59 protein-coding genes (2 of these 59 cut by a window edge) are annotated in these 55,491 nt (G+C 68.6%); 34 read left to right on the forward strand and 25 right to left on the reverse strand.

The genetic code is table 11. The annotated features are described in order from the left end of the window. Both kstD and ASD30_RS04970 read right to left on the reverse strand, forming a co-directional pair. On the reverse strand, positions 1–4 hold the 5' portion of the coding sequence (kstD, locus tag ASD30_RS04965; protein ID WP_056677666.1) for a 3-oxosteroid 1-dehydrogenase. The gene continues 1,682 nt to the left of window position 1, outside the view; only the first 4 of its 1,686 coding nucleotides appear in the window; its start codon is at positions 2–4; its stop codon lies beyond the left edge, outside the window. A gap of 99 nt (positions 5–103) precedes the next feature. Then, positions 104–457, reverse strand: coding sequence for a GRAM domain-containing protein (locus ASD30_RS04970; protein WP_056677670.1), 354 nt, complete (start codon positions 455–457; stop codon positions 104–106). A 103-nt stretch (positions 458–560) separates the two neighbouring features. Between ASD30_RS04970 and hsaA the strand changes: the two genes are divergently transcribed. The 6 genes from hsaA to ASD30_RS05000 all read left to right on the forward strand — a co-directional run bounded on the left by hsaA (position 561) and on the right by ASD30_RS05000 (position 5,539). Beyond that, positions 561–1,727 (forward strand): 3-hydroxy-9,10-secoandrosta-1,3,5(10)-triene-9,17-dione monooxygenase oxygenase subunit, encoded by a 1,167-nt coding sequence (gene hsaA, locus ASD30_RS04975; RefSeq protein ID WP_056677673.1) that lies wholly within the window; start codon positions 561–563, stop codon positions 1,725–1,727. Positions 1,728–1,729: 2 nt separating this feature from the next. After that, complete coding sequence (hsaD, locus tag ASD30_RS04980; RefSeq protein ID WP_056677675.1) at positions 1,730–2,635, forward strand: 4,5:9,10-diseco-3-hydroxy-5,9,17-trioxoandrosta-1(10),2-diene-4-oate hydrolase; 906 nt, start codon at positions 1,730–1,732, stop codon at positions 2,633–2,635. Continuing rightward, the gene (gene hsaC, locus ASD30_RS04985; RefSeq protein ID WP_156388646.1) at positions 2,632–3,534 is read left to right on the forward strand and encodes an iron-dependent extradiol dioxygenase HsaC; all 903 of its coding nucleotides are present in this window, start codon (positions 2,632–2,634) and stop codon (positions 3,532–3,534) included. The genes hsaD and hsaC overlap by 4 nt, the downstream gene beginning before the upstream one ends. Before the next feature lie 16 nt (positions 3,535–3,550). Then, a complete protein-coding gene (locus tag ASD30_RS04990; protein WP_235530058.1) occupies positions 3,551–4,183 on the forward strand; it encodes a flavin reductase family protein in 633 nt (210 codons plus the stop codon). Between the two features lie 25 nt (positions 4,184–4,208). After that, on the forward strand, positions 4,209–4,709 hold the full coding sequence (locus ASD30_RS04995; protein WP_056677678.1) for a TetR/AcrR family transcriptional regulator: 501 nt from the start codon (positions 4,209–4,211) through the stop codon (positions 4,707–4,709). A gap of 68 nt (positions 4,710–4,777) precedes the next feature. Next, the gene (locus tag ASD30_RS05000; protein WP_056677681.1) at positions 4,778–5,539 is read left to right on the forward strand and encodes an enoyl-CoA hydratase-related protein; all 762 of its coding nucleotides are present in this window, start codon (positions 4,778–4,780) and stop codon (positions 5,537–5,539) included. 74 nt (positions 5,540–5,613) lie between these two features. On the opposite strand, the gene ASD30_RS05005 is transcribed toward ASD30_RS05000, so the two are convergent. Together ASD30_RS05005 and ASD30_RS05010 are read right to left on the reverse strand one after the other, a co-directional pair. Next, a complete protein-coding gene (locus ASD30_RS05005; RefSeq protein ID WP_056677684.1) occupies positions 5,614–6,480 on the reverse strand; it encodes an HpcH/HpaI aldolase/citrate lyase family protein in 867 nt (288 codons plus the stop codon). Between the two features lies 1 nt (position 6,481). Then, entirely contained in the window at positions 6,482–7,576 is a 1,095-nt protein-coding gene (locus ASD30_RS05010; protein ID WP_056677685.1) for an HpcH/HpaI aldolase/citrate lyase family protein, read from the reverse strand. Positions 7,577–7,748: 172 nt separating this feature from the next. Between ASD30_RS05010 and ASD30_RS05015 the strand changes: the two genes are divergently transcribed. Next, complete coding sequence (locus ASD30_RS05015; RefSeq protein ID WP_056677688.1) at positions 7,749–7,982, forward strand: WhiB family transcriptional regulator; 234 nt, start codon at positions 7,749–7,751, stop codon at positions 7,980–7,982. Between the two features lie 12 nt (positions 7,983–7,994). Here ASD30_RS05015 and ASD30_RS05020 read toward each other — a convergent pair whose 3' ends face one another. After that, a complete protein-coding gene (locus ASD30_RS05020) occupies positions 7,995–8,468 on the reverse strand; it encodes a hypothetical protein (RefSeq protein WP_056677691.1) in 474 nt (157 codons plus the stop codon). A 120-nt stretch (positions 8,469–8,588) separates the two neighbouring features. On the opposite strand from ASD30_RS05020, the gene ASD30_RS05025 reads away from it, so the two are divergent. Next, positions 8,589–9,575, forward strand: coding sequence for a GNAT family N-acetyltransferase (locus ASD30_RS05025; protein WP_235532499.1), 987 nt, complete (start codon positions 8,589–8,591; stop codon positions 9,573–9,575). 56 nt (positions 9,576–9,631) lie between these two features. Here ASD30_RS05025 and ASD30_RS05030 read toward each other — a convergent pair whose 3' ends face one another. The 5 genes from ASD30_RS05030 to ASD30_RS05050 form a co-directional block, all read right to left on the reverse strand. Beyond that, entirely contained in the window at positions 9,632–10,855 is a 1,224-nt protein-coding gene (locus ASD30_RS05030; protein ID WP_056677695.1) for a lipase family protein, read from the reverse strand. 65 nt (positions 10,856–10,920) lie between these two features. After that, positions 10,921–12,003 carry an NAD(P)H-dependent flavin oxidoreductase gene (locus ASD30_RS05035; protein ID WP_056677698.1) on the reverse strand — a complete coding sequence of 361 codons (1,083 nt, stop codon included), beginning with the start codon at positions 12,001–12,003 and terminating at the stop codon, positions 10,921–10,923. Further along, on the reverse strand, positions 12,000–12,773 hold the full coding sequence (locus ASD30_RS05040; RefSeq protein ID WP_056677701.1) for a CoA-transferase subunit beta: 774 nt from the start codon (positions 12,771–12,773) through the stop codon (positions 12,000–12,002). The genes ASD30_RS05035 and ASD30_RS05040 overlap by 4 nt, the downstream gene beginning before the upstream one ends. Beyond that, positions 12,770–13,666: a CoA transferase subunit A gene (locus ASD30_RS05045; protein ID WP_235530060.1), complete on the reverse strand. Its 897-nt coding sequence runs from the start codon at positions 13,664–13,666 to the stop codon at positions 12,770–12,772. Before ASD30_RS05045 ends, ASD30_RS05040 begins: the two co-directional genes overlap by 4 nt. Next, positions 13,663–14,445 carry an enoyl-CoA hydratase family protein gene (locus ASD30_RS05050; RefSeq protein WP_056677706.1) on the reverse strand — a complete coding sequence of 261 codons (783 nt, stop codon included), beginning with the start codon at positions 14,443–14,445 and terminating at the stop codon, positions 13,663–13,665. Before ASD30_RS05050 ends, ASD30_RS05045 begins: the two co-directional genes overlap by 4 nt. A gap of 128 nt (positions 14,446–14,573) precedes the next feature. Between ASD30_RS05050 and ASD30_RS05055 the strand changes: the two genes are divergently transcribed. Both ASD30_RS05055 and ASD30_RS05060 read left to right on the forward strand, forming a co-directional pair. Beyond that, entirely contained in the window at positions 14,574–15,341 is a 768-nt protein-coding gene (locus ASD30_RS05055; RefSeq protein WP_056677711.1) for an SDR family oxidoreductase, read from the forward strand. 26 nt (positions 15,342–15,367) lie between these two features. Beyond that, on the forward strand, positions 15,368–16,246 hold the full coding sequence (locus ASD30_RS05060; RefSeq protein ID WP_056677714.1) for an SDR family oxidoreductase: 879 nt from the start codon (positions 15,368–15,370) through the stop codon (positions 16,244–16,246). Between the two features lie 9 nt (positions 16,247–16,255). On the opposite strand, the gene ASD30_RS05065 is transcribed toward ASD30_RS05060, so the two are convergent. Together ASD30_RS05065 and ASD30_RS05070 are read right to left on the reverse strand one after the other, a co-directional pair. Beyond that, positions 16,256–16,696, reverse strand: coding sequence for a TM2 domain-containing protein (locus ASD30_RS05065; protein ID WP_056677717.1), 441 nt, complete (start codon positions 16,694–16,696; stop codon positions 16,256–16,258). 60 nt (positions 16,697–16,756) lie between these two features. Continuing rightward, entirely contained in the window at positions 16,757–17,920 is a 1,164-nt protein-coding gene (locus tag ASD30_RS05070; protein WP_056677721.1) for a steroid 3-ketoacyl-CoA thiolase, read from the reverse strand. 212 nt (positions 17,921–18,132) lie between these two features. On the opposite strand from ASD30_RS05070, the gene ASD30_RS05075 reads away from it, so the two are divergent. Then, positions 18,133–19,389 carry a cytochrome P450 gene (locus ASD30_RS05075; RefSeq protein ID WP_321163503.1) on the forward strand — a complete coding sequence of 419 codons (1,257 nt, stop codon included), beginning with the start codon at positions 18,133–18,135 and terminating at the stop codon, positions 19,387–19,389. 195 nt (positions 19,390–19,584) lie between these two features. Beyond that, positions 19,585–20,493: a type IV toxin-antitoxin system AbiEi family antitoxin gene (locus ASD30_RS05080; protein WP_056677727.1), complete on the forward strand. Its 909-nt coding sequence runs from the start codon at positions 19,585–19,587 to the stop codon at positions 20,491–20,493. A 97-nt stretch (positions 20,494–20,590) separates the two neighbouring features. Here the strand turns inward: ASD30_RS05080 and map are convergent, their stop codons facing one another. The 4 genes from map to ASD30_RS05100 are packed head-to-tail and all read right to left on the reverse strand — an operon-like array spanning position 20,591 to position 24,542. Next, entirely contained in the window at positions 20,591–21,355 is a 765-nt protein-coding gene (gene map / locus ASD30_RS05085) for a type I methionyl aminopeptidase (RefSeq protein WP_056677729.1), read from the reverse strand. Between the two features lie 9 nt (positions 21,356–21,364). After that, positions 21,365–22,528 carry a thiolase domain-containing protein gene (locus tag ASD30_RS05090; protein WP_056677731.1) on the reverse strand — a complete coding sequence of 388 codons (1,164 nt, stop codon included), beginning with the start codon at positions 22,526–22,528 and terminating at the stop codon, positions 21,365–21,367. Beyond that, on the reverse strand, positions 22,525–23,580 hold the full coding sequence (locus tag ASD30_RS05095; protein WP_056677734.1) for a thiolase domain-containing protein: 1,056 nt from the start codon (positions 23,578–23,580) through the stop codon (positions 22,525–22,527). The genes ASD30_RS05090 and ASD30_RS05095 overlap by 4 nt, the downstream gene beginning before the upstream one ends. Further along, positions 23,577–24,542: a Zn-ribbon domain-containing OB-fold protein gene (locus ASD30_RS05100; protein WP_056677737.1), complete on the reverse strand. Its 966-nt coding sequence runs from the start codon at positions 24,540–24,542 to the stop codon at positions 23,577–23,579. The genes ASD30_RS05095 and ASD30_RS05100 overlap by 4 nt, the downstream gene beginning before the upstream one ends. 60 nt (positions 24,543–24,602) lie before the next feature. Between ASD30_RS05100 and ASD30_RS05105 the strand changes: the two genes are divergently transcribed. Together ASD30_RS05105 and fadD8 are read left to right on the forward strand one after the other, a co-directional pair. Further along, a complete protein-coding gene (locus ASD30_RS05105; protein ID WP_056677740.1) occupies positions 24,603–25,646 on the forward strand; it encodes an LLM class F420-dependent oxidoreductase in 1,044 nt (347 codons plus the stop codon). Then, on the forward strand, positions 25,643–27,220 hold the full coding sequence (gene fadD8, locus ASD30_RS05110; RefSeq protein ID WP_056677744.1) for a fatty-acid--CoA ligase FadD8: 1,578 nt from the start codon (positions 25,643–25,645) through the stop codon (positions 27,218–27,220). Before ASD30_RS05105 ends, fadD8 begins: the two co-directional genes overlap by 4 nt. A 129-nt stretch (positions 27,221–27,349) precedes the next feature. On the opposite strand, the gene ASD30_RS05115 is transcribed toward fadD8, so the two are convergent. Both ASD30_RS05115 and ASD30_RS05120 read right to left on the reverse strand, forming a co-directional pair. Next, positions 27,350–27,601: a DUF4242 domain-containing protein gene (locus ASD30_RS05115; RefSeq protein WP_056677747.1), complete on the reverse strand. Its 252-nt coding sequence runs from the start codon at positions 27,599–27,601 to the stop codon at positions 27,350–27,352. 121 nt (positions 27,602–27,722) lie between these two features. Then, on the reverse strand, positions 27,723–28,520 hold the full coding sequence (locus ASD30_RS05120) for a crotonase/enoyl-CoA hydratase family protein (RefSeq protein ID WP_056677750.1): 798 nt from the start codon (positions 28,518–28,520) through the stop codon (positions 27,723–27,725). A 47-nt stretch (positions 28,521–28,567) separates the two neighbouring features. On the opposite strand from ASD30_RS05120, the gene ASD30_RS05125 reads away from it, so the two are divergent. Together ASD30_RS05125 and ASD30_RS05130 are read left to right on the forward strand one after the other, a co-directional pair. Next, positions 28,568–30,193: an acyl-CoA synthetase gene (locus ASD30_RS05125; protein WP_056677753.1), complete on the forward strand. Its 1,626-nt coding sequence runs from the start codon at positions 28,568–28,570 to the stop codon at positions 30,191–30,193. An 8-nt stretch (positions 30,194–30,201) separates the two neighbouring features. Next, on the forward strand, positions 30,202–31,299 hold the full coding sequence (locus ASD30_RS05130) for an NAD(P)H-dependent flavin oxidoreductase (RefSeq protein WP_056677756.1): 1,098 nt from the start codon (positions 30,202–30,204) through the stop codon (positions 31,297–31,299). Positions 31,300–31,315: 16 nt separating this feature from the next. On the opposite strand, the gene ASD30_RS05135 is transcribed toward ASD30_RS05130, so the two are convergent. The 4 genes from ASD30_RS05135 to ASD30_RS05150 all read right to left on the reverse strand — a co-directional run bounded on the left by ASD30_RS05135 (position 31,316) and on the right by ASD30_RS05150 (position 34,734). Further along, a complete protein-coding gene (locus ASD30_RS05135; RefSeq protein ID WP_056677759.1) occupies positions 31,316–31,756 on the reverse strand; it encodes a PPOX class F420-dependent oxidoreductase in 441 nt (146 codons plus the stop codon). 210 nt (positions 31,757–31,966) lie between these two features. Further along, on the reverse strand, positions 31,967–32,344 hold the full coding sequence (locus tag ASD30_RS05140) for a YdeI/OmpD-associated family protein (RefSeq protein ID WP_056677762.1): 378 nt from the start codon (positions 32,342–32,344) through the stop codon (positions 31,967–31,969). Between the two features lie 83 nt (positions 32,345–32,427). Beyond that, the gene (locus tag ASD30_RS05145; RefSeq protein WP_056677765.1) at positions 32,428–33,531 is read right to left on the reverse strand and encodes an acyl-CoA dehydrogenase family protein; all 1,104 of its coding nucleotides are present in this window, start codon (positions 33,529–33,531) and stop codon (positions 32,428–32,430) included. A gap of 9 nt (positions 33,532–33,540) precedes the next feature. Continuing rightward, positions 33,541–34,734 (reverse strand): acyl-CoA dehydrogenase family protein, encoded by a 1,194-nt coding sequence (locus tag ASD30_RS05150; RefSeq protein ID WP_056677768.1) that lies wholly within the window; start codon positions 34,732–34,734, stop codon positions 33,541–33,543. Between the two features lie 56 nt (positions 34,735–34,790). Between ASD30_RS05150 and ASD30_RS05155 the strand changes: the two genes are divergently transcribed. The 5 genes from ASD30_RS05155 (at position 34,791) to ASD30_RS05175 (ending at position 39,795) form a co-directional block, all read left to right on the forward strand. Beyond that, positions 34,791–35,960 carry a Rieske 2Fe-2S domain-containing protein gene (locus ASD30_RS05155; RefSeq protein WP_056677771.1) on the forward strand — a complete coding sequence of 390 codons (1,170 nt, stop codon included), beginning with the start codon at positions 34,791–34,793 and terminating at the stop codon, positions 35,958–35,960. Further along, positions 35,960–36,262: a hypothetical protein gene (locus ASD30_RS05160; RefSeq protein ID WP_056677774.1), complete on the forward strand. Its 303-nt coding sequence runs from the start codon at positions 35,960–35,962 to the stop codon at positions 36,260–36,262. Before ASD30_RS05155 ends, ASD30_RS05160 begins: the two co-directional genes overlap by 1 nt. Then, the gene (locus tag ASD30_RS27815) at positions 36,252–37,340 is read left to right on the forward strand and encodes a ferredoxin--NADP reductase (RefSeq protein WP_056677777.1); all 1,089 of its coding nucleotides are present in this window, start codon (positions 36,252–36,254) and stop codon (positions 37,338–37,340) included. Before ASD30_RS05160 ends, ASD30_RS27815 begins: the two co-directional genes overlap by 11 nt. Positions 37,341–37,460: 120 nt before the next feature. After that, complete coding sequence (locus tag ASD30_RS05170) at positions 37,461–38,492, forward strand: hypothetical protein (RefSeq protein ID WP_056677781.1); 1,032 nt, start codon at positions 37,461–37,463, stop codon at positions 38,490–38,492. A 247-nt stretch (positions 38,493–38,739) separates the two neighbouring features. Then, positions 38,740–39,795, forward strand: a complete 1,056-nt coding sequence (locus ASD30_RS05175; protein ID WP_156393511.1) for a hypothetical protein — start codon at positions 38,740–38,742, stop codon at positions 39,793–39,795. Between the two features lie 359 nt (positions 39,796–40,154). Here the strand turns inward: ASD30_RS05175 and ASD30_RS05180 are convergent, their stop codons facing one another. Continuing rightward, positions 40,155–40,370, reverse strand: coding sequence for a hypothetical protein (locus ASD30_RS05180; protein ID WP_056677787.1), 216 nt, complete (start codon positions 40,368–40,370; stop codon positions 40,155–40,157). A gap of 261 nt (positions 40,371–40,631) precedes the next feature. Between ASD30_RS05180 and ASD30_RS05185 the strand changes: the two genes are divergently transcribed. The 5 genes from ASD30_RS05185 (at position 40,632) to ASD30_RS27065 (ending at position 44,560) form a co-directional block, all read left to right on the forward strand. Beyond that, positions 40,632–41,930, forward strand: coding sequence for a hypothetical protein (locus tag ASD30_RS05185; protein ID WP_056677790.1), 1,299 nt, complete (start codon positions 40,632–40,634; stop codon positions 41,928–41,930). Between the two features lie 29 nt (positions 41,931–41,959). After that, positions 41,960–42,163, forward strand: coding sequence for a hypothetical protein (locus tag ASD30_RS05190; RefSeq protein WP_056677793.1), 204 nt, complete (start codon positions 41,960–41,962; stop codon positions 42,161–42,163). A gap of 11 nt (positions 42,164–42,174) precedes the next feature. After that, positions 42,175–43,368: a hypothetical protein gene (locus ASD30_RS27055; protein ID WP_200951073.1), complete on the forward strand. Its 1,194-nt coding sequence runs from the start codon at positions 42,175–42,177 to the stop codon at positions 43,366–43,368. 122 nt (positions 43,369–43,490) lie between these two features. Next, on the forward strand, positions 43,491–43,880 hold the full coding sequence (locus ASD30_RS27060) for a hypothetical protein (RefSeq protein WP_056677799.1): 390 nt from the start codon (positions 43,491–43,493) through the stop codon (positions 43,878–43,880). A 2-nt stretch (positions 43,881–43,882) separates the two neighbouring features. Next, on the forward strand, positions 43,883–44,560 hold the full coding sequence (locus ASD30_RS27065) for an LPXTG cell wall anchor domain-containing protein (RefSeq protein ID WP_235532500.1): 678 nt from the start codon (positions 43,883–43,885) through the stop codon (positions 44,558–44,560). Between the two features lie 38 nt (positions 44,561–44,598). On the opposite strand, the gene ASD30_RS05210 is transcribed toward ASD30_RS27065, so the two are convergent. Both ASD30_RS05210 and ASD30_RS05215 read right to left on the reverse strand, forming a co-directional pair. Next, entirely contained in the window at positions 44,599–45,273 is a 675-nt protein-coding gene (locus tag ASD30_RS05210) for an MBL fold metallo-hydrolase (RefSeq protein WP_442938215.1), read from the reverse strand. After that, complete coding sequence (locus ASD30_RS05215) at positions 45,264–45,938, reverse strand: maleylpyruvate isomerase family mycothiol-dependent enzyme (protein WP_056677805.1); 675 nt, start codon at positions 45,936–45,938, stop codon at positions 45,264–45,266. The genes ASD30_RS05210 and ASD30_RS05215 overlap by 10 nt, the downstream gene beginning before the upstream one ends. Positions 45,939–46,098: 160 nt before the next feature. Between ASD30_RS05215 and uvrA the strand changes: the two genes are divergently transcribed. The 8 genes from uvrA to gap all read left to right on the forward strand — a co-directional run. Next, entirely contained in the window at positions 46,099–49,128 is a 3,030-nt protein-coding gene (gene uvrA / locus ASD30_RS05220) for an excinuclease ABC subunit UvrA (protein ID WP_056677808.1), read from the forward strand. 96 nt (positions 49,129–49,224) lie between these two features. Beyond that, a complete protein-coding gene (locus tag ASD30_RS05225; protein WP_056677812.1) occupies positions 49,225–49,698 on the forward strand; it encodes a Rieske (2Fe-2S) protein in 474 nt (157 codons plus the stop codon). Positions 49,699–49,709: 11 nt separating this feature from the next. Next, complete coding sequence (locus ASD30_RS05230; protein WP_235532501.1) at positions 49,710–50,117, forward strand: Rieske (2Fe-2S) protein; 408 nt, start codon at positions 49,710–49,712, stop codon at positions 50,115–50,117. 65 nt (positions 50,118–50,182) lie between these two features. Beyond that, positions 50,183–52,150: an excinuclease ABC subunit UvrC gene (gene uvrC / locus ASD30_RS05235; RefSeq protein ID WP_056677816.1), complete on the forward strand. Its 1,968-nt coding sequence runs from the start codon at positions 50,183–50,185 to the stop codon at positions 52,148–52,150. Then, positions 52,150–53,037, forward strand: a complete 888-nt coding sequence (rapZ, locus tag ASD30_RS05240) for an RNase adapter RapZ (RefSeq protein ID WP_056677819.1) — start codon at positions 52,150–52,152, stop codon at positions 53,035–53,037. Before uvrC ends, rapZ begins: the two co-directional genes overlap by 1 nt. Next, the gene (locus tag ASD30_RS05245; protein ID WP_056677822.1) at positions 53,034–54,011 is read left to right on the forward strand and encodes a gluconeogenesis factor YvcK family protein; all 978 of its coding nucleotides are present in this window, start codon (positions 53,034–53,036) and stop codon (positions 54,009–54,011) included. Before rapZ ends, ASD30_RS05245 begins: the two co-directional genes overlap by 4 nt. A gap of 11 nt (positions 54,012–54,022) precedes the next feature. Further along, positions 54,023–55,009 carry a DNA-binding protein WhiA gene (gene whiA / locus ASD30_RS05250; protein ID WP_056677824.1) on the forward strand — a complete coding sequence of 329 codons (987 nt, stop codon included), beginning with the start codon at positions 54,023–54,025 and terminating at the stop codon, positions 55,007–55,009. A gap of 103 nt (positions 55,010–55,112) precedes the next feature. Then, on the forward strand, positions 55,113–55,491 hold the start of the coding sequence (gene gap / locus ASD30_RS05255) for a type I glyceraldehyde-3-phosphate dehydrogenase (protein WP_056677827.1). Its footprint extends 629 nt past the window's final position; the window shows 379 of its 1,008 coding nt (coding positions 1–379); the start codon lies at positions 55,113–55,115; its stop codon lies off the right edge, out of view.

Raw genomic sequence — 55,491 nt, forward strand, 5'->3', positions numbered from 1 at the left:
CCACACTGCCTCCGCTGTCAGTCCCGCTGTGCGGGCTCCTACACCGCAAAACTGTAACAGGTTCTACCAGTAGCGCAGAGCCCTTGGTCGACGCTTGGTGGGATCAGCGCCGGGGCAGCGCGCGTCGGATCGCGTCGGCCTTCTTGCTCTTCGCGTTCACCACGAACAGCTGCTGGGATCCGTCGTCGAGCCCGATCCGGAGTCGGGAGCGCAACCCGCCGCCGAAGAAGTCCGCAAGGCTGATCGGCGACTTCCCGACGTCGGAGATCGAGCTGAGTGGAACCTGCCAGACCCGACCGCCGAGGTTCGCGTCCAGGGCGTGCGGCTCGAAGATCAGGCGGTGTGAGGTCAGCACCAGGTGGCCGCCCAGGGCGCGCTGGCTGTGTACCGAATGGTTGGCCCGCCAGCTGGCGATGACGGTCTCGTCGGCTCGAAGGGTGCTCTTGGGTTTCCTCACGGCGGCGATCGTAGCCGCGCCGTCGAAGAGGCAGCGTCCTCGCGGAAAATGAGAACGTGTTCTAGTATTGGTCGAGAGATCCCACCAAGCCAGGAGACAAGAGATGTCGAAGGAAGTCCTCGACGGAGTGCGCGACCTGCTGCCGACGTTCCGCGAGCGGGCCGACGAGGCCGAGAAGCTGCGCCAGGTTCCCGAAGCCTCCGTGAAGGCGCTCGAGGAGACCGGCTTCTTCCGTCTCCTGCAGCCCCGGCGCTTCGACGGGCTCGAGGCCGACCCGGTCGACTTCTTCACCGCAGTGAAGGAGATCGCCTCGGCCGACGGCTCCACCGGCTGGATCTCGTCGGTGCTCGGCGTACACCCCTGGCAGGTCGCGCTCTTCCCCGACGACGCGCAGCAGGCGGTGTGGGGCTCGGACACCGCGACCCGCCTCTCGTCGTCGTACGCGCCGACCGGCAAGGCCGTGCTGACCGACGGTGGCTACACGCTCTCGGGAAAGTGGTCGTTCTCCTCCGGCTCCGCCCACGCCAGCTGGGTGCTGCTCGGCGGCCTGGTCTTCGACGCGGACGGCAACGTGGTCGACTTCAAGACCTTTCTCGTCCCGCGCGACAAGTACGAGATCGTCGACGTCTGGAACGTGGTCGGGCTCAAGGGCACCGGCTCCAACGACATCGTCGTCGACGACGTCTTCGTGCCGGAGGCGTTCACCTTGTCGATGAGCGACACCGGCCGCTGCTTCGGCCCGGGCCAGGAACAGAACCCCGGCAACCTCTACAAGCTGCCCTTCCACTCGCTGTTCACCACGACGATCAGCTCCCCGATCATCGGCATGGCGTCGGGGGCGTACGCCGAGCACGTCGACATGCAGCAGAAGCGGGTGCGTGCGGCGTACCTCGGTGAGAAGGCGTCCTCGGACCCGTTCGCGGCGGTGCGCATCGCCCGCGCCGGCTCGGAGATCGACGCGGCGTGGGCCCTGTGCATGGCCAACATCCGCGAGGAGCAGGCCCAGGTCGAGCGCGGGGAGAAGATCCCGCTCCAGCTGCGCCTGAGGGTGCGCCGCGACCAGGTGCTCGGCACGCAGCGCGCGATCGACGCGATCGACGCGCTGTTCGAGGCCTCGGGTGGCAGGGCGCTGGCCGAGGGCACGTACCTGCAGCGCGCCTGGCGCGACGCGCACGCCGGCCGCGTGCACGCGGCCAACGATCCCGAGCGCGCACTGAAGATGTACGGCGACCTCGAGTTCGGGCACAAGATCGACCCGGGGATGTACTGATCGTGACGCTGGCACAGGACGACGTACGCCGCACGGCCACGGTCGACGGGCTCACGATCAACTACTACGACTCGGCTGATTTCGAGACAGGCGCAGAAGGCCTTGCTCAACCCACGACAGGGCCGCTGCCGCTGGTGATGCTGCACGGCGGTGGACCGGGTGCCTCCGCGTGGTCGAACTTCGGTGCCGCGCTGCCCGGATTCGCCAAGGACTTCCGCACGATCCTCGTCGACCAGCCCGGCTTCGGTGGCTCCGACAAGCCGCCGGTCGAGGGCAACTACTACCGCTTCGCCGCGTCGTACGTCGTGGGCCTGCTCGACAAGCTCGGCATCGACCGCTGCCACCTGCTCGGCAACAGCCTCGGCGGCGGCACGGCGATGCGGCTGGCCCTCGAACACCCCGAGCGGGTCGCGCGGCTCGTGCTGATGGGGCCGGGCGGGCTCTCGCTCAACCTGTTCCACGCCGACCCCACCGAGGGCGTCAAGCGGTTGATGGAGTTCGGCGCCGACCCGACCCGTGAGGCCCTGAAGGCATTCATCTCGACGATGGTGGTCAACCAGGCGCTGGTCACCGACGAGCTGGTCGAGGAGCGCTTCGCCGACGCCACGGCGCCGGGGTCCCGCGAGGCGATGGCGTCGATGGGCGCGTCGTTCTGGAATCCCGACACGTTCGAGGACGGCATGCTCTGGCGCGAGGCCTACAAGCTGCGCCAGCACACGCTGCTCACGTGGGGGCGCGAGGACAGGGTGAACCCGCTCGACGGTGCACTGGTGGCGCTGAAGCTGATCCCGAAGGCGCAGCTGCACGTCTTCCCGAACTGCGGCCACTGGGCGCAGATCGAGGCGGCCGAGGAGTTCCGCCAGGTGACCACACAGTTCCTCGACAACCATGTGGAGCGTGCCAAGTGACGATCGACATCAAGTCCATGGGCTACGTGCGCGTGGCCTCCACCGACCTCGACCAGTGGCGCCACTTCGCGGGCAAGGTGCTCGGTCTCGGTGAGGGTCGTGGGCCGTCCCCGGACAACCTCTACTACCGCATCGACCAGGTCTCGGCCCGGCTCGTGGTGTTCCCCTCCGACGTCGACCGGCTCGAGGCCACCGGCTGGGAGGTCGCCGACCACCAGGCGCTGCAAGAGGCCCGCGAGCACCTCGAGAAGGCGGGCGTCGCCTTCGAGGAAGGGACGCCCGACGAGCTTGCCGAGTGGCGCGTGCAGGAGCTGGTCCGTTTCGAGGACCCGTGGCAGAACGTCTTCGAGCTCTTCCACGGCATCACCTACGAGTCACGCCCGGTCGTCACGCCGTACGCCGCGACGTTCGTCACCGGCGACCAGGGCATGGGGCACATCGTCGTACCGGTCACCGACGACGTGGAGGCGCTGCGCTTCTACACCGAGGTGCTCGGCTTCCGGCTGCGCGACTCGATGAGCATGCCGGGGGAGTTCGTCGGCAAGGAGCCCGGCTCGAAGGTGTGGTTGCGGTTCCTCGGCGTGAACCCGCGGCACCACTCGCTGGCGTTCCTCCCGATGCCAAACCCGAGCAAGTGCGTGCACATCATGCTTGAGGTCGAGAAGCTCGACGACGTCGGTCGCGCGCTGGAGCGCGTGCGCAAGCACAAGGCGCCACTCTCGGCCACCCTCGGACGTCACATGAACGACGAGATGGTGTCGTTCTACGTGAAGTCGCCCGGCGGTTTCGACGTCGAGTTCGGTACCGAGGGTCTCCAGGTCGACGACGCGCGCTGGGTGGCCAGGGAGTCGACCGCGGTCTCATACTGGGGCCACGATTTCGGCGGCGGCGGTGGCTGACGGGACAATGGACACCATGACCGACCACGACATCCCGACCGGCATGCGTGCCGACGCGCGTGAGTCCTGGCCGCCGCGGGAGCTGATCGACTCCTTCCTGGGCAACTTCGACTTCGAGTTCCGCCCGGGTGAAGCGACCGACATCGCCGACACCGCGGCCGCCCAGGAAGCGGCCCGTCGGTTCCGCGACGTACTCGGTCGCTTCGCCAGTGGCGTCACCGTGATCACCTCGGTCGCCGGCGACGAGCCGGTCGGCATGACCTGCCAGTCGTTCTCCTCGATCTCGCTCGACCCGCCGCTGGTGATGTTCAGCCCGGCCAAGACGTCGCGCGCCTGGCCGCTGATCCAGCGCTCCGGTCACTTCTGCGTGAACTTCCTGGCCGCGGGCCAGGAAGACCTGTCGAACGTGATGGCCAGCCGGGGCACCGACAAGTTCGCCGGCCTCGAGTGGTCGCTGTCGAAGACCGGCGCCCCGCTGTTCGACGGCATCGTCGGGTACGTCGACTGCACCGTGCACGCCGTGCACGAGGCGGGCGACCACTACGTCGTCATCGGCAGGGTCCAGGACATGGACTTCACCGTCGGTGCATCTGGCGAGACCCCCGACCCGTTGCTCTACTTCCAGGGTGCGTACCGCACCGTCACGTGACCGCAGCCGGTGGCAGGATGACCGCGTGAGCGACACGGAGGCGGACCTCGACGGCCTGGGTGAGGCCCTCGACGACGACGTGGGTCGCGACGAACCCGCTGGTGCTGATTTCTCCGACCGCCTGGTCCGGCGGTTCCTGCGGTTGTGCGAGAACCCGATCACCCGCGACCGCATGCTGCGCATGGTGCAGGCCAGTGTCTCCGACGCCCGTTCCGCCCAGCGCTTCTACAGCTTCCTCAACAACCGGATGGGCGGTCTGGTCGGACGCCGCCGCCGGGTGCAGATCTCCACGTCGCGCATGGAGCTGATCGGCTCCCAGCTGATGGGGATGGCCATGCTGCGCTACGTGCTGAAGGTCGAGCCGATCGCCTCGATGTCGATCGATGAGCTGGCCCCGATGGTGGCCGCCGGGGTGCGTGGCGTGCTCCGTAGTCAGCCCGGCGTGCTCGCTGCAGAGGCCGCACCAGTTGAGGGAAACCCCGCCGAGGCCCTGCTGCCCTACAAGGCCACCGGCCGCCCGCTCTGACCGGGCTCGCCGTCTCGCCGTCGAGTCCTGTGTCAGGGGCGGGGTCGTGGTCGCCGTACCCTGCCTGCGTGCCAGAAGAACTCCAGATCAGCCGGGGTGACGGCGTCGTCACCGTCACCTTCAACCGCCCGGAGCGCCACAACGCCTTCACCACGGCGATGTACGCAGGTCTCCGTGACCTGTGCAGCGAGCTGCGCCAGGACACCTCGGTCAAGGTGCTCGTGCTCCGCGGTGCCGGTGGCCGCGCGTTCGCCGCGGGCAACGAGATCTCCGACTTCGTGAACGCCGACGCGGTGGCCTACGAGACCTGGATCCGCGAGCTGCTCCAGGCGCTCTTCGAGCTGCCGCAGGTCACGATCGCCGCGGTCGAGGGCGTCTGCGTCGGTGGCGGACTGGCCGTGGCCACACACTGCGACCTCCGCATCGCCACCCCGGGGTCGCGTTTCGGCTACCCGATCGCCCGCACCCTCGGCAACGCCCTGTCGGCACCGATCGTCTATCGCTGCTCGTCGGTCTTCGGGGAGTCGCTGACCCGGGAGATGCTGCTCGCCTCGCGCCTCGTCGACGCCGACCGGGCGTACGCCGTGGGCGCGGTGATGTCGGTCACTGACGACCTGGACGCCGAGCTGTCCAGCCTGGTCGACGGCATCGGCAAGGCCTCCGGGGTCACGCTGCGCACCACGAAGGCCCAGCTGACCGCTCGCGCCGAGACCCTCGAAGCAGCGCCGTCGGATGACGACGACGTGCTCCGAGAGGTCTACACCGGCAGTGACTTCGCCGAGGGCGTGCGGGCGTTCCTGGCGAAGGAGAAGCCGGCCTTCAAGGCCTGACCTGTCGCCAGTTCATATCGACCCGTCGCCAGTTCCGATCGACCCGTCGTGAAGTTCACGACGGGTCGACCCAGTCAGGCGTCGAGGGCGCTGATCGCCTCGGCGATCGAGAGGGTGCGCTGGGCGGACTCGACGTGCAGGTTCTCGACCATCTTGCCGTTGTAGGTCACGACGCCGGCGCCCTTGCCGTCCTCGAACGCCTGGATCAGGCCACGCGCGTCCTCGATCGCCTGCTCCGACGGGGCGAACGCCTCGTTGGCGCCGGCGACCTGGCCGGGGTGGATCAGCGTCTTGCCGTCGAAGCCCATCTCGCGGCCCTGCTGGCACTCGGCCAGGAAGCCCTCGGTGTTCTTCACGTCGTTGTAGACGCCGTCGATCACCGCGATGCCGGCGGCCCGGCCGGCGAGGAGGGCGGTGTGCAGGCTGGGCAGGATCGGCGCGCGGCCGGGCACGTGCTCGGCGTAGAGCTCCTTGACCAGGTCGTTGGTGCCGAGCACGAACGCACCGAGACGCTCGGAGGCGCGGGCGATCGAGAGGGCGTCGAGGATCGCGATCGGGGTCTCGACCATGGCCCACAGCTTGGTGTGCTCCGGGGCGCCGGCCTTCTCCATCGCGGCGACGAGCTGCTTGACCTCGTCGGCCGAGTTGACCTTGGGCACGACGATGGCGGCCGGTCCGGCCTGCGAGGCGGCGACGATGTCGGCGTCGTGCCACTCGGTGCCGATGCCGTTGACCCGGATGGTGACCGTACGGCGGCCGTACTCACCGCTCGACGCAGCGGCCGCGGCGGACTCGCGCGCGGCCGGCTTGGCATCGGGGGCGACCGCGTCCTCGAGGTCGAGGATGAGGCCGTCACAGGCGATCGACTTGGCCTTCTCGAGGGCCCGCTCGTTGGAGCTGGGCATGTAGAGGACCGAGCGCAGCGGGGTGAACTCAGTCATGTCAGGCCTCCACGGAGATCGCGTCGTACTGCTTCTTGAGCTCGGGGTCGATGGCGGCCAGTTCCTCGGCCAGGGCGACCATCACCTTGCACTGCTTGACGGAGGCGTCGTCCTCCATCTTGCCGTCGAGCATCACCGCACCGGTGCCGTCGCCCATGGCCGCGATGACGCGACGTGCGTGGGTGACGTCCTCGACACTGGGGGAGAAGACCTTGTTCGCAATCGCGATCTGCTTGGGGTGCAGCGACCAGGCGCCGACACAGCCGAGCAGGAACGCGTTGCGGAACTGGTCCTCGCAGCCGACCACGTCGGCGATGTCGCCGAAGGGGCCGTAGTACGGGAAGATCCCGTGCATTGCGCAGGCGTCGACCATGCGGGCGATCGTGTAGTGCCACAGGTCCTGCTGGTACGTCGGACGCGGGGCGTCGATCTGGCTGTTGCCCTCGGCGTCACGCGGGGCGTCCTCGCGCACGAGGTAGCCGGGGTGGCCGCCGCCGACACGCGTGGTCTTCATCCGACGGTCCGCGGCCAGGTCGGCCGGGCCGAGCGAGAGGCCCTGCATGCGCGGCGAGGCGGCGCAGATCTCCTCGACGTTCGCCACCCCGCGGGCGGTCTCGAGGATCGCGTGCACCTGGAGCGGCTTGGTGATGCCGGCCTTGGCCTCGAGCTGGGCCAGGATCCGGTCGATGTAGTGGATGTCCTCGGCGCCCTGCACCTTCGGGACCATGATCACGTCGAGCTTGTCGCCGATCGCGGGGACCAGCGTGGTCAGGTCGTCGAGCACCCAGGGGGAGTCGAGGGAGTTGATCCGGGTCCAGAACTGGGTCGGCCCACTGGCTGAACCAAGATTGGCAACCTCCTGGCCGATCTTCACGAGGCCGTTGCGGGCCTTCTCCTTGTTCTCGGCCTTGACCGCGTCCTCGAGGTTGCCGAGGAGGACGTCGGTGGTGCCGACCATCGCGGGCACCTTCGCCGCCATCTTCTCGTTGCCGGGGTCGAAGAAGTGGATCGCCCTCGACGGGCGGGCCGGCATCTCACGCAGCGGCGCGGGTGCACCGACGGCGAGGGGGGCGAAGAAGTCCTTGGCGGTTCGCAACGATCTGCTCCTCAGTGTGCGGGCACGCCCAGAGGGACGGCGTACCGGATTCACCGGCGAACCTAGCAGGGCTGCAGGCCGGGTCGTCATGACCGGCGTCACGCGAGACGGTCGTCGCGTCTAAGGCATCTGCCCGATGCAACCAACTACCTCAGACGGTCACTCTCGATGAGTGACGTCGCCGCCCTGCACCCAGTCTCCCCACCTGTTCTTCGCCGAGCACCCGGCTGCTCTCGACCGCGCCAGGCAGCTGTGCGCACAGTGCCCCCTGGCGCTGGAGTGCCTGACCGGGGCCCTCGAGCGGGGCGAGCCGTACGGCGTCTGGGGCGGCCAGATCGTGATCGACGGTGCCGTCGTGGCGCACAAGCGCGGCCGAGGCCGCCCGCGCAAGGACGAGGCGGCCTGACCCGCCTCGGCCTCAGCCGGCGTAGGTGTACTGCGGCCGGTTCGCGCTCGCCCTCGCGACGATCGCGGTGACCAGGGTCGCCACCCAGCCGGCGACCGTGAGGAAGGCGAAGGCAGCGGCGAGCTGGCCGCTGAGGTCGATCAGCCGGTCTGAGTGGCCGAAGACCTGGGTGAGGAACGACAGCTCACTCTCCTCGCTGTCGCCGAAGTCGGGCAGGAACAGCCCGAAGCCGGCGAGGCCGACCCACATGGCCACGTGCGCGATCGACTGGGCGCTGGTGAAGCGGCGCGGACGCGTCGCGACGGTGTAGGCCACGACGTTCGAGATGATCAGGGCCACCACCACGAACGGACCCACGAGCAGCGGCAGGATCAGCAGGAACCAGCCGCCGACGCCGAAGAGCACCCGGCCGGCCCACGCCCAGAACAGGAGGGCGATGGTCAGGGGGAGGTTGGCGAAGAACAGGAACCGTCCGAAACTCTGCATGCCCCCATCCTGTCCGGTCGGCGCGTGGTTCGAACCCGGTACGCGTACTCATCCTTGCCAGGAGGATCGTCGCCGGAAAACCCGTGGCGCCGAGGGCCCCGGCAGAGGATCGTCAACGCCATGGAGATCACGCAGTTCGGCCCTGACGACAGGGTCCCGCTCCAGGGCATGGTCGACGTCGCGAACGCCACGATCGCGGTCGACGCGCCCTGGTCGCACCCCGCCACCATGACGTCGTACGACGGGATGCTGCGCAACGGCTGGGACGGCGAACCGTCGGTGCCGTTCCTGGCGACGGTCGAGGGTCTGCCCGTTGCCCACGCGACGTACGGCACGAGCGAGTGGGACAACCTCGAGCTCGCCTGGGTGGGCGTCGAGGTGCACCCGGCGCACCGCCGCCGGGGCCACGGCACCGCCCTGTTGGAGTTCCTGCTCGACCGGGCTCGGGCGGAGGGGCGCACCAGCGTCGGCTCCGACGCCTGGGAGTCCGAGGCGGCACGGGCGTTCACCGCGCGCCACGGCCTCGAGCAGAAGTCGCAGGCAATCAACCGTCGCCAGGTGCTGGCCGACGTCGACTGGAACGTCGTCCGGGGCCTGCACGACCACGCCGGGGCCGGGGCCGCCGACTACGAGCTCGTCCGCCGCATCGGGTTCACACCCGACGACGAGCTCGACAAGCTGGCCGAGATGACCGCGGCCATCAACGACGCTCCGACCGATGACCTCGAGATCGAGGACGAGGTCTTCACCGGCGAGCGGGTGCGCAACTACGAGCACGCCCAGCTCAGCAGCGGCGGCCGTCTCCGTCGCCTGATGGTGCGCAACCGGACGACGGGCGAGCTGGCGGGACAGTCGGTGGTGGTCGTGGAGTCCGAGCGACCGTGGATCGGTCACCAGCACGACACCTCGGTGGTGCGCGCCCATCGGGGCCATCGGCTCGGACTGGTGTTGAAGTCGGCGATGCTCCTGTGGCTCCACGAGGTCGAGCCACAGCTGGCCACGATCGACACCTGGAACGCCGAGTCGAACGACTACATGATCTCGGTCAACGAGCAGCTCGGCTATCGCGTGATGGGTCGCGAGGTGCAGTACCAGCGCGGGCTCTGACGCGGGTCGGGCCCGCCTGCGCACCGTGCGAAGGCGGGCCCGGTCTCGGCGCAGGATCAGAGGCGCCAGCAGCTGTTCAACGCGGGCAGGCCGGCGAATCGGGCCTCGAGGAACAGGAAGATGGTCGGGATCGACGCCACGTAGTCACCCACGTGGGTGGGTGCGAAGTTGGTGTCGAACTGCACCTTCGTGCCCTGGCCGCACCATCGCTGGGCCAGCTGCTTGCCGGTCTTGTAGGGGATCACGTCGTCCAGCGCCGAGTGGGTGATCAGCACGGGCACGTTGGGCTTGCGTCCGTTGCCGATCAGCTGGTCGGCCACCATCTGGTTGAACGGCGCCTTGGTCAACAGGTCCGTGACCGGCAGGCCGTTGGTGGTCAGGTCCTTCGACTTCACGAACGGGAAGGTGGCCAGCGAGTCCAGGGTGCACTGGGTCGACAGCGTGGCCATCATGGCCTGGCCCTTCGCGTTGAGCATCGGGGTCATGTCGATGCCATAGCTGTTCGCCAGGGCCGAGACGGCGTACCCCATGAACGAGACGTACAGGGACCCGTCGAGGTTGATGGCCACCTGGCTGAGGTCCGCGGGGACCGCGCCGGCGGCGACCGCCTTCAGGTTGATCTCCGGGGCGTACGTCGGAGCCAGCTCACCGGCGGACGCAGCGGCGCCGCCACCCTGGGAGAACCCGCTGATCGCGACCGGGTTCGCGGCGGTGACCCCGGAGCCGGGCAGGCGCTGGGCGGCACGGACCGAGTCGAGGACGGCGTGGCCCTGGGTCTCGCGCATCATGTAGGTGTGCTCGCCCTCGGTGCCGAGGCCCTCGTAGTCGGTGACGACGATGGCGTAGCCGCGGGCCAGCAGTCCGGCGATGAACGGGCCTTCGTACTCCAGGCCCTTGCCCAGCGTGCGCGACGGCGCACACTGGTCGCCCATGCCCTGGGTGCCGACGGCGTACCCGATGAGGGGGCGCTTGCCGGCGCCGACCCACGGGGTCTTCGGCGTCAACACCGTGCCGGTGACCGCGACCGGCACTCCGGTGCGGTCGGTGGAGCGGTACATGATCCGCTGCACGACGGCGTCGGCCTTGATCAGCTTGACCGGATCGACGTAGAACTCGGACGGCTCCGACCTGACGATGTCGCCGTTGTTGGCCGGCAGCGTCGTCGGTGTGTCGTAGAACGACGTGCCGTCGGCCTGTGCCGGCGACGCCGTGGCCAGCGGACTCAGTGACAACGCCAGCAGCGCGCCTGCGGCCACGCGGGCCCAGGTGTTCTTCCTCATTCGGCAACTCCCTCTTGTGTCCCCCACATGTGGACTCCCGAGGAGTTACTTTCGAGTAACGAACGTCACACGTCAATGGCCACGAGCATTTCGTGGGCGCCCCTGAGGTGGTCCACCGCCTCGGTGACGACCCGGTCGACCAGCTCCTCGCACGACGGCAGGTCGTCGAGGACGCCGACCACCTGCCCGGAGGCGAGCACTCCGGCGGAGGTGTCGCCGTCGACGAGTCCGGCCTTGAGCATCATGGGCGTGTTGGCGGCCAGCGACATCTGCGCGAGTGAGCGCCCCTGGGTCTTCTTCATGGTCCGGCCGTCGCGGGCGAGGTCGAGCCAGCTCATGCCGGACATCTTCTTGAACTCCAGCGTGCGCCTGAGCGTGGGCGTCAGCCGCTTGAGGCGACTCGACTCCTCGATCTCCTCCACGAGCTCGGTGCGCAGCATGCGGTGCGGCATGCCGTCGACCTTGTCGGTGACCACCGTGCCGTTGACGTCGTACGACAGGTAGAGCTGCTTCACCGCGTCGGGCACGGCGCTGTCACGGGTCAGCAGGAAGCGGGTGCCCATGCCGATGCCGGCCGCTCCGTAGGACAGTGCGGCGGCGAGGCCGCGTCCGTCGAAGAAGCCGCCGGCCGCGACGACCGGGATGTCAACGGCGTCGAGCACGCTCGGCAGCAGGAGGGTGGTCGGGACGGAGCCGGTGTGGCCACCGCCCTCGCCGCCCTGGATCATCACCGCGTCGGCGCCCCACGAGGCCACCTTCTCGGCGTGACGGGGGAGTCCGACCGAGGGCATCACCATGATGCCGTGGTCCTTGAGCCTGGCGATCAGGTCCTTCTTCGGGGCCAGCGCGAACGAGGCCACCTTGACGCCGTGCATGATCAGCAGGTCGCAGCGGTCACCCGCGTCGGCGGCGTCGGCGCGCAGGTTGACGCCGAACGGCTGGTCGGTGCGCGACTTCACCTCGAGGATCGCCCTCTCGAGCTCCTCGAAGCCCATGGTGGCGCTGGCCAGGATGCCGAGTCCGCCGGCGTTCGCCGTACCGACCACCAGGCGCGGGCCAGCCACCCAGCCCATGCCGGTCTGGACCACGGGGTGCCGCACCCCGGCCAGCTCGGTCAGGGGAGTGCGCAGCACCTGTGCGGTGGTCACGACGCGACCGCCTCGACCGGCGGGACCTCGCGGTCGCGCAGCGTCCTGGGGTCGAGCACCTCACGGATCAGGGTGAGCTCCTCCGCGGTCGGCGTACGCGTCTCGGGGACGTCGCCCTCGACCGCCAGGTCGAAGCCGGTCGCCGCGACCACGTCGTCGACCGTGACGCCCGGGTGCACCGAGAGGAGGCGCACGGTGTCGTCGGCGCCCAAGACGTCGAAGACGGCCAGGTTCGTCACGATGCGGTGGATGTCGTTGTACTTCGCGGCGCCGACGCCGGCCTCGCGGGCCCGCTTGGGGCCGACTCCGGAGACGATGTCGACCTCCTCGACGAAGACCCGGTCGGAGTGCTTGGGCACCCAGTAGGACGTGCGGTTGTTCACCGTGTTGCCGGGGGCGCCGCGCGAGCCGAGCAGCTGGCGCTTCGGCTGGGCGAAGTCGCCGATCGCGGAGATGTTCTGGTTGCCGTGCCGGTCGACCTGTGTGGCGCCCATCATCACGTGCCGCTTTCCGTAGGCGACCACGTCGAAGACCCGGCGGAACGGGATCCAGCCCTCGACCACGTCGGCCTTGGCGAACAAGGGCGGGACACCGCCCAGGAACAGCGACTCACCGTCGGAGAGCACGAGGTCGGGGTTGCTGGTCAGCTTGGCCAGGCGTACGCCGAGCATCGGCAGCATGCCCATCGGGGAGCCGAAGATCTCGCCGTCGTCCTTGAAGGCGTCGGCGATCGCGGTGGCGCACACCTCGGCGCGGGTGAAGTCGGTCATCGGGTCTGCTCCTCGTCGTGGAACTCGCGGACGGCGTCCTGGTAGGCGGCCTCGTCGCCGCTGAGGAAGCGCTCCTCGAACCGGGTCCACGACTCGTCGTCCTTGGCGGCCGCGGCGTACGCCTTCTGGAACTTCTCGTCACGTTCGTAGTCGGGCGCGCAGTTGGTGAAGTGCGCGCCGTTGGGGGTCTCGACGACGCCGGTCACCATCATCCGGTTCAGCAGGAGGCGCTGGACCGGGGTGTCGACGGTCAGGCCGGCGGTGTCGACGACCTGCTCGCAAGTGACGTAGGTGCGCTCGGCGGCCATCGCGAAGAGGTCGTCGAAGAAGGGATCGGGCCCGAGGTACGTCGCGTTGCCGTGCTGGTCGGCCCGGTTCAGGTGCACCAGTGCGACGTCGAGCCTGAGCGCGGGCACGGCGACGAGGTCCTCGACGTTGCCGTCCTCATCGGCGTACGGGCTGGCGACGGTCTTGATGTGCGGGTTGTTGACCAGGATGTCGGAGCCGAGTCCGGCGCGCATCGGCAGGAACGGCAGGCGCTGCGACGCGGCCAGCAGGCCGGTCTGGAACATGCCCTCGTCGAGCTCGACGATCTCGGGGATCGACTTCTCCTGGCGGGCCTTCTGGAAGTTCGGCTCGAGCGGCACGGTGTCGAGGGAGACGAACGCGTAGACCAGCTTGCGGATCTTGCCGGCGCGCGCGAGGAGGCCGACGTCGGCGCCGCCCCACGACACGATGGTCAGGTCCTTGAGGTCGCTGCGCAGGATCGCGCGGACCAGGGCCATCGGCTTGCGCCGCGGGCCCCAGCCGCCGATGCCGATGGTCATGCCGTCCTCGAGGGAGGCGACGACCTCGTCGATGGTCATCCGCTTGTCGCGTGGTGTGCCGTTCACTTGTTCCCCTTCTCGGTTCCGGCGCTCTGTGCACTCTTCGCCGTCCCGGCGAAGGCGTCCCGGAGGTCGTCGGAGACGCCCATCAGGTTCAGCTCCATGGTGAAGCCCTGCTCGAACCGGTAGCTCTTGTTGACGTCGCACGGGTCGATCCCGTTGAGGGCCTCCTTGGCCGCGCGGATCACCCGGGTGTCCTTGGCCGCGATCTCCTGCGCCACCTTCAGTGCCGCGTCGTCGAGCTGGTCGCGGGGGACCACCTCGAGCACGGAACCGTGCTGCACGAGGTCGGCGGCCTTGATCGTGCGGGCGGTGAAGTAGAGAGTGCGCATGAGGTGCTGCGGCACGAGGCGGGCCATGTGGGTGGCGGCACCGAGGGCGCCCTGGTTGACCTCGGGGACGCCGAAGTAGGCGTCGTCGCTGGCGATCACACAGTCGGCGTTGCCGACGAGGCCGACGCCGCCGCCGACGCAGAAGCCGTTCACCGCCGCGATCACGGGTACGGCGCACTCGTAGACCGCCTTGAACGCCGCGTAGCAGCCCCGGTTGGCGCCGAGGAGCGCGTCGAAGCCCTCGGAGTTCTGCATCTCCTTGATGTCGACGCCGGCGTTGAAGCCCTTGCCCTCGGCGCGCAGCACGACCACATGGGTCTCGAGGTCGCGGCTCGCCTTGTCGAGCGCGTCGGCCACGTCGTACCAACCCTGCACGGGCAGTGCGTTGACCGGCGGGTGGGCCATCGTGATGACGCGGACGTGGTCGTCACGCAGTTCAGAGGTGATCGGCATTTCTCTCCTACGGATTCTGCCCCGGGCTAACAAACCTAACGTTTGCTTGGTACCCTAGCACTTGCTTGGTCCGGTGTCCCGGACCGACGTCGGACGAAACCGCACCTGGGTGTGCGTGGAGGAGTGGCATGGCAATCGGAATCGACCTCTCCGGTCGGGTGGCACTGGTCACCGGCGGTTCGCAGGGGATCGGGCTCGGCATCGCCGAAGCGCTCGTGGCGGCCGGCGCGTCCGTGGTCACCTGCGCTCGCTCAGAGGTCACCGACCCGCCGGCGGGCACGACGCACGTGACGTGCGACGTACGCGACCCGGAGGCCGTGCGGGCCCTGGTCGACGGGATCGTGGACAGCCACGGCCGCCTCGACATCGTGGTGAACAACGCCGGGGGAGGGCCGTACGCCCTGGCCGCCGACGCCTCTCCTCGGCTGCACGACAAGATCCTCGGCCTCAACCTGACGGCACCGCTCCTCGTCGCCCAGGCCGCCAATGCGGTCATGCAGCAGCAGGAGACCGGCGGGGTGATCGTGAACATCTCGTCCGTCAGCGCCCAACGGCCCTCGCCGGGCACCGCGGCCTACGGCGCCGCCAAGGCCGGCGTCGACTCGCTCACCAAGTCGCTCGGCATGGAGTGGGCGCCGAAGGTCAGGGTCAACGCGATCAACGTGGGGCTGTGCCGCACCCCGGACACCGCCGACCACTACGGCGGGGACGAGACCGTGGCCGCCATCGAGAAGACGATCCCTCTGGGCAGGATGGGCCGGCCGCGCGAGGTCGGCAACGTGGCAGTCTTCCTGGCCTCGGACCTGGCCAGCTACGTCACCGGTGCGGCGATCGAGTGCCACGGCGGCGGCGAGCCGCCGGTCTTCCTCTCGGTCCTGAACCAGAACCAGTCCTGACCACCTTCCACACCAGGAGCAACGACGTGACCCGACTTCTCGAAGGACGCATCGCCATCGTGACCGGCGCGGGCCGTGGCATCGGCCGCGCCCACGCCCTCGAGCTCGCCCGCCAGGGCGCCACCGTGGTCGTCAACGACTACGGCGTCTCGAACAACGGGGTCAAGGAGGACTCTCCCGCCCAACAGGTCGTCGCGGAGATCGAGGCGCTCGGCGGCCACGCGGTCGCGAACGGCGCCGACGTCGCCGACTTCGAACAGTCGGCCGCACTGGTCCAGCAGGCTGTCGACGCCTTCGGCGGCCTCGACATCCTGGTCAACAACGCCGGCTTCGTGCGCGACCGGATGCTGTTCAACGCCACCGAGGACGAGTGGGACGCGGTCATCCGGGTGCACGTCAAGGGCCACTTCGCGATGCTGCGCCATGCTGCGGCGTACTGGCGTGCCGAGTCCAAGGCCGACCGTCAGCGTGCCGCCCGCGTCATCAACACCACCTCGGGCGCCGGCCTCCAGGGCTCCGTGGGGCAGGTCGCCTACTCGACCGCCAAGGCCGGGATCGCGTCGATGACCCTGGTCGCGGCCGCCGAGCTCGGGCGCGTGGGAGTCACCGTCAACGCGCTCGCCCCGGTCGCCAAGACACGCATGACCGAAGGTGCCTTCGACACCTCCGAGATGGCGCTCCCCGAGGACAACTCGCCGATCGTGGCGTGGCTCGCCTCCGTGGATGCCGGCCACGTCACCGGCCGCGTGTTCGAGAGCGACGGCTCGCTGCTCACCCTCGAGGAGGGTTGGCGCCACGGCGCCTCGCGTGATGCCGGGCGACGCTGGGACGCCACCGAGCTGGGTGAGGTCGTCGACTCGCTGATCGCCGAGGGTGCTGACCCGGAGCCGGTCTACGGCAGCTGACCCTGTCGGTCAGGGCTTGAGCAGGCGACCGTCCGCGTCGCGCTGCTGGTCGTTGACCAGGAGCAGGATGCCGTCGATCAGGCTCCAGATGCCGCACCCGCCGAGGGTGAAGAGCTGGGCGAGCGCCATGCCTGTGTGGCCGGTGTAGAAGCGACCGATGCCCAGCGGGATGAGGATCTGCAGCACGCCGGCGATGACCTTGCTCTTGTCGCCGTACGGCTCGCCGGTGCGGGGGTCGCGGCCGTACGGCGCACTCGGGTCGGCGCCGTAGTAGGCGGGCTGTCCGTACGCCGGCTGGCCGTAGGGTGCCTGCCCGTAGGGCGGCTGGCCCTGGGGCGCCTGGCCGTAGGGCGGGGGTGCTGGTTGTCCCCACCCGGGTTGCTGGGGCTGCTCGCCCTGCGCGCCGCGGTTCGGGTCGGTTCCCTCGGGCTGGTCTCCGGTGTCGCTCACATGCCAGATCGTGCCATGCCCGCGGTGACCCCGTGCGTGCGCCACGGGTTCAGCGGGTGGTCAGAGACGCTCGATGATGGTGCCGGAGGCCTGGGCCCCGCCCGCGCACATGGCGACGAGCGCCGTGGTCGCGTCGCGGCGTTCGAGCTCGTGCAGGGCGGTGGTCAGCAGCCGGGTCCCGGTCGAGCCGACCGGGTGGCCGAGCGCGATCGCGCCGCCGTTGACGTTGATCTTGTCCTCGGGCACCTTGTGCACGGTCGCCCAGGACATCACCACGGCGGCGAACGCCTCGTTGACCTCGCAGAGGTCGATGTCGGCGATGCCCATGCCGCTGTCGGCGAGCACCTTCTCGGTGGCCTGGACCGGTCCGTCGAGGTGGTAGTAGGGGTCCGCACCGACGAGGCACGAGGTGATGATCCGGGCGCGCGGCTTGAGGCCGAGCTCGGCGGCGAGCGACTCGTCCATCAGGAGCAGCGCGGAGGCGCCGTCGGAGATCTGGGACGAGGTGCCGGCGGTGTGGATGCCGTCGGGAAGCACGGGCGTGAGTGCGGCCAGGCCCTCGAGCGTGGTGTCGCGCAGGCCCTGGTCCTCGGTGACGGTGCGGGTCACGCCGGTGGCCGTGCCCTCGTCGTCGAGCACCGGTGCCTCCACGCCGAAGACCTCGCGGTCGAAACGGCCTTCGTCCACCGCGACTCTCGCCTTCTGCTGCGACCAGAGCCCGAAGGCGTCGACGTCCGCACGGGTGAAGCCACGATCGCGGGCGATGCGGTCGGCGCCGAGGAACTGGTCGGGCAGGTCGATGTTCCAGTCGTCGGGCCGGGGGCTGCCGGTGCCCTTGGGCACGTTCGCGCCGAGCGGGATGCGTGACATCGACTCGACACCGCAGGCGACACCTGCGCGAATCGCCCCGCCGGCGATCATCGCGTTGATCAGGTGCACTGCCTGCTGGGCCGAGGAGCACTGGGCGTCGATGACGGTGGAGGCCGTGTGGTTGGGCAGGCCCGCATGCATCCACGCACGCCGGACCATGTTGTTGGACTGTTCACCGGCCTGTGACACGCAGCCGCCGATCACCTGGTCGACCAGCTCCGGGTCGAGCCCGGCGCGGTCCAGGACCTCGATCTGCGCTGCACCCAGGAGTACCGCCGGATGGACGCCGGCCAACCAGCCGCGGCGCCGGCCCTGCGGCGTACGCACTGCTTCGACGATGACCGGATTGCCCATGGATTGCCTCGCTGTCCGAACGCACTCGACGTACGTCGCTCCAGTGGCGACGTACCACCCGAAAGTAGAACACGTTCTTGATCGCCGGCAAGGCGAGTCCCGGCTGGTGGGAGTTCGGGGACGAATTCGTGTGCGGGTCTTCCGAACATTCCGAGAGTATGTAACGATCGTCACTAGAACGTGTTCTAGCATCGTGGAGGAAGCAAGTGACCGTGACGACGCAGTTGCCCGATTCGTTGCCAGTGGGATTCGACCCCACCGACCCCGGGCTCATCGAGGAGCGCATCCCGCACGAGGAGTTCCGCGCGATGCGCCAGGGATCACCGGTGCACTGGGTGGCGCAGCCCCAGGAGGCGCGGGCCGGGTTCCGAGGTGCCGAGGGCTACTGGGCCCTGACCAAGCACGAGGACATCGCCGCCGTGTCGAAGAACAGCAAGTCGTTCTCGACCGCCAAGCAGGGCGCGATCATCCGCTTCGCCCCGGACATGACGCCCGAGCAGATCGACCTGCAGGGGGTGATGCTGATCAACCAGGACCCGCCGGACCACACCAAGCTGCGCCAGGTCATCTCGCGCGGGTTCACCCCACGCGCCATCGCCGCGCTGCACGACGCTCTCGAGGAGCGGGCCCGCCGGATCGTGGCCGACGCCGCGGCGAAGGGGTCGGGCAACTTCGTGGAGGACATCGCCGCCGAGCTGCCGCTGCAGGCGATCGCCGAGCTGATGGGTGTGCCCCAGGAGGACCGCGGCAAGCTCTTCGACTGGTCCAACCAGATGCTGTCCTACGACGACCCCGAGATCGAGGGAGACGCCGAGGCGGCGTCGATCGAGATCCTGATGTACGCCGCCGGGCTGGCCGACGAGCGGCGGCGCAACCCGAAGGACGACATCGTCACCAAGCTGATCACCGCCGACGTGAACGGGCACGCGCTGACCGACGACGAGTTCGGCTTCTTCGTGATCCTGTTGGCCGTCGCCGGCAACGAGACGACGCGCAACGCGATCACGCACGGCATGGACGCCTTCTTCGACAACCCTGACCAGTGGGAGCTGTTCAAGGCCACGCGTCCGGCGTCGGCGGTCGACGAGATCGTCCGGTGGGCGACGCCGGTCACCGTGTTCCAGCGGGTCGCCCTCGAGGACGTCACGCTGAACGGCGTCGACGTCAAGGAGGGCGACCGGGTCGGACTGTTCTACGCCAGTGGCAACTTCGACGAGGACGTCTTCGAGGACCCCTACCGGTTCGACGTCTCTCGTGAGGACAACCCGCACCTGGGGTTCGGCGGCCACGGCGCGCACTACTGCATCGGCGCCAACCTGGCCCGCCTGGAGATCGAGCTGATCTTCAACGAGATCGCCGACCAGGTCCCCGACATCGCCCGTGCCGGTGCGCCCCGGCGCCTCCGCAGTGCCTGGATCAACGGCATCAAGGAGCTCCAGGTCACCTACTCGCCAACCGTGGATTCTTGATGCGCGAACCGTGCATTTCTGATGCGCGAACCGTGGATTATTGACGTCCGAACCATGGATTCTTGATGCCGTCGAAGTCCGCTGCCCGTGAGTTTTCCACAGGCGGCGGACTTCGTCGTTTCATGACGACGTCGATCGGCAAGCCTCGTCGACATGTCAGAACAACCCCCAACAGATCCATTCAGATGGAGTGACTTGGCCGAACTCGGCGTCTCCGAGTTCACCCTCCGACGCTGGCTCAGGTCCGGCGTCGTACGACGACCGCTCACGGGCGTCTATTGCTCGGCGTCTGTCGAGGACACCCTCGAGCTCCGCGCCAGTTGCGCCGCCCTTGTCCTGCCAGAGGATGCGGTGGTGTGCGACCGGTCAGCCGCCTGGCTGTGGGGCGTGGACGTGCATGAGCCGGACGAGCGTTTCGCCGTACCGGACCTGGAAGTGGCGGTCAAGCCCGGGCACACGCCGCCACGTCGCAAAGCGGTGCGCGGCGTCGAGCGGGAGTTGGCCGAGGAGGAGGTGATCCAGGTTCATGGCGTGAAGGTCACGACGCCGGTGCGCACTGCTCTCGACGTTGCCTGCCTCCGTGGTCGATGGCGAGCGTTGGCCACGCTCGACGCCTTCATGCGTGAGCACGAGCTGACGCACGAAGAATTCGGAACTGCCGTCGTGCGACTCTCCGGACGGCGCGGTGTCACGCAAGCGCGAGAGCTGTACCCGTTGGCTTCTCCGTTGTCCGAATCGCAGGGGGAGTCGTGGGTGCGTGGCGCCATTCACGACTCCGGCCTGCTGATGCCCGAACCTCAGGTGGAGATCCGGGAGGACGGCGTAGTCATGGCGCGCATCGACCTGGCCTATCGGCGTCTCCGGATCGCGGTCGAGTACGACGGGGAGGAGTTCCACGCCGAGGAACAGGCAGAGCACGACGAGGCCAGGCGTGACTGGCTGCGCGAACGTGGTTGGTACGTCATCGTCGTACGCAAGCATCAGCTGGCGGGTCGGGCGCGCGAGCAGTGGCTTGACGAGCTCGGCGCGATCATTGCTGCACGCAGTGCGCCACAGAAGCGGAAGTACGCCCGGAGTCGCGTGCCCTGGGTCCCCGCGCAGTGAGTCCGGCGCGATCAGAAATGCACGGTTCGGGCATCAAGAGCACGCGGTTCGCGCGTCAAGAATGCACGGTTCGGGCATCAAGAGCACGCAGTTCGCGTCAGCGGGCGGTGAGGACGATGGGATCCGCGTCGGTGATGGCGATGGTGTGCTCGGAGTGGGCGCCCCGTGATCCGTCGGCGCTGCGCAGGGTCCAGCCGTCGGCGTCGGTGTAGATCTCGTCGGTGGTGTGCAGGAACCACGGCTCGATCGCGATGACGAGTCCGGGCTTGAGCGGGTAGCCGCGTCCGGCGCGTCCGTCGTTGGCCACGTGCGGGTCGCCGTGCATGGTGCGCCCGACTCCGTGGCCGCCGAACTGGAGGTTCACCTTGAGGTTGGCGGCGCGGGCCACCTGGCCGATCGCGAAGCTGATGTCGCCGATCTTGTTGCCTGCACGGGCCGCGTCGATGCCGGCCGCGAGTGCCACCTGCGTGGTCTCGATCAGGGCGAGGTCCTCGGGCCGCGGCGTGCCGACGACGACACTGATCGCCGAGTCGGAGACCCAGCCGTCGACGGCGCAGGCGAAGTCGAGACTGAGCAGGTCGCCGTCCTTGAGCACGTAGTCGTGGGGGAGGCCGTGCAGCACGGCGTCGTTGACGGACGTGCACAGGACCTTGCCGAACGGCGAGGCCCCGAACGACGGGTGGTAGTCGATGTAGCAGGACTCCGCGCCGCGGTCCTTGATCATCCGATGGGCCAGGGCGTCGAGCTCGAGCAGGTTCACCCCGACGTCGGCGGCGGCGGCGAGCGCGGTGAGGACTTCGCCGACGAAGACACCGGCGGGACGCATCTCGTCGATCTGGGTGGGGGTGCGGAGCTCGATCATGCGCCCAGCCTAGAGGGCGGGCTTGTCCGCCCCGACCACCCACATGGCGAAGAACTGCGAGCCGCCGCCGTACGCGTGACCGAGCGCACGTCGTACGCCGTCGACCTGGTGCTCGCCGGCCCGGCCGCGCACCTGCAGTGCGGCCTCGGCGAAGCGCAGCATGCCGGACGCCCCGATCGGGTTCGAGCTGAGCACTCCGCCGGAGCAGTTGACCGGCAGGTCACCCGTCATCGCGGTCACGCCGGACTCGGTCAGCTTCCAGCCCTCACCCTCGTCGGCGAAGCCGAGGTTCTCCAGCCACATCGGCTCGAACCACGAGAACGGCACGTACATCTCGACCGCGTCGATCTCGCGCCGCGGGTTGGTGATGCCCGCCTGCTTCCAGAGGTACGCCGCCGCATCGCGGCCCGCCTGCGGGTTCACCTGGTCACGTTCGGCGGCGGTGGTGGGCTCGGACCTCATTGCCGTGGCGTGGATCCAGGCCGGGTTGTCGACCGAGGCGGCGGTGTCGGCGTCGGCGATGACCAACGCGCACGCCCCGTCGGAGGACGGGCAGGTCTCGTCGTAGCGGATCGGGTCCCACAACATCTGTGAGGCCAGCACCGACTCGACCGTGGTGTCCTTGTTCTGCAGGTGCGCGAAGGGATTCTTCAGCGCGTTCTGGCGGTCCTTGGCCGCCACCACCGCGCCGATGTGGAGCGGGGCGTTCGACCGGCGGATGTAGGAACGGACGTGGGGCGCGAAGTAGCCACCCGCGCCGGCATGGACCGGCATGATGAACGGAACCGGCACCGAGAGTGCCCACATCGCGTTCGACTCCGACTGCTTCTCGAACGCCACGGTCAGCACTCGCTTGTGCACCCCGGACTGCACGAGTGACGCGGCGACGATGGCGGTCGATCCGCCGACCGACCCGGCCGTGTGCACGCGGAGCAACGGCTTGCCCGCGGCGCCGAGCGCCTCGGCCAGGTAGAGCTCGGGCATCATCACGCCCTCGAACAGGTCGGGCGCCTTGCCGACCACGATCGCGTCGATGTCGTCGAACGACAGGTTGGCATCGAGCAGCGCCCGGTCGATCGCCTCGCGGCACAGGCCGGCCATCGAGACGTCTTCGCGCTTGGCACGGTGGTGGGTCTGGCCGACACCGACGACGGCGGCAGGTTGCTTGCTCATTTCGTGGCTCCGTCCATGACGCAGACGAGGTTCTGTTGCAGGAGTGGACCGGACGTCGCGTGGCCGAGCGCACGCGTGACCTCACCGTTGCGGATCCGGTCGGCCGCCTCGCCGATGCGATTGAGGCCGGCGGTGAACATCGGGTTCGAGGTGAGCGCACCTCCCGACGGGTTGATGCGTACGTCGGACGCGAGGCCCAGCGCGTGACGCAGGATGAGCTCCTGGTGGCTGAACGGTGCGTGGAGCTCGGCGACCTCGACATCGTCGATGACCGCGGACTCCGCGGCCCGTGTCGCGGACTTCGAGGCGGTGAGGTCGCGGGCGCCGAGCTGGAGCGGATCGACGTTGTGCGCGAGGCCGGTGATCCATGCTGGTCGCTCGGCGGCGTCCCGCGCACGGTCGTCGGCGGCCAGCACGATCGCCGAGGCTCCGTCGGTCACGGGCGCACAGTCGTGCTTGCGCAGCGGGTCGGCGTACATCGGACGGGCCAGGAGCTCCTCGACCGACGAGCCGCCGCGGCGTACGGCGTGGGGGTTGGTCTCGGCGTCAGTGAGCGACCTCTGGGCCACCGACGCCATCGCCGTCTCGTCCCAGAGCTCGGCCTCGATGCCCAACCTGGCCTGGAGTCCGGCGAGGGACACGCTGTCGGGCCACAACGGCGTCATCGTGTAGGGATCGAGCTGCAGGGCGAGGGTGCGGCGCAGGACGCCGGCCGACGACTTGCCGAACCCGTAGACCAGTGCGGTGTCGATCTCCCCGGTCTGGATCTTCACCCAGGCCTCGTAGAGCGCCCATGCCGCGTCCATCTCGACGTGCGACTCGTTGACCGGCGGCAGGGCCCCGATCGCGTCGACCGCGGAGACGAACGAGAACGACCGGCCGGCCAGGTAGTCGGAGGATCCGGAGCACCAGAAGCCAATGTCCTTGCGGGTGAACCCGGTCTGCTCGTAGAGCTCCGCGAAGAGCGGGACCAGCAGCTCGACCATCGTGGGGGAGCCGTCGAACTCCAGCATCTGACGTTGGGCGAAGCCCACCACTGCCACGTTTCTCACAGGTGCACCTTGTAGCTCTCGAAGTCCGCGTCCGGCTCGTCGGTCGGCGCGAAGTGACTGATGTTCTCGACGGTCGTGCCCCACTCATCGCGCGGCCGCCACACCGCCTCGACCCGCATTCCCATGCGCACCTCGCTCGCCTCGATGCCGAGGATCAGGTGCAGGAAGGCGATGTCGGCGCCGTCCAGCAGGACGTACGCCGACACGTACGGCGGGGTGATCTTCTGGCCCAGGAATGGCACGTTGACGATGCAGAACGTCGTGACCGTGCCGGTGCCCGGGAGCTCGACCTCGTCGGTGGTGGGTACGCCGTCGACCGGGCACGCACCACGCGGGGGCACGTAGACCTTGCCGCACGCGGGGCAGCGCTGGCCGAGGATCCGCCCCTGCTCGAGCCCGCGGAAGAAGGCGCTCTCCTCGGGGCTGGCGGCGTAGGTGTAGTCGAGGTTGACCGGGGTGATCAGCCTGCCGTGCGTCGGTGGGTCACCTGCGGCGTCGCGCGGGGGGTCTTCCTGATCGCGAAGCTTCTCGAAACAGGCGATGTCGGTGATGGCTCCCACTGGCTCGTTCACCCAGCGTGCCCGGACTCGCATGCCGACGCGCAGGTCGTCGTACGGGATGTCCAACGCGTGGAGGAAGGGGGCGGTGGCGCCGTCCAGCAGGACCAGGGCCCACGCGAAGGGGCGGTCAAAGGGCTGCTCGGCGACCGGCTCGGGGACCCACGTCCACGACTGGACGGTGCCGGCGGGGCCGACCTCGACGAAATCGGTGACCGGTTCGTGGGTGGCAGGGTCGAACTCGGGCGGCGGAAGGACGACACTGCCGTCGGCAAGTCGGCCGGCGACGAGGCGGCGTTCGCGGAGACCCGCGAAGAACGCACCGAGCGTGGGGCCGACAGATCTGGTGTAGTCGAAGCTGACGCGCAGCGGCGCACTGAGGGTCCGGGCCTGCGAAGTGGTCATGGTCCAAAAGTGAAACATGTTCTAGTGTGGGGCACAAGCAATTCTGGTGAGGAGATGCACATGAAGCTGGGCCTGCAACTGGGGTACTGGGGAGCGCAGCCACCGACCGACGTCGCCGAGCTCGTCGCGGCTGCGGAGGACTCCGGGTTCGATGCGCTGTTCACCGCGGAGGCGTGGGGGTCCGACGCGTTCACCCCGCTGACCTGGTGGGGCCGCGAGACCAGTCGACTGCGGCTAGGCACGTCGATCGTGCAGATGTCGGGCCGCACTCCGGCGTCCATCGCGATGCATGCGCTGACCCTCGACCATCTCTCGGGTGGCCGGGTGGTGCTCGGCATGGGCGTCAGTGGTCCGCAGGTCGTCGAGGGCTGGTACGGCCAGCCCTTCTCCAAGCCACTCGCCCGCACCCGCGAGGTTGTCGAGATCATCCGGAAGGTGCTGGCCCGCGAGGCACCTGTCACCAATGCCGGTCCGCACCACCAGATGCCGTACGACGGCCCTGGGTCGGTCGGACTGGGCAAGCCGCTCAAGTCGATCGTGCACCCGCTGCGCGCAGACATCCCGATCTGGCTCGGTGCCGAGGGGCCGAAGAACGTGGCCCAGACCGCCGAGATCGCGGACGGCTGGATCCCGTTGTTCTACACCCCGAAGTCGGCGGAGATGTACCAGCCGTGGCTGGACGAGGGTTTCGCACGCCAAGGGGCTCGGCGATCGCGGGCGGACTTCGAGATCGCCGCCAGCTGCCACCTGCAGGTCACCTCCTCGGAGGAGGAGCGTCGGGCCGTGATCGACGCGATCAAGCCCACGATCGCCTTGTACATGGGCGGTATGGGCGCCAAGGAGCAGAACTTCCACAAGGCGGTCTTCGACCGAATGGGCCACGAGGCGATCTCGGGCAAGGTGCAGGAGCTCTTCCTGGCCGGGAAGCGCGACGAGGCTACCGCGCTGATCCCCGACGACCTGGTCGACGACATGCACATTGTCGGCAGCGCGGCGTACGTGAAGGAACGCGTCGCCGAGTGGGAGTCGACGGGTGTCACCGAGCTGTTGCTGAGCTGCCGTACGACGAGCGAGGTGCGCGGAGTCGCGGAGGTGCTGGCGTGACTGCGTCCAGCTCGACGGGGGCCGACCTCCACGCCGGCACCCACAACGGCCATCTGATGGTCAGCGCCCTGAAGCGGCACCGCGACGACCCGGTGATGTACCTCGGCGACGTCACCCTCACCGGCGGCGAGGTGGAGAGCCGGATCAGCCAGTACGTCCAGGCCTTCGAGGCGCTCGGCGCCGGCACCGGCTCGGCGTCGGCGCTGCTGGCGCTCAACCGACCCGAGGTGCTGTTCATCCTCGGTGCCGGCCAGACCCAGGGCTTCCGCCGTACGTCGTTGCACCCGCTGGGGTCGCTCGACGACCATGCCTACGTGATCAACGACGCCGGCATCACCACGCTGATCGCCGACCCGGCCTTCGCCGAGCGTGCCCTGGGCCTGCTCGACAAGTGCCCCGGCCTGACGCAGGTGCTGACGATCGGCCCTGTGCCCGAGGTGCTCAGGCAGGTCGGCACGGACCTCGTCGCGGCCGCTGCGTCGTACCAGCCCCAAGCCTTGACCGCACGGCTGCTGCCCGGCGACCACCTCGTGTCGATCACCTACACCGGCGGCACGACCGGCAGGCCGAAGGGTGTGATGGGCACCGCGCGGTCGATGAACACGATGGCGCAGATCCAGCTGGCCGAGTGGGAGTGGCCGGACAACCCGCGGTTCCTGATGTGCACACCGCTCTCGCACGCCGGCGCCGCGTTCTTCGTGCCGACCGTGATGAAGGGTGGCTGCCTGGTCGTGCTGCCGAAGTTCGACCCGGCCGAGGTGCTGCGCACGATCGAGGAGCAGCGGATCACCGCCACGATGCTGGTGCCGTCGATGCTCTACGCCCTGCTCGACCACCCCGACTCGCGCACCCGCGACCTCTCCTCGCTGGAGACCGTCTACTACGGCGCCTCGTCGATCAACCCGGTGCGGCTGCAGGAGGCGATCGACCGCTTCGGCCCGATCTTCGCGCAGTACTACGGCCAGTCCGAAGCGCCGATGGCGATCACCTATCTCGCCAAGGGCGACCACGACAAGGCCAGGCTGAGCGCGTGCGGACGCCCGTCGGCGTTCATCCGTGCCGCCCTGCTCGACGAGGACGGATCGTCCGTCGCCCAGGGGGAGCCGGGAGAGATCTGCGTGGCCGGTCCGCTGGTCGCGTCCGGCTACTGGCAGCTGCCCGACGAGACCGCGGCGACCTTCCGCGACGGCTGGATGCACACGGGCGACGTGGCCAGGGAGGACGAGGACGGCTTCTGGTTCATCGTCGACCGCACGAAGGACATGATCGTGACCGGCGGCTTCAACGTGTTCCCGCGCGAGATCGAGGACGTCGTCGCGGAGCACCCCTCCGTCGCCCAGGTGGCGGTCATCGGCACACCCGACGAGAGGTGGGGTGAGGCGGTCACCGCCCTCGTCGTACTCCGCGACGGCGAGGTGCTCACCGACGAGACGACGCAGTCGATCACCGCGCTGGTCAAGCAGCGCAAGGGATCGGTCCACGCACCGAAGCACGTGATCGCCGTGGACGCGATTCCGCTGACTGGCCTGGGAAAGCCGGACAAGAAGGCACTGCGGGCTCAGTACGCCGGCTGATCGTCGGCGTGCACGCCTGCTTCTTCGTCGCACTGGCCGCGCACGTCGGGTGTGGTCGTCAAGCACCAGGTAGTGGACCGCGACCGCCTGCTCTCGCGCATGCTGTGAACGCGAGGCAGGCCGGTTTGGTCAGGCCCCTTCCTTCACCTCGTAGATCTCGTCGGCGACGAGCCCGTGCGCCTCGCGGTGGACGGTGTTGGCCGCCTCGGGATCCGGTGCGTCGACCAGGCAGAAGATCTTGCCGTTGGCCTCGTCGACCCAGTACTTCAGGTAGTTCACTCCGTGCTGGTCCTGGATGGCCAGATCGGCGGCGTGGGCTTTGGCCACACCGTCGACGGTCACCCCGTCACCGACGTTGTGGACGTCCATGTAGAGCGTCATCGGCGTACTCCTTCGTTGAGGGACGCTTCAGGCTAGGAGCCCCTTGTGAGCCGCCGCATCCCCTGAACGGGGCATCTGGCGGCCACGAACGGTGCCGACCGCGCAGGCGGGGATCCCCGGGTCACCGGCCCTGGAAGCGGGGAGGACGCTTCTCGGCGAAGGCGCGGGGCCCCTCCTTCGCGTCGTCGGACGCGAACACGGCCGCGCCGACCTTCGCGTCGTCGGCCCAGCAGTCGTCCTCGTGCTTGCCTTCGGAGTCGCGGATCGTCTTGAGCACCGCCTGTACGGCGAGTGGGCCGTTGGCACCGATCAGGTCCGCGAGCTCGTGGGCCTTGGCCAACGCCTCGCCGTCGGGGACCACATGTCCCACCAGCCCGATCTCCTTCGCCTCGGGGGCCTTGATGTGGCGCCCGGTCAGCAACAGGTCGGCCGCCACGGTGTAGGGCAGCTGGCGGGGGAGTCGCACCGCCGAGCCGCCGAGCGGATAGAGGCCCCACTTGGGTTCGGAGACCCCGAACCGCGCCGACTCCCCGGCGACCCGGATGTCGGTGGCCTGCAGGATCTCGGTGCCGCCGGCGATGGCCGGCCCCTCGACCGCGGCGATCAGCGGCTTGGTGAGGCGGAATCCCTTGAGCAGCGACTTGATCACGGACGGGTCGAACTCGCCGGACTCGAACTTGTCGGAGGGCGCGGACTGAGACATCGCCGTGAGATCGGCGCCGGCGCAGAACGCGCCTCCGGCGCCGGTCAGGATGGCCACGCGCACGGAGTCGTCGGCGTTCACCCGGTCCCACGCCTGCTCCATGAGTGCGAGCATCTCGCCGGAGAGGGCGTTGCGCTTCTCGGGGCGGTTCATCGTGACGACCAGGGTGTGCCCGACCTGCTCCACGAGGCAGTGGGGTTCCGTTTCTCGAGTCATGGTGAGGACTCTAGTCAGAAACGAGAACGTGTTCTAGTCTTTCCGGCATGGCCCTGAACATCGCTGATCTCTTCGAGCACGCCGTCGACGCAGTCCCCGATCGCCACGCCATCCAGGTCGGTGACCGCAAGGTGGACTACACCGAGCTCGAGGCTTCCGCCAACAAGCTGGCGCACCACCTGCAGGCACAGGGGATCGGCGTCGGCGACCACGTCGGCGTCTACGCCAAGAACAGTGTCGAGCACGTCGTGGCACTGCTTGCGATCTTCAAGATCCGTGCCGTCGCGATCAACGTGAACTACCGCTACGTCGAGGGCGAGCTCGACTACCTCTTCGACAACGCCGACCTCGTTGCCCTGCTGCACGAGCGCACCTACGCGCCCCTGGTCTCGCTGGTCGCTCCCAAGCACGACAAGCTCACGACACTCATCGCGATGGTCGACCCGACCGACCCGACGAACGACGCCGACATCTCGTCGTACGGCGGGGTCACCTGGGCCGAGGCACTCGAGGGCCAGAGCGACGCCCGCGACTTCGGACCGCGCAGCAACGACGACCTCTACATCGTCTACACGGGTGGTACGACGGGCTACCCGAAGGGCGTGATGTGGCGCCACGAGGACTTCTGGCGCGTGCTCGGCGGCGGCATCGACTTCATGGCCGGCAACCGTCTCGAGGAGCTCGACCAGTCCAGGTCGGCGGCGGCCAACGCCCCGATGGTCACCTTCCCGCTCTCGCCGCTCATGCACGGCGGTGCGCAGGCGGCCATGCTGATGCACCTCTTCGCCGGGCACCTGACCATCCTCGCGCCCAAGTTCGACCCGCGTGAGGTCTGGGAGATCGTCGACCGCGAGAAGGTCCAGCTGATCTTCATGACCGGCGACGCGATGGCCCGCCCGCTGATCGAGGAGTTCGAGCGCTCGTCGTACGACGGCACCTCGCTGGTCGCGGTCGCCAGCAGTGCCGCGATCTTCAGTCGCCCGGTGAAGGAACGCTGGATGGGCGCCTTCCCGAACACGTTCTTCACTGACTCCGTCGGGGCCTCCGAGACCGGCTTCCAGGGCACCGGCCTCCAGGACAAGGACAACATCAAGGGGGAGGGGGCGATCATCAGTCTCGGCCTCGAGTCCGTCGTCCTCGACGAGAAGAACCGGGTGCTCGACGCGGCCACTCAGGTCGGCGAGATCGGCCGCCTGGCGCGGTCGGGCAGCGTCCCGGTCGGCTACTACAAGGACGAGGTGAAGTCCGCGCAGACCTTCATCGAGGTCGACGGCACGCGCTACTCGGTGCCCGGCGACTTCGTGCGGCTCGAGGGTGACAACAAGGTCACGTTGCTGGGCCGGGGCTCCAACTGCATCAACACCGGAGGCGAGAAGGTCTACCCCGAAGAGGTCGAGAACGCGTTGAAGGCGCACCCCGACGTGTTCGACGTACTCGTCGTCGGCATCGCGGACGAGAGCTACGGCCAGCAGGTGGCCGCAGTCATCCAGCCGCGCACCGGCACGGCGCCCGAGCTCGAGGGCCTGCGGTCGTTCCTCCGGACCAGCCTCTCCGGCTACAAGCTGCCGCGCTCGGTCACCCTGGTCGACGAGATCCCTCGTCACGCGACGGGCAAGGCCAACTACCCCAGGGCGAAGAAGCTCGCCGGCGCCACTGTCGCGGCAGCGGTCTGAGGACGACGATGCACAGCGACCTGTGTGAACTCTTCGGCATCGACTACCCGATCTTCGCGTTCACGCCCTCCGAGCACGTGGCGGCGGCAGTCTCGAAGGCCGGCGGGCTCGGGGTGCTCGGGGCCGTGCGGTTCAACGACGCCGACGAGCTCGACCGTGCCCTGACGTGGCTCGACGACAACACCGACGGCAAGCCCTACGGCGTCGACGTGGTGATGCCGATGAAGGTGCCCACCGAAGGCAAGGCGGTCGACCTCAAGGCGATGATTCCGCCGGAGCACCTCTCATTCGTGGAGCGGACGCTGCAGCAGCTCGGCGTACCGCCTCTTCCGGAGGGTGAGGGCCGCGACGGCGTGCTGGGCTGGCTGCATTCCGTGGCCCGCTCACACGTCGACGTGGCGCTGTCACACCGTCCGGTGCTGATCGCCAACGCATTGGGCTCGCCCCCGGTCGACGTGATCGAGCAGGCGCATGCCGCGGGGGTGAAGGTCGCCGCTCTTGCCGGCGCGGCCAAGCACGCGCTCTCGCACGTGCGCAACGGCGTCGACATCATCGTCGCCCAGGGCTACGAAGCAGGCGGGCACACCGGTGAGATCGCCGGCATGGTGCTCACTCCCGAGATCGTCGACGCGGTGGGACCCGACGTCCCTGTGCTCGCCGCGGGCGGCATCGGCTCTGGCCGCCAGATGGCCGCCGCCATGGCACTGGGCGCCCAGGGCGCCTGGACGGGCTCGCTCTGGCTGACCGTCGAGGAGTACGACCTGTCGGCCGGCACGGGCATCCGCGACGCGCTGCTGGCCGCCGGTTCGGGCGACACGGTGCGCACCCGCGTCTACACCGGGAAGCCCGCGCGTCTCCTGAAGACGAAGTGGACCGACGCCTGGGAGGCCCCGGACGCGCCGGAGCCGTTGATGATGCCGTTGCAGAACCTGCTCGTCGCCGACGCCCACAACCGGATGAACCGCGGCGACGACCCCGAGACGATCTCGATGCCGGCGGGCCAGATCGTCGGGCGCACCAACGAGGTGCGTCCGGTGGCCGAGGTGATGGCGTCGTTGGTCAAGGAGTACGACGAGACGGTGGCGCGGCTGCAGTCCCTGGCGTGAGCCGGATCGCGCGGCGTCAGGTCCCGCTGGCCTTGGGAAGCTGGAGCATGCCGTAGGCACGCTTCGGCGTGATGCGTACGACGGCGCGCCCCTCGTCGACCATCGCCTTGCGGTAGGCGGCCCAGTCGTCGTGCTCGCCGACGAGTGCACGGTAGATGTCGACGAGCTCGTCCACCACGGCGTCGTCCGGAGACTCGGCGACCGGTGACAGTGCGGCCTCGCCCTCGATCACCGCGTAGGAGAAGAAGGTCTCGCCGTTCACGTGGACGGCGACCCAGGGCTCACGTTCCATGTTGCGAAACTTGGCCCGTCCGGCCGTGGTGGAGATCCGGATGGTGCCGTCGTCGTCCACCGTGTGCAGCACGTTGGACTGCTGGGGACGGCCGTCGCGCCGGACCGTGGTCAGGATTGCCTCGCGCGTCGCACGGGCGGTGTCGAGAGCCTGTGTCAGTTCCATGCCGACACAAAGCCTGAGTCGCTTCGGGTATTCCTGCCCGGCGCCGTGGTCAGTTCGACGGCTCGAAGCGAGGCGTGAAGGGCATCGTCGGGGTGGACGAGAAGTCGCCGCGAGGTCCGCTGAAGTCGCCGGCGTAGTAGCCGTTGTGCCGGCGAGTGCGGCCCGAGAAGCGCCCCGACTCCTCTTCGACGGGGATCGATGCGGCGCACCTCAGGTCCAGGGGTTGTCCCAGCGGCCGTCGGCCTTCGCCGAGTCCACTTCTGCCCGGCCGCCGGGGCGCATCAGACCACGCGCGGTGAGGTCCTCGACCTTGGCGATGTTGATCCGCGACCACCTGCTCCGGGGACGCCTTCGCGTGTAGCGCTGGAGATAGGTGTCGTCGTCGCAGCGTCGGCGTACGGCCGAGATCCAGCCGTGGCACAGTCCGACGTCGACCATTTCGTCCTCGGTGACCGACTCCAGCGCGGACGACTTCTTCGCCGTACGAATCCACACCGCCCGCGACTGGGCGGGCTGGGCCTCGAGCCAGTCGTCGAACTGCTCACGCGAAGGCAGGTCGAGCACCGGCTCGCCGTCGATCGGGTCCATGCCAGCAGCCTAGGGCTCGCGGCACGTCGCTCCGCGGGAACCGTGAGAGCGCACCGACCGGCCGCACGTGACCTCGACCGTGGTCACGCGGGATCCGTGGCCAGATGGCGACCGATGGCCAGCGCCTGCTCGGTGGCACCGCCGAAGGAGAACTCGAAGCGTTTGGCGGCGGTGAAGTAGCGATGGGCCTCACCCTCGAGGTCGATGCCGTGGCCGCCGTGCACGTGCACCGCGGTGTGCGCGACCCGGTGCCCCGCGTCGGCCGCCCACAGCTTGGCGGTGGCCACCTCGACGTCGGCGGGCAGCCCCTCAGAGAGACGCCAGACCGCCTGCCACAGTGTGAGCTCGTCGAACAATGCGTCGATGTAGCCGTCGGCCAAGCGCTGCGACACGGCCTGGAAAGTGCCGATCGGGCGGCCGAACTGTTCACGCGTCTTGGCGTACGCCGCGGTCAGCTCCACCGCTCCACGCACGACGCCGAGCTGCTCGGCGGCGGCGCACGCAGTGAGCAGGTGGCCCAGCCGGTGGGCGACCACGCCGTCGAGCGCACCGAGGAGCAACCCCCTGGCCCCGTCGAACGAGACCAGGGCCACGGCGTCGCCATCGCTGGTGCGTTGTGCGGCGACCGTGACACCCGTGTCATCCGGCCGCACGAGGAAGACTCCGACTCCCTCGGGTGCAGTGGCGGTGACGAGGAACAGGGCGGCCGTCGTACCGGCCCGGACGATCGTCTTGACCCCGGTCAGCGCGAACCCGTCGCCGTCAGCGACAGCCGTCGTCGTGGGGGTCGCGGGCAGGTGCGCACGCTCCTCGGCGACTGCCGCGGTGAGCACGTGCGTGCCGGCTGCCGCACCCGGCAACCACTGCTCCTTGAGCTCGTCTGCTCCGCACTCGGCGAGGACCAGGGCACAGGCACCGTGCACGGCAAGTGGCACCGGCGCGACCCGACGTCCGGCCTCGATGAGCACCCGGGTCAGCTCGACCAGACCGAGGCCCGCTCCGCCGTACTGCTCGGGGACGGCGAGGGAGAGCAGCCCGGCCTCGCCCATCGCGGCCCACAGGTCGCGGTCGAAGCGATCGCCCTTCTCCTCGACCGCGCGCATCTGCGCGGGCGTGGTCTTGTCGGTGAGGATCTTCGCGGCCAGGGCGGCGGCCTCGTCCTGCTCGGGAGTGAAGGTGAAGTCCATGAGGCTGTCCTATCGCTTGGCGGCGGGGAGGCCGAGGCCGACGTAGCCGATGATGTCGCGCTGGATCTCGTTGGTGCCGCCGCCGAAGGTCATCACCAGCGACGAGCGGTAGTACCGCTCGAGGCGGCCGGCGATCACGGCTCCGGGGGAGTCCGCGGTGATACCGGCGTTCGGTCCGACGATCTCCATCAGCGTGCGGTAGACCTCGGTGGCCAGCTCGGAGCCGTAGACCTTCGTCGCCGAGGCATCGGCAGGGGACAAGGTGTCGATCTCGGAGGCGAGCTTCCAGTTGACCAGGGTCAGCGCATCCGTGCGGGCGTGTGCCCGGCCGAGAAGGATCTGCACCCATTCCTGGTCGATCACCCGCGTGCCGTCCGGATTGCGGGTCTCGGCGGCCCACTCGCGCACGAGCTTGATCGAGTGCACCAGGGCCGCCGACGAGGTCAACGCCACGCGCTCGTGGTTGAGCTGGTTGGTCATCAGGCTCCAGCCGCCGTTCAGCTCACCGACCAGGTTGGACGCCGGCACCCGCACGTCCTCGAAGTACGTCGCACTGGTGTGCACGCCGGCCACGGTGTGCACCGGCGTGTAGGAGAAGCCGGGGGAGTCGGCCGGGACCAGGATCATCGAGAGCCCCTTGTGGCGGGGGAGATCCGGGTCGGTGCGGCAGGCCATCCAGATCCAGTCGGCGTACTGGATGAGCGAGGTCCACATCTTCTGTCCGTTGATCACCCACTCACTGCGTCCGTCAGGAGTGGCCTCGCGCACGGCGCGGGTCTTCAACGACGCGAGGTCTGTCCCCGAACCCGGCTCGCTGTAGCCGATGGAGAAGTGCAGGTCGCCGGCGAGGATCCGCGGGAGGAAGTAGTCCTTCTGCTCGTCGCTGCCGTAGCGCATGATCGTCGGGCCCACCGTGTTGAGCGTCAGGTAGGGGATGGGGACGCCGGCGACGGCGGCGACGTCGGTGAAGATCAGCTGCTCGATCATGGAGCGCGCCTGGCCGCCGTACTCCTTGGGCCAGCCGATGCCGAGCCAGCCGTCGGTGCCGACCTGCTTGATCACCTCGCGGTAGATCCGGGCGTCACCGAACTCACCGGTGGCCATCGCCAGGGCCGCGCGACGCTCAGGCGTCACGAGCTGGTCGAAATAGTCGCGGAGTTCGTCGCGAAGGCGTTGTTGGGCTGGTGTCAGGGCGACTCGCATGTGGTAAAACTATAACGTGTTCTCGTTTTGGTCCAGACGCGCTGGAGGTAGTTCGCATGAGTGACACCCGTCTGCTCGACAAGGGCACGGTCCCGGAGCGGTTCGCCCGCGGCTGGCACTGCCTGGGCCTGGCCGACAGCTTCAAGGACGGCAAGCCGCACGCGGTCGAGGCGTTCGGCGGCAAGCTCGTCGTCTGGGCCGACAGCCAGGGCGAGATCAAGGTGCTCGACGGCTACTGCCGGCACATGGGCGGCGACCTCACCCAGGGCACGGTCAAGGGCGACGAGATCGCCTGCCCGTTCCACGACTGGCGGTGGGGCGGCGACGGGAAGTGCAAGGCCATTCCCTATGCCCGCCGGGTGCCGATGCGGGCCCGCACCCAGACCTACCCGACGGTGATCCGCAACGGTCAGGTTCTCGTGTGGCACGACGTCGAGGGCAGTCCCGCCGACACGGAGATCCTGCCGCCCGAGCTTGAGGGCATCGGCACCGAGCGCTACACCGACTGGACCTGGGAGGTCATCGACGTCCCGAACGCGCACTGCCGGGAGATCGTCGACAACGTCGTCGACATGGCGCACTTCTTCTACATCCACTTCGCCTTCCCGACGAACTTCCGCAACGTGTTCGAAGGCCACATGGCGACGCAGTTCATGGAGTCCACCGGGCGACCTGACATGGCCGGCGAGGGGTACGGCGACGAGGACCTGATCCTCAAGTCCGAGGCGACCTACTACGGGCCGGCGTACATGATCAACTGGCTGGAGACCGACTACAAGGGCTTCCTGACCAAGGTCATCCTGGTCAACTGCCACATCCCGACCGGCCCCAACTCGTTCAGGCTGCAGTACGGCCTCTGTGTCGAGAAGCCCGAGGGGCTCGACGAGAAGACCGCGAACTACATCGGCAAGAAGTATTCCGACATGTTCGGTGACGGCTTCCTGCAGGACGTGGCGATCTGGCTCAACAAGGCGCCGGTCCAGAATCCGTTGCTCTGTGAGGAGGACGGTCCCGTCTACCAGTTGCGGCGTTGGTACGAGCAGTTCTACGTGGACAAGGTCGACGTGGCGGCCGAGATGACCGACCGCTTCGAGTTCGAGGTCGACACCACGCGGGCCAACGAGAACTGGCGCGCCGAAGTCGAGGAGAATCTGGCCCGGAAGGCCGCCGAGGAAGCTGAGCTGGTCTCGACGGGTCCGGCCGCCGAGTCGCCCGACGAGTCCTGATGCCGTCTTTCATCCCGACACACGAGGAGACTCTCGAGGACCAGCGACTGTACACTCAGGCCCGTCTTGTAAAGGTGCAGTGCCTCGACTGTCTGGCGCGTGTGGGTGTCAAGAAGAACAGTGACCACCACACGTCCATCCAGTGGGACCATGAGGCGCTGGGCCAGTGTCAGGAGTTTGCCCGCATGTCATCGCAGCCCGCCGGCCGCGCCGTCCACACCGCCTGTCCCCGCCTGCTCGGCACCATCGAAGCTGCCGTGCGTGAGGGTGAGATCCCCATTGGAGCCGAAGATGGATACTGACTCCTTCGTTCTGCCGGTCCTCGGCGTCATCGACGAGACGGCCGACGCCTGTTCGGTGCAGCTCGGCCTCACCCCTGAGGCCGAAGGCCACTTCGACTACAGGCCCGGCCAGTTCCTCACCCTTGCGGTTCCCAGTGACGAGACCGGCCTGGCCGCGCGGTGCTACTCGCTGAGCAGCTCGCCGGCGGACGACGGCCCGCTCACGGTGACGGTCAAGCGGACCGCCGAGGGCTATGCGTCCAACTGGATCTGCGACAACCTCAAGGCCGGCGACACGATCCGGGTCCTTCCGCCCAGCGGCATCTTCACGCCCGCCGACCTCGACCACGACCTGCTGCTGTTCGCCGGAGGCAGTGGCGTCACGCCGATCATCTCGATCACGCGGACGGCGCTCGCGCGTGGCGCCGGCAAGATCGTGGTGTTCTACGCCAACCGCGACGAGAAGTCCGTGATCTTCGCCGACGAGTGGGCACGCCTCTCCGCCGAGCACCCCGACAGGCTGGTTGTCGTGCACTGGCTCGAGACCGTGCAGGGGCTGCCCACCCAGGACCAGCTCAAGGCGTTCGCCGCGCACTTCTCGACGTACGACGCGTTCTGCTGTGGTCCCGCGCCGTTCATGAAGAGCGTGTCCCTGGCGCTGCGTGAGCTGGAGTTCCCGCGGGCCCGCCGACACCAGGAGAAGTTCGTCTCGCTGGGCGGCAACCCGTTCGGTGACGTCGAGGAGCTTCAGAAGGCCGAGGCCACGCTGGCTGACGCCGACGACCACGAGGACGGCGATGCGCCCTCCGCCCTGGTCGGACCAGTGCGCCTCGAGGTCGAGCTCGACGGCCAGCACTATGAGTTCGACGACTACACGGGCGACAAGCCGATCCTGGAGTTTCTCGAGGAGAAGGGCGTCGACGCGCCGTTCTCCTGCCGCGAAGGCAACTGCAGCGCCTGCGCCTGCATGGTGCTCGAAGGGGAGGTCCGTATGCGGCACAACGAGGTCCTCGACGCCACCGACCTCGCGGACGGCATCCGGCTCGCCTGTCAGTCCCTGCCGGTCACCGAGAAGCTGCGGATCACCTACAACGGCTGAGGCTTCAGGCGGAGTCATCCTGACCTGCCGCCTGGCCGTCGCGCGGTCATTTCACCCCCTGCTGACCAGGCCAACTCCTGTTACTCTCGGCTGAGATCGGTCTCGAGTTCGGGGGAACAGATGAAGACACGAATCCTCGCGGTCCTCGCCACCGCATTTGCCACGGTCGTCGCTCCGGCGATCCCGGCGGTGGCGCACCAGGCGCCCGCTGCGGCCGTCGTGCGCGCGCCGTACCTCGACGGAGGCACGCTGCACGTCAACGGTCAGGCGCTGTCGATCGACTGGGGCACCGAGCCCCCCGCTGCCGACGCCTCGATCGGAGGCCGCGGCCGCACCAGTGACGGGCGGCTCGCGGTGGTCAGTCGCGAGTATCTCGATGACGACGGAAGTGGAGACATCTGCTACCGCCAGACGATGTGGTTCATCGACACCGCTGGCACGGCAGCGCGTGCCTCCGGCCAGGTGACCTGTCTGTACGACGACGACGGCTGGGCCGTCGACCTGAGCGACTCGGGCGACACCTACTACGAGTCCTACACCGACATGTGGGGCAGCCAGGTGACAGTGACCGTCAAGAGGCTCGACGGCACCCGGTTGGCCCAGCGTTCCTTCCCGATCGGCGTGGACGTCCTCGACGTGGACGGCAATCGCGCCGTGATTGGTGGACTGGGTGGCTGGGGCTTCCCGCCGAAGCTCTACGTGTGGACCTTCGGCTCTGGTGTGCGCACCGTGGTCTCCGGAACCGTTGACGGTGCCGACCTGAAGGGCCGGGTCCAGTGGCGCAAGGTCAAGGACGGCTACACGACTGCACGCGACCTGATGAACCCGAAGGCCGTGCTGTGGAAGCTGCGCTTCCAGCCCGTTGAGGTTTCTCCCGATGGCCAGCGGGTGCTGGGACTCGCCACGAACTCCAAGGGAGTGAGCACGAGTGTCGTCCAGGTCCGCCGACTGCGGACCGGGGCCGTGATCCGTTCGCTCAAGCCGGCCACGCCGTGGACTGCCGGCCGGATGGACTGGGACGGCAACGGCGCGATCTTCGGGCCGCGAGACACTGCTGCGGGCTCCTATCTGGTGCGTTGCCCCCTGGCTTCGTCGTGCGTCCGCGCACAGGACATCGAGTCCAGCGCCGGCCTCCTGGTATTCAGGGACTAGACGCCAGATCCCTTACCTGCTTGACGATTCTCACCCGTCGACCACTCTGTGGCCCCGCCGTCACGGCATCGGAATCGCCGCGAACGAGTACACATGTTGATCTCGGTATGGACGGACGCGGCTCCGTGGCGTACAACTTGGAGAGTACGGCTTTCAAGTTCAACAGTTCTCGGGGAACGGTATGAACGCGAATCATGAACGAGTTGTCTCCCAAGCGCGGCGCGGGCTGAGCCCGGTCGCGCTTCGGTTGAGCTTCGTTCTGGCCGCCGCGGCGGCCGCGTTCTTCTTCGGGATGGCCAGCGCACACGCCGACGACACGGACGGTGATTCGCCCGCTCAGGCCTCAGAAGCGCAGGACCCGGGGCGCGATGACGCAGCGCAGGACCGGGCCGGGCACGAGTCACTGCTGCCTGGGCCGGAAGGTCCTTCCACTCCGGTCCCGGAGCAGTCGCAGGAGCCCTCGCCGGCGGCGTCCAGCGAGCCGGCGGAGGCACCCGCGAAGCAGGCCACTCCCGAGCAGTCTGAAGCCTCCGAGGCTGCAGCGCCGGCCGTCATCGACGCGCCTGACGCCACGACCTCTAAGCCGGCACGCGTGAAGCCAGAATCGCCTGCTGTGCAAGGGAATTCCCACGATTTGGGCGCCTCCGAAACCTTGACCAAGGTGGCACAGGGAATCGAACGCGGAGTCACCCCCGCGATCACTTCAGTCGACGGGACGACGCGTCAACTGGCCCGCGACCTCGAACCTGTGATTGGCAAGGATTCGCAGCTGACGCAGGCCGTCCGGGATCTCGAGACGGTGACCCGCAACGTTGAAACGCTCGTCGAGCAGACGACGCGGCCGGTCCAGGTGGGCGTCGAAGTGCTCAGCAACAAACTTGGGCTCTCGCCCGCGGTGGCCCCAGTAGCTCGCGCAGAGGGCGCGGCGCCCGTCGATCGCAAACGAGCCGTCGTCACAACTGTGCGCGCACAGGCCATTGCTCGGACCCACCAGACTCGCGAGGTCGTCGTACGCGACTCCGCAACCGCGCACGACACCCAGGCCGTCTCCCCGCAACAGAAGGCGGGTTCCGAGACAAGGTCTGACGAAGGTGCCTCGCACGACAACGACCAACTGGCCGGGGCCACGGCCCTGTGTGCCAATGGTTCCGCTGGGGGATCCAGTGCGGGTTCGAGTGTCGCGATGACGGCCATCGTGCCCGCTGCGATCTCGTTCATCGGCGGGTCCGACTGCATCAACACAGGCGCGGATTCTGACGTCCCGCGCTCGGCTGGTCGCCAGCCGGGCGTCGCCCCTGACTGAACCTTCCTGCAGGTTCGCGGCAGCACAACCATGCCTGGACGTGTCACGTCCGGAGCGCGTGTGTAAGTCACTTGCAGCAGGGAGGCAGAGCAATGAGTACGTGGATGGCAAGGGCAGCAACCACGTCCTTCATGGCCGCCGGAATCATCGCCTTGGGCGCAGCAACGGCTCACGGGGATGAGGAACGGACGCCGGAAGGACCACCAGTCCACACGACCTCGGTCGCGGACACGAACGCGCCCACTGGCCAACAGCCAGAGGGAACGGTGGAGAAACCACACAAGGGCAATTGCATCTGCAAGGCGCTACCGGATGTGACGCCTCTGATCGATGCAGGATCGCAAGCTGTTCATACCGGGTCAGACGAGCTGGTCAAGACCGGCGAGGCGACTCGCGAGGTCCTTGCTTCGCTTGCGCGCCCGGGAAATGGCGACAACGGTGATGGCACCGACGGCGGCGGTGGGTCCGACGACGGTGACGGTTCCGGGAACGGCGGTGGCCATGACAACGGTGACGGTTCCGGGAACGGCGGTGGCCATGACAACGGTGACGGTTCCGGGAACGGCGGTGGCCATGACAACGGTGACGGTTCCGGGAACGGTGATGGATCCGACAACGGTTCCGGCAATGGCGACGGCTCCACTGATGGCGACGTCATGGAGCCAGCCCTGAGTGGGTCCGTCGCGGTGTCAGGTTTGGGAGTTATTGATGCTGACGGTAGAGGTCTTCACTTCACTCCCGAGACCTGGGATCACGGTGACAGGGCTCCAGTTCCGGCTGTCCGTGGACAACTGGCGCTGAACGGGGTTGGCGGGCTAGAGGTCGGGCCGAATGGCGTGGCGATCACTCCCGAGGACGACGGGAATGGCCCTCATGACGGAAACGGCTCCGACAACGGGAACGGCAACGGGAACGGTGACGGCTCCGACAACGGGAACGGCAACGGGAACGGTGACGGGAACGGTGACGGCTCCGACAACGGGAACGGTGACGGGACTGAGCCTGGTGATGGTTCGCCTCTGRGTGAGTTGCCGGGTGGTTCGGTGACGCTGCCTGGTGTGGGCACGGTCGAGGCGGGTGGTGATGGGGTGGTCTTCACTCCCGCCACCGACGGCAACGGGAACGGTGACGGCTCCGACAACGGGAACGGCAACGGGAACGGTGACGGGAACGGTGACGGCTCCGACAACGGCAACGGTGACGGCTCCGACAACGGGAACGGTGACGGGAACGGTGACGGGAACGGTGACGGCTCCGACAACGGGAACGGGAACGGTGACGGGAACGGTGACGGCTCCGACAACGGGAACGGCAACGGGAACGGTGACGGCTCCGACAACGGGAACGGCAACGGGAACGGTGACGGGACTGAGCCTGGTGATGGTTCGCCTCTGRGTGAGTTGCCGGGTGGTTCGGTGACGCTGCCTGGTGTGGGCACGCTCGAGGCGGGTGGTGATGGGGTGGTCTTCACTCCCGCCACCGACGGCAACGGGAACGGCGACGGCTCCGACAACGGGAACGGTGACGGCTCCGACAACGGGAACGGGAACGGTGACGGCACTGACCCTGGTGACGGGACCGAGCCTGGTGACGGGACTGAGCCTGGTGATGGTTCGCCTGTGGGTGGTCTGCCGGGTGGTTCGGTGACGCTGCCTGGCGTGGGCACGCTCGAGGCGGGTGGTGATGGGGTGGTCTTCACTCCCGCCACCGACGGTGACGGGACCGATCCTGGTGACGGCACTGACCCTGGTGATGGTTCGCCTGTGGGTGGGTTGCCGGGTGGTTCGGTGACGCTGCCTGGTGTGGGCACGCTGGAAGCTGGTGGTGATGGGGTGGTCTTCACGCCTACCACCGACGGTGACGGGACTGATCCCGGTGATGGCACTGAGCCTGGTGACGGGACGGACCCTGGTGATGGCACTGAGCCTGGTGATGGCACTGAGCCTGGTGATGGTTCGCCTGTGGGTGGGTTGCCGGGTGGTTCGGTGACGCTGCCTGGTGTGGGCACGCTCGAAGCCGGTGGTGACGGAGTGGTCTTCACGCCCACCACCGACGGTGACGGCACTGACCCCGGTGACGGCACTGAGTGGTTCGGTGACGCTGCCTGGTGTGGGCACGCTCGAAGCCGGTGGTGACGGAGTGGTCTTCACGCCCACCACCGACGGTGACGGCACTGACCCCGGTGACGGCACTGACCCTGGTGACGGCACTGACCCTGGTGACGGGACCGATCCTGGTGACGGGACCGATCCTGGTGATGGCACTGATCCTGGTGACGGGACCGATCCTGGTGATGGCACTGACCCCGGTGATGGCACCGATCCTGGTGATGGTTCGCCTCTGGGTGGTCTGCCGGATGGTTCGGTGACGCTGCCTGGTGTGGGCACGCTGGAAGCTGGTGGTGAGGGTGATGGCACCGATCCTGGTGATGGTTCGCCTCTGGGTGGTCTGCCGGATGGTTCGGTGACGCTGCCTGGTGTGGGCACGCTGGAAGCTGGTGGTGACGGGGTGGTCTTCACTCCCACCACCGACGGTGACGGGACCGACCCCGGTGACGGCACTGATCCTGGTGACGGGACCGATCCCGGTGACGGGACCGATCCCGGTGATGGCACCGATCCCGGTGATGACACCGATCCTGGTGATGGTTCGCCTCTGGGTGGTCTGCCGGATGGTTCGGTGACGCTGCCTGGTGTGGGCACGCTCGAAGCCGGTGGTGACGGAGTGGTCTTCACGCCCACCACCGACGGTGACGGCACTGACCCCGGTGGTGGTTCGGTGACGCTGCCTGGTGTGGGCACGCTCGAAGCCGGTGGTGACGGAGTGGTCTTCACGCCCACCACCGACGGTGACGGCACTGACCCCGGTGACGGCACTGATCCTGGTGACGGCACCGATCCTGGTGACGGGACCGATCCTGGTGATGGTTCGCCTCTGGGTGGTCTGCCGGATGGTTCGGTGACGCTGCCTGGTGTGGGCACGCTGGAAGCTGGTGGTGATGGCGTGGTCTTCACGCCCACCACCGACGGTGACGGCACTGATCCTGGTGACGGGACCGATCCTGGTGATGGTTCGCCTCTGGGTGGTCTGCCGGATGGTTCGGTGACGCTGCCTGGTGTGGGCACGCTGGAAGCTGGTGGTGATGGCGTGGTCTTCACGCCCACCACCGACGGTGACGGCACTGATCCTGGTGACGGGACCGATCCYGGTGATGGGACTGAYCCTGGTGACGGGACCGATCCYGGTGATGGGACTGACCCTGGTGACGGGACCGATCCTGGTGACGGGACCGATCCTGGTGATGGGACTGACCCTGGTGACGGGACTGACCCTGGTGACGGGACTGACCCTGGTGACGGGACTGACCCTGGTGACGGGACCGATCCTGGTGACGGGACCGATCCTGGTGACGGGACCGATCCTGGTGATGGCATCGATCCTGGTGATGGCACCGATCCTGGTGATGGTTCGCCTCTGGGTGGTCTGCCGGATGGTTCGGTGACGCTGCCTGGTGTGGGCACGCTGGAAGCTGGTGGTGATCTGGTGACGGGACCGATCCTGGTGCCCTGGTGACGGGACCGATCCTGGTGATGGTTCGCCTCTGGGTGGTCTGCCGGATGGTTCGGTGACGCTGCCTGGTGTGGGCACGCTGGAAGCTGGTGGTGAYGGCGTGGTCTTCACGCCCACCACCGACGGTGACGGCACTGACCCTGGTGACGGGACTGACCCTGGTGACGGGACTGACCCTGGTGACGGGACTGACCCTGGTGACGGGACTGACCCTGGTGACGGGACCGATCCCGGTGATGGCACTGACCCCGGTGACGGCACCGATCCTGGTGACGGGACTGACCCTGGTGACGGGACCGACCCCGGTGACGGGACCGACCCCGGTGACGGGACTGACCCTGGTGATGGCACTGACCCTGGTGATGGCACCGATCCTGGTGATGGCACCGATCCTGGTGACGGGACTGACCCTGGTGACGGGACCGATCCTGGTGACGGGACTGACCCTGGTGACGGGACTGACCCCGGTGACGGCACGGAGAGCCAGTCGGCGCCCGTTCTCGACTCGCAGGTGACCGTGCCCAAGGTCGTGACCGTCGTGGCGAACTCCAAGGACGGTCTGCGAGTCGCGCCTGCGGACGGTGACGAGGCCCCCGGCGACGATTCAGATGGCACTGACGGTGGCAGCACCGGCGGTGGCACCGACGATGGTGATGGCACCGACGGCGCGGGGGATCAGCCGACAGGCCCCTCGTCCCAGGGGCTCGAGCTCCCGATCCCGGGACTCGGGGAAGTGGCCATCGAGACCGGGTCCGAAACCCTGGACAAGGTCCTGGGCGACGACTCCACGCAAGGTCAGGGCGACTCGATCGTGCTCAGGGCAGACGTCGCTGGTACGACCGCCGACGTCAGCCTGACCACTGGTGCCGGAACTCCGCAGCCGGGAGACGGCACAGAGCCCGACGAGGGCGACGGCGATCAGACCGACGACCCGACGGACGACGGAAGTGGAGACAACCCCGGCGGTGGTGACACCACGGGTGGCGGTGACGCCACAAGTGGAGGCACGACGCCGGGCCAGGACTCGACCTCGACCGGGCCTGACACGACGTCATCCGACGTCAGTGCCCGGACGAACTCGGGGGACCAGGTGCTGCCGAACACGGGCGGCAGCTCAATCTGGCTCCCGATGCTCGGCCTGCTGATGCTGATGGGAGGTCTGATTCTGCTCCGACGCTCACGGCAGACGCGCTGAGCGAGGCGGTGGGAGTGGGGCCATCGGGGGCCCCACTCCTACCAGCCGCGTTCGCGCCACTCCACGAGGTGCGGCCGCTCGTTGCCGAGCTGGCCGTCCTTGCCGTGTCCGGGGTAGAACCAGGTCTCGTCGGGCAACCGGTCGAACACCTTGGTCTCCACCTCCTCGATCAAGGTCGCGAATGCCTGCGCGTCACCGAACGTGGATCCGACACCTCCCGGGAACAGCGAGTCACCTGTGAACAGGTGCGGGTGGCCGTCGGGGTCGTCGTACAACAGGGCGACGGAGCCCGGCGTGTGACCGGCTAGCGCGATCACCTCGAGCGAGCAGCGACCGACGGGAATGACGTCCCCGTGCTGGAGCCGCGCCGTGATCGCGACACCGGTCTGCTCGGTGATCGCGTCGGCGTCAGGCGCACCTGCCGACACCGGGGCCCCGGTGGCCGCCACGACGTCGGCGAGGGCGCGGTGGTGGTCCCAGTGCTGGTGCGTGGTGAGTACGGCGTCGAGGCGCGACCCGCACAGCTCCAGCAGGGACGCACTGTCGTCAGCCGCGTCGATCAGCACCTGCACGCCGGTCTCCCGACAGGTGAGCAGGTAGCAGTTGTTGGCCATCTTCTCGTCGACGGCCAGCTTCGTGATCGTGAGATTGGGGAGCTCCCGGACATCGGCCGGGCCTCCCGGAGACACGTCTCCTGTGTAGGTCATCGCCATGGGCCCAGCGTAGGCAGGTCGCCTTCGAGTCCCTCACCGGACCCACGACCGAGCATCCACCAGGCCAGGTCGTGGCGGGTCCCGCGGATCGGCGTACCGCCGGCGCCGAGGAGGACGGTCCCCTCGGGCGTCTCGAGGGTCAGGTCGACCTGGTCGTCGCGGAAGCCGACGACGTTCTCGAAGACGAACGCCGCGAACGCCGGGGACCAGTCTGCGGGGCCGAATCCCGCATCGAGGTCGGCGTGGTGGATCTCCACCTCGCGCCAGCGGGCGCCGACCGCCTGCTCCACCGAGAGGGTCGGGCCGCCCGGCGTGCGCTCGAACGTGCCGTTCCAGTCGGTGATGTCCTCGGTGAGGTCGCGCCACCGACCGCACGCGTCGAACAGGAACTCACGCAGCGCGTCGACGCCGAGCCGCGCGCTCTCGTCGATGTCCGCGTCACGCTGCTCGGGCGACGCGTAGACCGCAACGGGTCTGCGGTGGCGGACCCCTTCGATTGCGCGCCCGAACCCCAATGCGTTCAGGGCCAGGTGGGCGACCACGTGCGCGCGGCTCCACCCCGGCAGCAGGCTGGGCGCGGCGAACTGCTCCGGGGTCAGCCCGTCGACGGTGCGCAGGAGCGCGTCCGTCGCGTCGTAGACGTGATGCAGGTTCTGGCGGCTCATCGGCGACCTCTGGCTCTCGTTGATCTGTTTGTCGAGCCTAGACCGGCCAGCCGAGGGAGCCGCCCGATCGCGGAGGCGCCCCGACGTACATCCGCGAACATCTCGATGACACGGCCGTGTGACCACGAACACTTGTTCGAACACCGGGTAGGGTGTTCGCGTGGCTGACCAACTCATCATTCGCGGTGCTCGAGAGCACAACCTCAAGGACGTCTCCCTCGACCTCCCGCGCGATGCCCTCATCGTCTTCACCGGACTCTCCGGCTCGGGCAAGTCGAGCCTGGCCTTCGACACGATCTTCGCCGAGGGCCAGCGCCGCTACGTCGAGTCGCTGTCGGCGTACGCCCGCCAGTTCCTGGGCCAGATGGACAAGCCCGACGTCGACTTCATCGAGGGCCTCTCGCCCGCGGTCTCGATCGACCAGAAGTCCACGTCGAAGAACCCGCGCTCCACGGTCGGCACGATCACCGAGGTCTACGACTACCTGCGCCTGCTCTATGCGCGCGCAGGTCGCCCGCACTGCCCCGTCTGCGGCTCGCCGATCGAACGCCAGACCCCGCAGCAGATCGTCGACCGCATCATGACGCTGGAGGAGGGCACCCGCTTCCAGGTGCTGGCCCCGGTGATCCGCGGCCGCAAGGGCGAGTACGTCGAACTCTTCCGCTCGTTGCAGGGACAGGGCTACAGCCGGGCCCGGGTCGACGGCGAGACCAGCACCCTCGACACCCTGCTCGAGGGCCCGACGCTGAGCAAGCAGAAGAAGCACACCATCGAGGTCGTCGTCGACCGACTCGCGGTCAAGGCCTCCGCCAAGCGTCGGCTGACCGACTCGGTGGAGACCGCTCTCGGCCTGGCCGGCGGGCTCGTGCTCATCGACCTCGTCGACCGCGAAGCCAAGGACCCGCAGCGCGAGCTCCGGTTCTCCGAGAAGATGGCCTGCCCCAACGAGCACCCGCTCGACACCGACGACCTCGAGCCGCGTTCGTTCTCGTTCAACTCGCCGTTCGGTGCCTGCCCGCAGTGCTCCGGCCTCGGCACCCGCATGGAGGTCGACCCCGAGCTGGTGATCAGCGACCCGGCGGCCACTCTCGGCGAAGGCGTCATCCAGCCGTGGAGCGGCGCACACGTCGCCGACTACTTCCTGCGCCTCCTCGGGGCCCTGGGCGACGAGCTCGGCTTCGACCTCAACACCCCGTGGGAGAAGCTCTCCCCGGAGCTCCAGACGATCATCCTCGACGGCCACCCCACCAAGGTGCACGTGCGGAGCAAGAACCGCTACGGCCGCGAGCGCTCCTACTACGCCGCCTACGAAGGCGTGCGTCCCTACATCGAACGACGTCACCGCGAGGCCGAGACCGACACGAGCCGCGACCGGTTCGAGGGCTTCATGCGCGAGGTGCCGTGCCCCTCGTGCCGGGGAAGCCGGCTCAAGCCGGTGTCGATGGCGGTCACCCTCGGCCCGCGCGACGCCACCGGTTCGGGCAGGGGTGGCCTCAACATCGCCGAGGTCTGCGCCCTGCCGATCAACGAGGCTGCCGACCACCTGCGCAACCTCGACCTCTCGGCCCGTGAGCGCCAGATCGGTGAGCGGGTGCTCAAGGAGATCCAGGAGCGGCTCAACTTCCTGCTCGACGTCGGCCTCGACTACCTGACCCTCGACCGGCCCTCCGGGTCGCTGTCCGGCGGTGAGGCCCAGCGGATCCGACTGGCCACCCAGATCGGTGCGGGCCTCGTCGGGGTGCTCTACGTGCTCGACGAACCGTCGATCGGACTCCACCAGCGCGACAACAAGCGCCTCATCGAGACCCTCGTGCGGCTGCGCGACCTCGGCAACACCCTGATCGTCGTCGAGCACGACGAGGACACGATCCGGGCCGCCGACTGGGTGGTCGACATCGGCCCCGGCGCCGGTGAGCACGGGGGACAGGTGGTCGTCTCCGGCACGGTCGACGACCTGCTCAACCACCCCGACTCCTCCACCGGCGCCTACCTGGCCGGGCGCCGCGAGATCCCTGTTCCCCCTGTACGACGACCGCGCACGAAGGGCCGCGCGCTGACCGTCCACGGAGCCCACGAGCACAACCTCCAGGACGTCACCGTCGACTTCCCGCTCGGGGTCTTCTGTGCGGTGACCGGGGTCTCCGGGTCGGGCAAGTCGACGCTGGTCAACGACATCCTCTACACGTCGCTGGCCAAGCAGATCTACAACGCCCGCACGGTTCCGGGGCGGCACCGCAAGATCAGCGGCACCGAGAACGTCGACAAGGTCATCCACGTCGACCAGTCGCCGATCGGCCGCACGCCGCGGTCCAACCCGGCGACGTACACCGGCGTCTTCGACCACATCCGCAAGCTCTTCGCGAGCACGCCCGAGGCGAAGATGCGGGGCTACCTGCAGGGCCGGTTCTCGTTCAACGTCAAGGGCGGCCGCTGCGAGGCCTGCTCCGGTGACGGCACGATCAAGATCGAGATGAACTTCCTGCCCGACGTCTACGTGCCGTGCGAGGTCTGCCACGGTGCCCGCTACAACCGCGAGACGCTCGAGGTGCACTACAAGGGCAAGACGATCGCCGAAGTGCTCGACATGCCGATCGAGGAGGCGGCCGACTTCTTCGCCGCCGTACCCGCGATCTCGCGACACATGAAGACGCTGTGCGAGGTCGGCCTGGGCTACGTGCGACTCGGCCAGCCGGCGACCACGTTGTCGGGTGGTGAGGCACAACGCGTCAAGCTCTCCAGCGAGCTGCAGAAGCGGTCCACCGGCCGCACCGTCTACGTGCTCGACGAGCCGACCACCGGCCTGCACTTCGAAGACATCCGCAAGCTCCTGCTGGTGCTCGGCCGTCTCGTCGACCAGGGAAACACCGTGCTGGTGATCGAGCACAACCTCGACGTCATCAAGACCGCCGACTGGCTGGTCGACATGGGGCCCGAGGGCGGTTCGCGCGGAGGCATGGTGGTCGCGACCGGCACACCGGAAGACGTCGCGGCCAACCCGGCCAGCCACACGGGCTCGTTCCTCGCGCCACTGCTCGGGGTCACGCCCGGCGAGAAGCCGTCGCGCAAGGCACCGGCCCGCAAGGCGCCCGCGCGCAAGGCCGCGACGAACTCGACACCCCGCAAGGCGGCTGTGTCCAAGGCGACCGGGACAAAGGCAGCGCCTCGCAAGCGCGCCCCGAGGAAGGCCTGAACTCCGTAGGACCGAAGCGCACTCACAGCAGATCCTCAGCCAGATGCGGTTTGATTGTCCTCGACAACGTCGTCGCCTCGTCGAGGAGTGCTTGCCATGGATGCCGTACCCGGACTCAGCCGTCGTCACGCGTTGGGCGGCCTCGCCGCCGGACTCACCCTTCCGGTGCTCGCCGCGTGCAGCAGTGACGACGGTGGAGGCGACTCCGGAAGCAGCGCCGATTCGACTCCGACGCAGTCGTCCGATGCGGCGTCACCGGCAGAGTCCGGCAGCGCGAGCACGCCGGCCGAACCGGAGGGCCTCGTCGCAGCTGCCGACGTACCGGTGGGCAGCGGGGTGATCCTCGACAGCGTCGTGGTCACCCAGCCGACCAAGGGTGACTTCAAGGCGTTCTCCGCCACCTGCACCCACGAGGGCTGCAAGGTCTCCAGCATCGACACCGAGATCCACTGCCGCTGCCACGGCAGCAGCTACTCCATCACCGACGGGTCGGTGCAGGGCGGGCCGGCTCCGTCTCCACTGCCCGAAGAAGCGGTCGCCGTCTCCGGCGGCCAGATCACCCTCTCCTGAAGGACACCTCCTTGGACCACCAACCCTGTCTGAACCGACGCCACATGCTCGGCGGAGCTGCAGTCCTCGCCGTGTCGGCCCCGCTGCTGGCGGCCTGCGCCGGTGGTGACGACGACGTGAAGGCGCCCGATGCCGGCACCGAGCTCTCACCGTCGGCCGACGTGCCGGTCGGTGGAGGAGTGATCCTCGGCGACGACAACGTCGTGATCACCCAACCCACCGAAGGCGACTTCAAGGCGTTCTCCGCCACCTGCACGCACCAGTCGTGCCAGGTCGTGTCGGTCGACAAGACCATCAACTGTGACTGTCACGGCAGCAAGTTCTCGATCACCGACGGCTCCGTTGCCGACGGACCGGCGACGGAGAGCCTGCCCGAGGTCAAGATCACGGTGAAGGACGGCACGATCACCACGGTCTGACCGACTGCCCTGATCGCCCGCCCCTGATCGTCTGGTCTGTCGGTGGCTCCACGTAGGGTTGCCACGTGGCTGATCCGTCGTCGTACCGCCCTCGTCCCGGGTCGATCCCGACCCAGCCCGGGGTCTATCGGTTCCGCGATCCCAAGGGCCGCGTGATCTACGTCGGTAAGGCGAAGAACCTGCGTTCCCGCCTCTCGTCGTACTTCCAGCACATCGCGAACCTGCACCCGCGTACGGCGACCATGGTGACGACCGCGGCCAGTGTCGAGTGGACCGTGGTCAACACCGAGGTCGAGGCGCTCCAGCTGGAGTACTCCTGGATCAAGGAGTACGACCCCCGCTTCAACGTGAAGTACCGCGACGACAAGTCCTACCCGTGGCTCGCGGTCACCGTCGGCGAGGAGTTCCCCCGCGTCATGGTCGGCCGCGGCGCGAAGAAGAAGGGCACCCGCTACTTCGGTCCCTACGGCCACGCGTGGGCGATCCGCGAGACCGTCGACCTCCTGCTGCGGGTCTTCCCGATGCGGTCGTGCAGCAACGGGGTGTTCAAGCGCTCCGCGCAGATCGGGCGCCCGTGCCTGCTCGGCTACATCGACAAGTGCGCGGCCCCCTGCGTCGGCAACGTCAGTGCCGAGGAGCACCGTGCGATCGTCGAGGACTTCTGCGACTTCATGGGCGGCCAGACCAGCGCCTTCGTGAAGCGCATCGAGAAGGAGATGTACGCCGCCTCCGACGCGCTCGACTTCGAGAAGGCGGCCAGGTTGCGCGACGACCTCGGCGCGCTCAACAAGGCACTCGAGAAGCAGGCCGTGGTGCTCGGCGACGGCACCGACGCCGACGTGGTCGCGTTCGCCGAGGACCCTCTCGAGGTCGCAGTCCAGGTGTTCTACGTGCGCGGCGGCCGCATCCGCGGGCAGCGTGGCTGGGTGGCCGACCGCGTCGACGAGGGCGACACCGGCGACCTCGTCGAGCGCTTCCTCCTCCAGATGTACGCCGGGGAGTCCGGCGACTCGATCCCGCGCGAGGTGCTGGTGCCCGCGCTGCCTCCGGACCTCGACACCCTCGAGGTGCTGCTGGGCGAGCTGCGTGGCGGCAAGGTTGCGATCAAGGTGCCGCAACGCGGGGACAAGAAGACCCTCCAGGAGACCGTCGGGCGCAACGCGCTCCAGGCGCTCGGCCTGCACAAGACCAAGCGGGCCAGCGACCTGACCACCCGCAACCGGGCCCTCGAAGAGATCCAGCTCGCCCTCGAGCTCGACGAGGTGCCCCTGCGCATCGAGTGCTACGACATCTCCAACCTCCAGGGCACCGAGGTGGTGGCCAGCATGGTGGTCTTCGAGGACGGGCTGGCCCGCAAGAGCGAGTACCGCCGCTTCGTGATCCGCACGGTCGACGGGCAGAACGACGTCGCCTCCATGCACGAGGTGATCACCCGCCGGTTCCGGCGCCTCCTCGATGAGCAGGCCTCCTCCATCGAGAAGCAGGGCGAAGGCGGCGAGGGGCCGATGCTCGTCGATCCGGAGACCGGCCGACCGCGCAAGTTCGCCTATGCCCCCGGCCTTGTCGTGGTCGACGGCGGGCCGCCCCAGGTGGCGGCGGCCTCGGCTGCCCTCGCCGAGCTGGGCATCGACGACATCCCGGTGGTCGGCCTCGCCAAGCGTCTGGAAGAGGTCTGGGTTCCCCAGCAGGAGGACCCGGTGATCCTGCCACGCACGAGCGAGGGCCTCTACCTCCTCCAACGGTTGCGCGACGAGGCGCACCGGTTCGCGATCACCCACCACCGCGGTCGTCGTTCGAAGACGATGGTGGAGAGCGTGCTCGACGACGTGCCCGGTCTGGGCGAGGTGCGCCGCAAGACGCTGATCAAGCACTTCGGATCCCTGCGCAAGCTGCGCGCGGCTTCGATCGAGGAGCTCACCCAGGTGCCCGGCATCGGGCCAGGAACGGCTTCCGCCATCAAGGATGCAGTCGAGGCAGGCAGCGGCCAGACTGTCTCCGTGAACACCGCCACCGGCGAGATCGAGGAGAGCTGATGCCCGTGAACGAGCAGGAGCCGGAGGAGCCGACTGGCGAGCTCGTCGTCGTCACCGGCATGACCGGGGCCGGCCGCAGCACCGCGGCCAAGGAGCTCGAGGACCTCGGCTACTTCGTGGTCGACAACCTCCCGCCGTCGCTGCTGCCCGACATCGTCCACCTGGTCAACGAGAACGCCGGCCACAGCCAGCCGATCGCCGTCGTGGTCGACGTACGCTCCGGGTCGTTCTTCGAGTCCCTGCGTGCGAATCTCGCGCAGCGTGCCCTCGGTCGTCGTACGACGCTGCTCTACCTCGAGGCCGACGACAACGTCCTGGTCCGACGCCAGGAGGCGGCGCGTCGACCGCACCCGCTGCAGGCGGGTGGGCGGCTGCTCGACGGGCTCCAGCGAGAACGCGTCGTGCTCGCGGGTCTGCGCGGCAACGCCGATGTCCTCATCGACACGACCAACCTCAACGTGCACCAGCTGACCGACAAGGTCGCGGAGGCGTTCGGTGCGCCCCACGCGATGACGCTGAAGATCACCGTCGTCAGCTTCGGCTTCAAGTACGGCATCCCCGTCGACGCCGACTTCATGGCCGACATGCGGTTCCTCCCGAACCCCTACTGGGACCCCGAGCTGCGGCCGATGAACGGCAAGGACGCGCCCGTCGCCGACTTCGTGAAGTCGCGGCCGGACGCGCAGCAGTTCCTCGAGGCCTACGTGCCGGTGATCCAGACGGTGGCCGCGGGCTACCTGCGTGAGGGCAAGCGGTTCATGACCGTGGCCATCGGCTGCACGGGAGGAAAGCACCGCAGCGTGGCGATGACCGAGGAGATCGTGGCCCGGCTGCTCGAGCAGGGGTACGACGCCCGCGCGCAGCACCGCGATCTGGGCAACGAATGACGGGGTCGGCTCACCGTCGCGACCAGGTTCGGCTCGATGCCTCGGTCGTGGCGCTCGGTGGAGGCCACGGGCTGCACGCGTCACTCTCGGCGCTGCGTCGCGTCGTGGAGAGCCTCACGGCGGTGGTGACCGTCGCCGACAACGGTGGCTCGTCGGGTCGGTTGCGCAGTGAGTTCGGCGTCCTGCCTCCGGGCGACCTCCGCATGGCACTGGCCGCGCTCTGCGGTGACGACGAGTGGGGCCAGACCTGGGCCCGCGTGCTCCAGCACCGGTTCGACAGCGACGGCGAGATGAAGGGGCACGTGGTCGGCAACCTGCTGATCGTGGGCCTCTGGGAGCTCCTCGGCGGCCAGGTCGACGGCCTCGAGTGGGTCGCCCGACTGCTCGACGCGCGCGGACGCGTGCTGCCGATGTCGGTCACCCCGATGGACATCACCGCCGAGGTCCGCGGGCTCGACCACACCCGTCCCGACGCGACCCAGCTGGTCCGCGGCCAGGTCGAGGTGGCCACCACGGCCGGCACCCTCACCGGCATCCAGCTCGACCCGCCCGACCCGGAGGCCTGCCCCCAGGCGGTCGAGGCGGTCTACGACGCCGACTGGATCGTGCTGGGTCCGGGCAGCTGGTACACCTCCGTCATCCCGCACCTGATGGTCCCCGACCTCCGCAAGGCGATCATCGAGAGCGACAGTCGGGTGATCGTCGTACTCAACCTCGAGGAGCAGGCCGGGGAGACGGTCGGCTACACCCCGGAGGACCTCCTCGGGGCGCTCCTCGGCCACGCTCCCGACCTGGTGCTCCACACCGTCCTGGCCGACCCGGGAGCGGTGCCCGATCCCGAGCTCCTCGAGCAGGTGGTGGCCAGTGCCGGCGCCGAACTCGTGCTCGCCGACGTGGCGATGGGCGACGGATCGCCTCGTCACGACCCCGAGAAGCTGGCGGCCGCCTATTCGCGGATCATGGGAGGTGTGTAAGGATCGGCAACATGGCAATGACGGCACAGGTGAAGTCGGAGCTCGCAAGCACCCAGACCACCAAGACGTGTTGTCGCAAGGCCGAGGTGTCCACGACCCTGCGCTTCGCGGGCGGACTCCACATCGTGAGCGGCAAGATCGTGGTCGAGGCCGAGCTCGACACGGGTGCCGCCGCACGTCGGCTGCGCACCGACATCGCCGAGATCTACGGCCACACCGCCGAGGTCGCGATGGTGCAGGCCAACGGCATCCGCAAGGGCAGCCGCTACGTCCTCCGTGTCGTCAAGGACGGCGAGGCCCTGGCCCGCCAGACCGGACTGCTCGACCAGCGCGGCCGTCCCGTGCGCGGGCTCCCGCCGCAGGTGGTCAGTGGCGGTGGCTGCGACGCCGTCGCTGCCTGGCGCGGCGCCTTCCTGGCCCACGGCTCCCTGACCGAGCCCGGACGATCGTCCGCGCTCGAGGTGACCTGCCCCGGACCCGAGGCCGCGCTGGCCCTGGTCGGGGTCGCCCGTCGACTCGGCATCCAGGCCAAGGCCCGCGAGGTGCGTGGGGTCGACCGCGTGGTCATCCGTGACGGTGACGCGATCGGTGCCCTGCTCACCCGGCTCGGCGCCCACGAGACCCTGATGGCCTGGGAAGAACGCCGCATGCGCCGCGAGGTGCGGGCCACCGCCAACCGGCTCGCCAACTTCGACGACGCGAACTTGCGACGCTCGGCGCGCGCCGCAGTCGCTGCCGGCGCCCGCGTCGAACGTGCCCTCGAGATCCTCGGCGACGAGGTGCCCGACCACCTCCAGCTTGCCGGCCACCTCCGGCTCGAGCACAAGCAGGCCTCCCTCGAGGAGCTCGGTCAGCTGCACGACCCGGTGCTCACCAAGGACGCGATCGCCGGCCGGATCCGCCGACTGCTGGCGATGGCCGACAAGCGCGCCGAAGAGCTCGGCATCCCCGACACCGAGTCGTCGCTGACCCCGGACATGCTGGCCGAGGAGTCCTGAGCGTCCCGGTTCGCCAGGGGCATCGTGTGTCCTGCGTCACGTCTGACGCTAGGGTTCTGCAGACCAGACCATCGACGACATCTCCGCGAGAAGGTGGCACAGCATGACTGTTCGGGTAGGGATCAACGGCTTCGGCCGAATCGGGCGCAACTTCTACCGGGCGGTGCGCGCCTCGGGAGCAGACGTGGAGGTCGTTGCGGTCAACGACCTGACGGACAACGCCGTCCTCGCCCACCTGCTGAAGTACGACACCATCCTCGGCGTCCTCGACGCCGAGGTCTCCTCCACGGAAAAGTCGATCACGGTCGGCGACAGCAGCTTCGTCGCCTTCGCCGAGCGCGAACCGGCCAACCTCAAGTGGGGTGAGGCCGGGGTCGACGTCGTGGTCGAGTCCACCGGGTTCTTCACCGACGCCGAGCAGGCCCGCGCCCACGTCGACAGTGGCGGTGCGAAGAAGGTCATCATCTCGGCGCCGGCCAAGA

This window comes from Nocardioides sp. Root140 (genome assembly GCF_001426745.1).
GTDB lineage: Bacteria > Actinomycetota > Actinomycetes > Propionibacteriales > Nocardioidaceae > Nocardioides.

Bases quoted from the DNA above. Each gene is read 5' to 3' on its own strand.
- hsaA (WP_056677673.1), top strand. From the start codon at position 561: ATGTCGAAGGAAGTCCTCGACGGAGTGCGCGACCTGCTGCCGACGTTC.
- ASD30_RS04990 (WP_235530058.1), top strand. From the start codon at position 3,551: ATGACCGACCACGACATCCCGACCGGCATGCGTGCCGACGCGCGTGAG.
- ASD30_RS05005 (WP_056677684.1), bottom strand. From the start codon at position 6,480: ATGACTGAGTTCACCCCGCTGCGCTCGGTCCTCTACATGCCCAGCTCC.
- ASD30_RS05020 (WP_056677691.1), bottom strand. From the start codon at position 8,468: ATGCAGAGTTTCGGACGGTTCCTGTTCTTCGCCAACCTCCCCCTGACC.
- ASD30_RS05025 (WP_235532499.1), top strand. From the start codon at position 8,589: ATGGAGATCACGCAGTTCGGCCCTGACGACAGGGTCCCGCTCCAGGGC.
- ASD30_RS05030 (WP_056677695.1), bottom strand. From the start codon at position 10,855: ATGAGGAAGAACACCTGGGCCCGCGTGGCCGCAGGCGCGCTGCTGGCG.
- ASD30_RS05040 (WP_056677701.1), bottom strand. From the start codon at position 12,773: ATGACCGACTTCACCCGCGCCGAGGTGTGCGCCACCGCGATCGCCGAC.
- ASD30_RS05050 (WP_056677706.1), bottom strand. From the start codon at position 14,445: ATGCCGATCACCTCTGAACTGCGTGACGACCACGTCCGCGTCATCACG.
- ASD30_RS05055 (WP_056677711.1), top strand. From the start codon at position 14,574: ATGGCAATCGGAATCGACCTCTCCGGTCGGGTGGCACTGGTCACCGGC.
- ASD30_RS05070 (WP_056677721.1), bottom strand. From the start codon at position 17,920: ATGGGCAATCCGGTCATCGTCGAAGCAGTGCGTACGCCGCAGGGCCGG.
- map (WP_056677729.1), bottom strand. From the start codon at position 21,355: ATGATCGAGCTCCGCACCCCCACCCAGATCGACGAGATGCGTCCCGCC.
- ASD30_RS05090 (WP_056677731.1), bottom strand. From the start codon at position 22,528: ATGAGCAAGCAACCTGCCGCCGTCGTCGGTGTCGGCCAGACCCACCAC.
- ASD30_RS05100 (WP_056677737.1), bottom strand. From the start codon at position 24,542: ATGACCACTTCGCAGGCCCGGACCCTCAGTGCGCCGCTGCGCGTCAGC.
- ASD30_RS05105 (WP_056677740.1), top strand. From the start codon at position 24,603: ATGAAGCTGGGCCTGCAACTGGGGTACTGGGGAGCGCAGCCACCGACC.
- ASD30_RS05115 (WP_056677747.1), bottom strand. From the start codon at position 27,601: ATGACGCTCTACATGGACGTCCACAACGTCGGTGACGGGGTGACCGTC.
- ASD30_RS05120 (WP_056677750.1), bottom strand. From the start codon at position 28,520: ATGACTCGAGAAACGGAACCCCACTGCCTCGTGGAGCAGGTCGGGCAC.
- ASD30_RS05125 (WP_056677753.1), top strand. From the start codon at position 28,568: ATGGCCCTGAACATCGCTGATCTCTTCGAGCACGCCGTCGACGCAGTC.
- ASD30_RS05130 (WP_056677756.1), top strand. From the start codon at position 30,202: ATGCACAGCGACCTGTGTGAACTCTTCGGCATCGACTACCCGATCTTC.
- ASD30_RS05135 (WP_056677759.1), bottom strand. From the start codon at position 31,756: ATGGAACTGACACAGGCTCTCGACACCGCCCGTGCGACGCGCGAGGCA.
- ASD30_RS05140 (WP_056677762.1), bottom strand. From the start codon at position 32,344: ATGGACCCGATCGACGGCGAGCCGGTGCTCGACCTGCCTTCGCGTGAG.
- ASD30_RS05145 (WP_056677765.1), bottom strand. From the start codon at position 33,531: ATGGACTTCACCTTCACTCCCGAGCAGGACGAGGCCGCCGCCCTGGCC.
- ASD30_RS05150 (WP_056677768.1), bottom strand. From the start codon at position 34,734: ATGCGAGTCGCCCTGACACCAGCCCAACAACGCCTTCGCGACGAACTC.
- ASD30_RS05155 (WP_056677771.1), top strand. From the start codon at position 34,791: ATGAGTGACACCCGTCTGCTCGACAAGGGCACGGTCCCGGAGCGGTTC.
- ASD30_RS05160 (WP_056677774.1), top strand. From the start codon at position 35,960: ATGCCGTCTTTCATCCCGACACACGAGGAGACTCTCGAGGACCAGCGA.
- ASD30_RS27815 (WP_056677777.1), top strand. From the start codon at position 36,252: ATGGATACTGACTCCTTCGTTCTGCCGGTCCTCGGCGTCATCGACGAG.
- ASD30_RS05170 (WP_056677781.1), top strand. From the start codon at position 37,461: ATGAAGACACGAATCCTCGCGGTCCTCGCCACCGCATTTGCCACGGTC.
- ASD30_RS05180 (WP_056677787.1), bottom strand. From the start codon at position 40,370: ATGGCCACCGCCGTTCCCGGAACCGTCACCGTTGTCATGGCCACCGCC.
- ASD30_RS05210 (WP_442938215.1), bottom strand. From the start codon at position 45,273: ATGGCGATGACCTACACAGGAGACGTGTCTCCGGGAGGCCCGGCCGAT.
- ASD30_RS05215 (WP_056677805.1), bottom strand. From the start codon at position 45,938: ATGAGCCGCCAGAACCTGCATCACGTCTACGACGCGACGGACGCGCTC.
- ASD30_RS05225 (WP_056677812.1), top strand. From the start codon at position 49,225: ATGGATGCCGTACCCGGACTCAGCCGTCGTCACGCGTTGGGCGGCCTC.
- rapZ (WP_056677819.1), top strand. From the start codon at position 52,150: ATGCCCGTGAACGAGCAGGAGCCGGAGGAGCCGACTGGCGAGCTCGTC.
- ASD30_RS05245 (WP_056677822.1), top strand. From the start codon at position 53,034: ATGACGGGGTCGGCTCACCGTCGCGACCAGGTTCGGCTCGATGCCTCG.
- whiA (WP_056677824.1), top strand. From the start codon at position 54,023: ATGGCAATGACGGCACAGGTGAAGTCGGAGCTCGCAAGCACCCAGACC.